This is a genomic window from Microlunatus speluncae (assembly GCF_009299835.1).
GTDB classification, from domain to species: domain Bacteria; phylum Actinomycetota; class Actinomycetes; order Propionibacteriales; family Propionibacteriaceae; genus Microlunatus; species Microlunatus speluncae.
The window spans coordinates 170,741-227,349 of record NZ_VKCZ01000007.1 but is presented as its reverse complement, the minus strand read 5'-3'; the positions used below and the strand labels follow the sequence as shown (position 1 = coordinate 227,349).

57 protein-coding genes (2 of these 57 running past the window's edge) are annotated in these 56,609 nt (G+C 68.9%); 41 read left to right on the top strand and 16 right to left on the bottom strand.

From position 1 onward, the window contains the following. The 3 genes in view from FNH24_RS10725 to FNH24_RS10715 are tightly spaced (at most 60 nt apart) and all read right to left on the bottom strand, a layout consistent with a single transcriptional unit that may run on beyond the window. Positions 1 to 1,373: the 5' portion of a TM0106 family RecB-like putative nuclease gene (locus tag FNH24_RS10725; protein WP_152362167.1), read on the bottom strand. It extends 421 nt beyond the left edge of the window; 1,373 of the gene's 1,794 nt are visible here — the first part of the coding sequence; its start codon is at positions 1,371 to 1,373; its stop codon lies beyond the left edge, outside the window. A gap of 10 nt (positions 1,374 to 1,383) precedes the next feature. Then, positions 1,384 to 2,085, bottom strand: coding sequence for a demethylmenaquinone methyltransferase (locus FNH24_RS10720; protein ID WP_152362166.1), 702 nt, complete (start codon positions 2,083 to 2,085; stop codon positions 1,384 to 1,386). Between the two features lie 60 nt (positions 2,086 to 2,145). Further along, entirely contained in the window at positions 2,146 to 2,475 is a 330-nt protein-coding gene (locus FNH24_RS10715; protein ID WP_152362165.1) for a hypothetical protein, read from the bottom strand. 66 nt (positions 2,476 to 2,541) lie between these two features. On the opposite strand from FNH24_RS10715, the gene FNH24_RS10710 reads away from it, so the two are divergent. The 5 genes from FNH24_RS10710 (at position 2,542) to FNH24_RS10690 (ending at position 6,778) form a co-directional block, all read left to right on the top strand. After that, positions 2,542 to 3,186 carry an ABC transporter ATP-binding protein gene (locus tag FNH24_RS10710; protein ID WP_152362164.1) on the top strand — a complete coding sequence of 215 codons (645 nt, stop codon included), beginning with the start codon at positions 2,542 to 2,544 and terminating at the stop codon, positions 3,184 to 3,186. Positions 3,187 to 3,191: 5 nt separating this feature from the next. Next, a complete protein-coding gene (locus FNH24_RS10705; RefSeq protein ID WP_152362163.1) occupies positions 3,192 to 4,838 on the top strand; it encodes a DUF6297 family protein in 1,647 nt (548 codons plus the stop codon). 81 nt (positions 4,839 to 4,919) lie between these two features. Further along, entirely contained in the window at positions 4,920 to 5,450 is a 531-nt protein-coding gene (locus FNH24_RS10700; protein ID WP_152362162.1) for a DUF6886 family protein, read from the top strand. Between the two features lie 143 nt (positions 5,451 to 5,593). Next, positions 5,594 to 5,815 carry a hypothetical protein gene (locus FNH24_RS10695; protein ID WP_152362161.1) on the top strand — a complete coding sequence of 74 codons (222 nt, stop codon included), beginning with the start codon at positions 5,594 to 5,596 and terminating at the stop codon, positions 5,813 to 5,815. 75 nt (positions 5,816 to 5,890) lie between these two features. After that, positions 5,891 to 6,778, top strand: coding sequence for an arginase family protein (locus FNH24_RS10690; protein ID WP_152362160.1), 888 nt, complete (start codon positions 5,891 to 5,893; stop codon positions 6,776 to 6,778). Between the two features lie 54 nt (positions 6,779 to 6,832). On the opposite strand, the gene FNH24_RS10685 is transcribed toward FNH24_RS10690, so the two are convergent. Then, positions 6,833 to 7,543 carry a glycoside hydrolase family 16 protein gene (locus tag FNH24_RS10685; RefSeq protein WP_152362159.1) on the bottom strand — a complete coding sequence of 237 codons (711 nt, stop codon included), beginning with the start codon at positions 7,541 to 7,543 and terminating at the stop codon, positions 6,833 to 6,835. A gap of 81 nt (positions 7,544 to 7,624) precedes the next feature. Here FNH24_RS10685 and FNH24_RS10680 point away from each other — a divergent pair, with 81 nt between their 5' ends. Beyond that, complete coding sequence (locus FNH24_RS10680) at positions 7,625 to 8,056, top strand: helix-turn-helix domain-containing protein (protein WP_152362158.1); 432 nt, start codon at positions 7,625 to 7,627, stop codon at positions 8,054 to 8,056. Positions 8,057 to 8,085: 29 nt separating this feature from the next. Here FNH24_RS10680 and FNH24_RS10675 read toward each other — a convergent pair whose 3' ends face one another. The 3 genes from FNH24_RS10675 to FNH24_RS10665 form a co-directional block, all read right to left on the bottom strand. Further along, on the bottom strand, positions 8,086 to 8,697 hold the full coding sequence (locus FNH24_RS10675) for a ClpP family protease (RefSeq protein WP_152362157.1): 612 nt from the start codon (positions 8,695 to 8,697) through the stop codon (positions 8,086 to 8,088). A gap of 2 nt (positions 8,698 to 8,699) precedes the next feature. After that, the gene (locus FNH24_RS10670) at positions 8,700 to 9,308 is read right to left on the bottom strand and encodes a ClpP family protease (RefSeq protein ID WP_152362156.1); all 609 of its coding nucleotides are present in this window, start codon (positions 9,306 to 9,308) and stop codon (positions 8,700 to 8,702) included. A 90-nt stretch (positions 9,309 to 9,398) separates the two neighbouring features. Beyond that, positions 9,399 to 10,382 carry a phosphotransferase gene (locus tag FNH24_RS10665; protein WP_152362155.1) on the bottom strand — a complete coding sequence of 328 codons (984 nt, stop codon included), beginning with the start codon at positions 10,380 to 10,382 and terminating at the stop codon, positions 9,399 to 9,401. Between the two features lie 149 nt (positions 10,383 to 10,531). Between FNH24_RS10665 and FNH24_RS10660 the strand changes: the two genes are divergently transcribed. From FNH24_RS10660 to FNH24_RS10650, 3 genes are all read left to right on the top strand, one after another. Continuing rightward, entirely contained in the window at positions 10,532 to 11,299 is a 768-nt protein-coding gene (locus tag FNH24_RS10660) for a DUF4097 family beta strand repeat-containing protein (RefSeq protein WP_152362154.1), read from the top strand. A 137-nt stretch (positions 11,300 to 11,436) separates the two neighbouring features. Continuing rightward, positions 11,437 to 12,288 (top strand): nucleotidyltransferase domain-containing protein, encoded by an 852-nt coding sequence (locus tag FNH24_RS10655; RefSeq protein WP_152362153.1) that lies wholly within the window; start codon positions 11,437 to 11,439, stop codon positions 12,286 to 12,288. A 152-nt stretch (positions 12,289 to 12,440) separates the two neighbouring features. After that, complete coding sequence (locus tag FNH24_RS10650; RefSeq protein ID WP_161606083.1) at positions 12,441 to 13,331, top strand: phosphotransferase family protein; 891 nt, start codon at positions 12,441 to 12,443, stop codon at positions 13,329 to 13,331. 14 nt (positions 13,332 to 13,345) lie between these two features. On the opposite strand, the gene FNH24_RS10645 is transcribed toward FNH24_RS10650, so the two are convergent. Beyond that, complete coding sequence (locus FNH24_RS10645; RefSeq protein ID WP_152362151.1) at positions 13,346 to 13,948, bottom strand: TetR/AcrR family transcriptional regulator; 603 nt, start codon at positions 13,946 to 13,948, stop codon at positions 13,346 to 13,348. 140 nt (positions 13,949 to 14,088) lie between these two features. Here FNH24_RS10645 and FNH24_RS10640 point away from each other — a divergent pair, with 140 nt between their 5' ends. After that, on the top strand, positions 14,089 to 14,517 hold the full coding sequence (locus FNH24_RS10640; protein ID WP_152362150.1) for a DUF6463 family protein: 429 nt from the start codon (positions 14,089 to 14,091) through the stop codon (positions 14,515 to 14,517). Here the strand turns inward: FNH24_RS10640 and FNH24_RS10635 are convergent. Continuing rightward, entirely contained in the window at positions 14,510 to 15,934 is a 1,425-nt protein-coding gene (locus FNH24_RS10635; RefSeq protein WP_152362149.1) for an arylsulfatase, read from the bottom strand. The genes FNH24_RS10640 and FNH24_RS10635 overlap by 8 nt on opposite strands. 16 nt (positions 15,935 to 15,950) lie before the next feature. Beyond that, positions 15,951 to 16,796: a hypothetical protein gene (locus FNH24_RS10630; protein WP_217428164.1), complete on the bottom strand. Its 846-nt coding sequence runs from the start codon at positions 16,794 to 16,796 to the stop codon at positions 15,951 to 15,953. 124 nt (positions 16,797 to 16,920) lie between these two features. Between FNH24_RS10630 and FNH24_RS10625 the strand changes: the two genes are divergently transcribed. From FNH24_RS10625 to FNH24_RS10535, 19 genes are all read left to right on the top strand, one after another. After that, a complete protein-coding gene (locus FNH24_RS10625; protein WP_246186834.1) occupies positions 16,921 to 18,183 on the top strand; it encodes an isochorismate synthase in 1,263 nt (420 codons plus the stop codon). 32 nt (positions 18,184 to 18,215) lie between these two features. Then, positions 18,216 to 19,073 (top strand): molybdenum cofactor guanylyltransferase, encoded by an 858-nt coding sequence (gene mobA / locus FNH24_RS10620; RefSeq protein WP_161606082.1) that lies wholly within the window; start codon positions 18,216 to 18,218, stop codon positions 19,071 to 19,073. Positions 19,074 to 19,777: 704 nt separating this feature from the next. Next, positions 19,778 to 20,137, top strand: coding sequence for an NADH-quinone oxidoreductase subunit A (locus FNH24_RS10615; RefSeq protein ID WP_152362146.1), 360 nt, complete (start codon positions 19,778 to 19,780; stop codon positions 20,135 to 20,137). A 31-nt stretch (positions 20,138 to 20,168) separates the two neighbouring features. Beyond that, positions 20,169 to 20,723, top strand: a complete 555-nt coding sequence (locus FNH24_RS10610) for a NuoB/complex I 20 kDa subunit family protein (protein ID WP_152362145.1) — start codon at positions 20,169 to 20,171, stop codon at positions 20,721 to 20,723. Next, a complete protein-coding gene (locus FNH24_RS10605) occupies positions 20,720 to 21,517 on the top strand; it encodes an NADH-quinone oxidoreductase subunit C (protein ID WP_152362144.1) in 798 nt (265 codons plus the stop codon). Before FNH24_RS10610 ends, FNH24_RS10605 begins: the two co-directional genes overlap by 4 nt. Further along, complete coding sequence (locus FNH24_RS10600; protein WP_152362143.1) at positions 21,517 to 22,857, top strand: NADH-quinone oxidoreductase subunit D; 1,341 nt, start codon at positions 21,517 to 21,519, stop codon at positions 22,855 to 22,857. Before FNH24_RS10605 ends, FNH24_RS10600 begins: the two co-directional genes overlap by 1 nt. Beyond that, positions 22,854 to 23,609, top strand: a complete 756-nt coding sequence (nuoE, locus tag FNH24_RS10595; protein ID WP_152362142.1) for an NADH-quinone oxidoreductase subunit NuoE — start codon at positions 22,854 to 22,856, stop codon at positions 23,607 to 23,609. The genes FNH24_RS10600 and nuoE overlap by 4 nt, the downstream gene beginning before the upstream one ends. After that, positions 23,609 to 24,934 (top strand): NADH-quinone oxidoreductase subunit NuoF, encoded by a 1,326-nt coding sequence (gene nuoF / locus FNH24_RS10590; protein ID WP_152362141.1) that lies wholly within the window; start codon positions 23,609 to 23,611, stop codon positions 24,932 to 24,934. Before nuoE ends, nuoF begins: the two co-directional genes overlap by 1 nt. Continuing rightward, positions 24,931 to 27,420: an NADH-quinone oxidoreductase subunit G gene (locus tag FNH24_RS10585; RefSeq protein ID WP_152362140.1), complete on the top strand. Its 2,490-nt coding sequence runs from the start codon at positions 24,931 to 24,933 to the stop codon at positions 27,418 to 27,420. Before nuoF ends, FNH24_RS10585 begins: the two co-directional genes overlap by 4 nt. Positions 27,421 to 27,422: 2 nt before the next feature. Continuing rightward, positions 27,423 to 28,796 carry an NADH-quinone oxidoreductase subunit NuoH gene (nuoH, locus tag FNH24_RS10580; RefSeq protein ID WP_152362139.1) on the top strand — a complete coding sequence of 458 codons (1,374 nt, stop codon included), beginning with the start codon at positions 27,423 to 27,425 and terminating at the stop codon, positions 28,794 to 28,796. After that, entirely contained in the window at positions 28,796 to 29,455 is a 660-nt protein-coding gene (nuoI, locus tag FNH24_RS10575) for an NADH-quinone oxidoreductase subunit NuoI (protein WP_152362138.1), read from the top strand. The genes nuoH and nuoI overlap by 1 nt, the downstream gene beginning before the upstream one ends. Next, complete coding sequence (locus FNH24_RS10570) at positions 29,452 to 30,390, top strand: NADH-quinone oxidoreductase subunit J (protein ID WP_152362137.1); 939 nt, start codon at positions 29,452 to 29,454, stop codon at positions 30,388 to 30,390. Before nuoI ends, FNH24_RS10570 begins: the two co-directional genes overlap by 4 nt. A 2-nt stretch (positions 30,391 to 30,392) precedes the next feature. Then, on the top strand, positions 30,393 to 30,692 hold the full coding sequence (nuoK, locus tag FNH24_RS10565) for an NADH-quinone oxidoreductase subunit NuoK (RefSeq protein WP_152362136.1): 300 nt from the start codon (positions 30,393 to 30,395) through the stop codon (positions 30,690 to 30,692). A 19-nt stretch (positions 30,693 to 30,711) separates the two neighbouring features. Further along, complete coding sequence (gene nuoL / locus FNH24_RS10560) at positions 30,712 to 32,631, top strand: NADH-quinone oxidoreductase subunit L (RefSeq protein ID WP_152362135.1); 1,920 nt, start codon at positions 30,712 to 30,714, stop codon at positions 32,629 to 32,631. A gap of 9 nt (positions 32,632 to 32,640) precedes the next feature. Beyond that, positions 32,641 to 34,203 carry an NADH-quinone oxidoreductase subunit M gene (locus tag FNH24_RS10555; RefSeq protein WP_152362281.1) on the top strand — a complete coding sequence of 521 codons (1,563 nt, stop codon included), beginning with the start codon at positions 32,641 to 32,643 and terminating at the stop codon, positions 34,201 to 34,203. Beyond that, positions 34,200 to 35,786: an NADH-quinone oxidoreductase subunit NuoN gene (gene nuoN / locus FNH24_RS10550; protein ID WP_170304490.1), complete on the top strand. Its 1,587-nt coding sequence runs from the start codon at positions 34,200 to 34,202 to the stop codon at positions 35,784 to 35,786. The genes FNH24_RS10555 and nuoN overlap by 4 nt, the downstream gene beginning before the upstream one ends. A gap of 34 nt (positions 35,787 to 35,820) precedes the next feature. Continuing rightward, positions 35,821 to 36,804, top strand: coding sequence for a polyprenyl synthetase family protein (locus tag FNH24_RS10545; RefSeq protein ID WP_152362134.1), 984 nt, complete (start codon positions 35,821 to 35,823; stop codon positions 36,802 to 36,804). Between the two features lie 325 nt (positions 36,805 to 37,129). Beyond that, positions 37,130 to 38,029, top strand: coding sequence for an endonuclease domain-containing protein (locus tag FNH24_RS10540; protein ID WP_152362133.1), 900 nt, complete (start codon positions 37,130 to 37,132; stop codon positions 38,027 to 38,029). 131 nt (positions 38,030 to 38,160) lie between these two features. Then, the gene (locus FNH24_RS10535; protein ID WP_152362132.1) at positions 38,161 to 38,703 is read left to right on the top strand and encodes a DEAD/DEAH box helicase family protein; all 543 of its coding nucleotides are present in this window, start codon (positions 38,161 to 38,163) and stop codon (positions 38,701 to 38,703) included. On the opposite strand, the gene FNH24_RS10530 is transcribed toward FNH24_RS10535, so the two are convergent. The 5 genes from FNH24_RS10530 to FNH24_RS10510 all read right to left on the bottom strand — a co-directional run bounded on the left by FNH24_RS10530 (position 38,704) and on the right by FNH24_RS10510 (position 42,892). Next, a complete protein-coding gene (locus FNH24_RS10530; RefSeq protein ID WP_152362131.1) occupies positions 38,704 to 39,306 on the bottom strand; it encodes a GNAT family N-acetyltransferase in 603 nt (200 codons plus the stop codon). It abuts the gene before it with no gap. A 60-nt stretch (positions 39,307 to 39,366) separates the two neighbouring features. Continuing rightward, positions 39,367 to 40,083, bottom strand: coding sequence for an SRPBCC family protein (locus FNH24_RS31935; RefSeq protein ID WP_217428145.1), 717 nt, complete (start codon positions 40,081 to 40,083; stop codon positions 39,367 to 39,369). Then, positions 39,969 to 40,769 (bottom strand): anti-sigma factor, encoded by an 801-nt coding sequence (locus tag FNH24_RS10520; protein ID WP_161606081.1) that lies wholly within the window; start codon positions 40,767 to 40,769, stop codon positions 39,969 to 39,971. The genes FNH24_RS31935 and FNH24_RS10520 overlap by 115 nt, the downstream gene beginning before the upstream one ends. Next, on the bottom strand, positions 40,766 to 41,377 hold the full coding sequence (gene sigK, locus FNH24_RS10515) for an ECF RNA polymerase sigma factor SigK (protein ID WP_152362129.1): 612 nt from the start codon (positions 41,375 to 41,377) through the stop codon (positions 40,766 to 40,768). The genes FNH24_RS10520 and sigK overlap by 4 nt, the downstream gene beginning before the upstream one ends. A 174-nt stretch (positions 41,378 to 41,551) precedes the next feature. Continuing rightward, positions 41,552 to 42,892, bottom strand: coding sequence for a hypothetical protein (locus FNH24_RS10510; protein WP_152362128.1), 1,341 nt, complete (start codon positions 42,890 to 42,892; stop codon positions 41,552 to 41,554). Between the two features lie 219 nt (positions 42,893 to 43,111). On the opposite strand from FNH24_RS10510, the gene FNH24_RS10505 reads away from it, so the two are divergent. The 6 genes from FNH24_RS10505 (at position 43,112) to FNH24_RS10480 (ending at position 49,376) form a co-directional block, all read left to right on the top strand. Beyond that, positions 43,112 to 44,431: an ABC transporter substrate-binding protein gene (locus tag FNH24_RS10505; RefSeq protein ID WP_152362127.1), complete on the top strand. Its 1,320-nt coding sequence runs from the start codon at positions 43,112 to 43,114 to the stop codon at positions 44,429 to 44,431. Further along, complete coding sequence (locus tag FNH24_RS10500; protein WP_152362126.1) at positions 44,428 to 45,348, top strand: carbohydrate ABC transporter permease; 921 nt, start codon at positions 44,428 to 44,430, stop codon at positions 45,346 to 45,348. Before FNH24_RS10505 ends, FNH24_RS10500 begins: the two co-directional genes overlap by 4 nt. Beyond that, on the top strand, positions 45,345 to 46,268 hold the full coding sequence (locus FNH24_RS10495; RefSeq protein ID WP_152362125.1) for a carbohydrate ABC transporter permease: 924 nt from the start codon (positions 45,345 to 45,347) through the stop codon (positions 46,266 to 46,268). Before FNH24_RS10500 ends, FNH24_RS10495 begins: the two co-directional genes overlap by 4 nt. Before the next feature lie 13 nt (positions 46,269 to 46,281). Next, positions 46,282 to 47,367: an ABC transporter ATP-binding protein gene (locus FNH24_RS10490; protein ID WP_152362124.1), complete on the top strand. Its 1,086-nt coding sequence runs from the start codon at positions 46,282 to 46,284 to the stop codon at positions 47,365 to 47,367. 362 nt (positions 47,368 to 47,729) lie between these two features. Further along, complete coding sequence (locus FNH24_RS10485) at positions 47,730 to 48,635, top strand: DUF559 domain-containing protein (RefSeq protein ID WP_152362123.1); 906 nt, start codon at positions 47,730 to 47,732, stop codon at positions 48,633 to 48,635. A 426-nt stretch (positions 48,636 to 49,061) separates the two neighbouring features. After that, positions 49,062 to 49,376, top strand: coding sequence for a hypothetical protein (locus tag FNH24_RS10480; protein ID WP_152362122.1), 315 nt, complete (start codon positions 49,062 to 49,064; stop codon positions 49,374 to 49,376). Positions 49,377 to 49,382: 6 nt separating this feature from the next. On the opposite strand, the gene FNH24_RS10475 is transcribed toward FNH24_RS10480, so the two are convergent. Next, positions 49,383 to 50,459 (bottom strand): inositol-3-phosphate synthase, encoded by a 1,077-nt coding sequence (locus FNH24_RS10475; protein ID WP_152362121.1) that lies wholly within the window; start codon positions 50,457 to 50,459, stop codon positions 49,383 to 49,385. Between the two features lie 190 nt (positions 50,460 to 50,649). Between FNH24_RS10475 and FNH24_RS10470 the strand changes: the two genes are divergently transcribed. From FNH24_RS10470 to FNH24_RS10445, 6 genes are all read left to right on the top strand, one after another. After that, entirely contained in the window at positions 50,650 to 52,440 is a 1,791-nt protein-coding gene (locus FNH24_RS10470; RefSeq protein WP_152362120.1) for a peptide ABC transporter substrate-binding protein, read from the top strand. A 43-nt stretch (positions 52,441 to 52,483) separates the two neighbouring features. After that, positions 52,484 to 53,512 (top strand): ABC transporter permease, encoded by a 1,029-nt coding sequence (locus FNH24_RS10465; protein ID WP_152362119.1) that lies wholly within the window; start codon positions 52,484 to 52,486, stop codon positions 53,510 to 53,512. Positions 53,513 to 53,517: 5 nt separating this feature from the next. Further along, complete coding sequence (locus FNH24_RS10460) at positions 53,518 to 54,390, top strand: ABC transporter permease (RefSeq protein ID WP_170304489.1); 873 nt, start codon at positions 53,518 to 53,520, stop codon at positions 54,388 to 54,390. Continuing rightward, the gene (locus FNH24_RS10455) at positions 54,387 to 55,382 is read left to right on the top strand and encodes an ABC transporter ATP-binding protein (protein ID WP_152362117.1); all 996 of its coding nucleotides are present in this window, start codon (positions 54,387 to 54,389) and stop codon (positions 55,380 to 55,382) included. Before FNH24_RS10460 ends, FNH24_RS10455 begins: the two co-directional genes overlap by 4 nt. Continuing rightward, positions 55,375 to 56,190, top strand: a complete 816-nt coding sequence (locus FNH24_RS10450; RefSeq protein ID WP_152362116.1) for an ATP-binding cassette domain-containing protein — start codon at positions 55,375 to 55,377, stop codon at positions 56,188 to 56,190. Before FNH24_RS10455 ends, FNH24_RS10450 begins: the two co-directional genes overlap by 8 nt. A 117-nt stretch (positions 56,191 to 56,307) precedes the next feature. After that, positions 56,308 to 56,609 carry the start of a sugar phosphate isomerase/epimerase family protein gene (locus FNH24_RS10445; RefSeq protein ID WP_152362115.1) on the top strand. 556 nt of this gene lie beyond the right edge of the window, so only the first 302 of its 858 coding nucleotides appear in the window; its start codon is at positions 56,308 to 56,310; its stop codon lies beyond the right edge, outside the window.

The following is a 56,609-nucleotide window of genomic DNA, read 5'->3' as shown; positions in this document are numbered from 1 at the left end:
ACCTGTCGCAGCCAGCCGAGGGCCTCGACGGCGAGTTCGGACTCCGCTTCGTGATCAAGGTCGGCGAAGGTGGAGAAGGCGCGATAACGCGGCCGGCCGCCGTCGATGATCAGGAACCCCCAGAGATAGACCAGACCGCCGGCGGTGGTCTCGATGTCGAAGTCGATCTCCAGCTCGGCCGGCGGCAGGTCGATCGCGCCCTCGGTGACCCGCTCCAGGACGATGTCATGGACGATCATCCGGGCCCGCCGGGCCGCCGTCCGCAGCCGGCTCTCGGCGCCGGCGCGATGCTGCACCTCGGGCAGGTAGACCTCGAGCAGCGCCTCCAGGTCGGCGTCGACCAGATCGGTGATGGTGAAGATCTTGTTCCGGCGCAGGGTCGAGATCTCCCGCACGTCGAGCCGGCCCTTGTCCACCCGCAGGCTGACGTCGTCCGTGTGCAGCTGAGGCAGGCAGGTCTGCCACCACTGGCAGCGGGCGCACTCGTCGACCACGATCGGCTGCACCAGCGGCGCTGGGTCGCCGGCCGCCCCGGTCCGCCGGGCGGCGGTCTCGGCGACGGCGACGCGGAAGTCGAACTCGTGGTCGTACCGCTCAAGCAGGGTGCGCAGCCGCCAGCGCTCGGGCCGGCTCCGGGAGAAGGTCCGGACCACCGGCCGGTCCAGCCGGAGCCAGGCCAGCACCGGGCCGTCCCGCTCGGGCAGCGGATGACCATCGGTCCCGATCACCGCGACGACCGGCTCGTCGGCGGCCCAACCGAGCCGCTCCAGCATCCGCCAGTAGTGCGCCAGCTGGAGGAAGTCGGCCTCCCGGTTGCCGACCCGCAACCCCAACCCGGTGATCAGCTCGCGGTGCTGCGGGCCGGGATTGATCAATTCCGTCAGTGGCAGCTCGGGAGGCGGCTCCGTCGGTCGCTGCTCCGGCTGCTGATCTTGGGGCCGGGCCCGGCGGGGGCGATGCCGCTCGATGATCTTGTGCCACTTGACCTCGACCGGATGGTAGCCCGGCCGGCCATCGGCTCGGTCGGCACCACGGACCAGCAGATCCGGGCTGCCCAGCCGATGACCCTCGGCGTCCGGCGGCAGCGTCGGCCCCATGATCACCGGGAAGCCGGCGGCGACCGCCTCGGCACAGGCGCCGGTCCGGATCCGGCCGGGATGATCATCGAGCGCCCGCAGGTCGAGCACCGTCTCGGAGCAGGCGGCGAGCAGCCGGTCCAGCACCTGATGCTGATAGGTCAGCCCGCCGTCGAACAGCTCGGCCAGCGAGTCGTCCGGCTCGGACTCGACCTGGGAAACCGTTGCGTCGAAGGCATTGTGAGTCTTCACGGCACAGCTTCGCGCCGCGTACGACCCGAGCAGGATCTCGCTCATGGGCGTCACCTCAGGCACGGGCCCGATGCAGCGCGACGATGCCGCTGCTGAGGTTGCGCCACTCGACGTCGGACCAGCCGGCCTCGGCGATCAGATCGGCCAGACCGGGCTGATCGGGCCAGTCCAGGATCGATTCGGCCAGATAGCGGTAGGCGACCGGGTTGCTGGCGAAGAGATCGGCCATCGTCGGCAGGGCGGCAAGCAGATAGTTGCGGTAGACGATCCGGAACCAGGCCACCGTCGGGGTGGAGAACTCGCAGATCACCAGCTGCCCGCCGGGCCGGGTCACCCGCCGCAACTCGGCCAGGGCGGCGACGGTGTGCTCGACGTTGCGCAGCCCGAACGAGATGGTGACCGCGTCGAAGACGTCGTCCGCGTACGGCAACTGCAGGGCGTCACCGGCGACGAAGTCGAGGCCGGGCAGCCGCTCCTTGCCGACGGCCAGCATGCCCAGCGACAGATCGGTCGGGAACACCCGGGCCCCGGCGTCGGCGAACGGCTGGCTCGAGGTGCCGGTGCCGGCCGCCAGGTCGAGGATCCGCATCCCCGGCCGGGGATCGACCGCCGCCACCACCTCGCGGCGCCAGGCCCGGTCCTGGCCGAGGGAGATCACGTCGTTGACGAAGTCGTACCGGGCCGCGACCCGGTCAAACATCGAGGCCACGTCGGCACGTCGCTTCGCCAGGGTCGCCCGCGCAGGGTGTTCGGACATGCGCCCAGCCTGCCACCCGGCACCGACACCGACGACCGCACCCGCCGGTCGGGGCATCGGTCAGGATTTCGCGAGCCGCATCAGCACGTTGGCGGTGTCGCCGGGGCCGACCACGGCGGGCACGAACTCGAGCTTGCCGAACTGGATCCGTCCGCCGACGGAGACCGTGGCGGTGAACCGGCCACCGCCGGGCGAGGACTGCTGCAGCGTGATCCCGTCCCTGCTGATGTCGACGACCCGGATGGCCGAACAGCCCTTGACCTTGATCCGGTCGCCGGACTCGACCCGGACGTGGCAGTTGCCGTCGCGGCAGGCGCCGAGATCGCTCCCGTCGGCCGGCTTCCCGGTCGGTGGTGGGGTGGTGGGAGTCGGTTCGCGGACGTACGACAAGGGCCGCGACGCGCGCCAAGACGAGGGCGGCGTCGTCGCCCCGGCGGGGTGCGCCAGAATCGGGCCATGGCAAAGCGACCCACCGTGCTCAAGGTCTCCGGGCTGAAGCGCGCCTACGGCCCGATCACGATCTTGGAGAAGTTCAGCATCGAGGTGCACAGTGGTGAGGCGATCGCTCTGACCGGCCGGAACGGCTCCGGCAAGTCGACCCTGCTGCGCTGCCTGGTCGGCGCGGACAAGCCGGACGAGGGCACCATCGAGGTGGACGGCAACCCGATGTCGGAGACCTCGCCGCAGATCCGGCGCGACGTCGCGACCGTGATCGACGACCTCGACTTCTTCCCCGACCTCAGCGTGGTCGAGCACCTCGACCTGCTGGCCCGGGCGCACGGCATCGAGGACACCGAGACGGTGGTGGACGAGGTGCTGGAGGAGGTGCAACTGGTGCCGCAGTCCGGGCAGCTGCCCGGCACCCTGTCCTCGGGCCAGCGGCGCCGACTGGCACTGGCCACCGCGTTCATCCGGCCGCGGAAGTTGTTGATCATGGACGAGCCGGAACAGCGGTTGGACACGGAAGGCGTCAAATGGCTCGCGGAGCGGCTGAAGTCCGAGCGGAAGAAGGGACTGGCGATCGTGTTCGCGAGCCACGAGCCGTCGCTGGTCGAGACGGTCGCGACCCGGGTGGTCGAGCTGGGGATCAATCGCGGATGAGCTCGATGGACAAGGCCATGGACTCCGACGACGACTTCACGCCTTACGTGATGCCGGACCTCCAGCCCGCCTCGCCGCGCGAGCTGAAGCTGATGATCAAGGACTGGCGGACCGGCCGGGCCACCAAGAAGCTGGGTGAGGCGCTGCACGACGCCTATATCGCGATCCTCGGCCTGGTCATGGTCGGCGCCATGATCGTCAACGTGATCATCAGCGCCCAGCAGGTGGTCGCGCAGTGCTCCAGCGCCTCCTGTCTGTCGGCCCGGGCCGTGCTGCCCTGGGGATCGCTGGCGTTGACGGTCGCGGTGGCGCTGACCGCGAGCCGGCTGTTCGGCCCGGTGCTGGCCTCGGCGGCCGAGGGTTTCTGGCTGTTGGACGGCCCGGTCGACCGGCGCCGGCTGCTCAGCTCACGGCTGGTGTCGGCGCTGGTGATCGCGCTGATCGGCGGCATCGCGACCGGTGCCCTCGTGTCGGCGCTGACCGGTTCCGGCTTGACGGCGGTGCTCGCCTGGGCCGGCGCGACCGGGATCGCCTCGGCCGCCGGGGTCGCCTTCGCAGCGGCCGAACAGGGCGTGGAGCGGCGGGTCCCGGTGCGGATCTTCGCCTACCTGTTCGCCTGGATCGGGGTGGCGGCCCTGGGCGGCGTGATCGCGGTCGCCGCCAACTGGCTGTCGATCGATCTCGGCCCGGACCGATCCTTCGAGATCGCGCTGGCCGTGCTGGCCGCCGGGGTGGTGATCTTCGTGATCAGCCTCATCCTGGCCGCCGCTCGGCTGCGCGGGATCCGGCGGGCCCGGCTGGTCAGCGGCGGCGCCCTGGCCGGCGGCATCTCCGGTGCCTTCTTCGCCCTCGACGTCGGCCTGGTCCGCGACATCGTGGTGGAGCAGCGCGCCGTCGAGATCGGCCACGTCAAACCCAAGCGGGGCAAGGGAATCGGGCTGCAGGCACTGACCTGGCGGGAGTGGCAGCGGCTGAGGCGGTTCCCCCAGCCCCTGCTGGTGGTGCTGGCCACGATCGCGATCCCGTACGCGGCCGACGCGCTCGGGCTGAGCCGGATCGCGCCGGTGATCGGCAGCATCGCCCTGTTCGCCGCGCTGATCCCGCTGCTCGGCGGCCTGCGGGTGCTGACCCGGACCGGCGGCCTGGCCCGCTGCCTGCCGTTCCCGACCCGGTCGATCAAGCTGGCCATGATCACCATCCCGGCCGCGATCGCGCTGATCTGGGCGATCGCGATCACCGCTTCTTTCGTCGGCTTCGGCGAGGGAGCTACGCAGCGGCCGGTGTCGGACGCGTTCCTGATGGGCGTGGCCACCGGTGCCGCCGGGCTGCTCGGCGCGGTCCGCTGGACCCAGTCCAAGCCGGTCAACTTCGCCGCGCCGATGGTCGCCACCCAGGCCGGTGCGTTCCCGCCGGGGCTGACGACCAAGATCATCGCGGGTTTCGACATCTGCGTCCTGGTGACGTTCCCGATGCTGCTCGGCGGTTCACCGCTGTGGTCCATCGCCATCGCCGCGATCGTCTCGCTGTTCCTGTTGATCTCGGTCGATGCCGACACCCTGCGGGCGCAGCAGCAGGAGCAGCAGCGGATGCTGGACGAGCAGAAGAAGAGGCGCGAGGCGGCGACGCAGCAGCAGAAGCAGCGCAAGCGCTGACGGCTGGAGACACGCCGCCGCCGATCGCCGAGTGGCATCGGGACGGGCGTGTCGCCGGCGTCGGGTCCGTACGCTGCCCGCGTGGAGTTCACCGCGGACGTCGTCTATCACTTCTCCGAGGACCCGACGATCACCCGGTTCTCGCCGCACCTGGCGAAGACCGCCCAGGTGAAGGGGGCCTACGTCTGGGCCGTGCCGGCGCACCGGGCCTGCGACTACTGGTTTCCCCGGCAGTGCCCGCGAGCGATGACCTGGGCACGGCCGGACAGCGATCCGGCGGAGGTGCAGCGGATCCTCGGCCCCGACAGCAGCCGGGTGCACGCCATCGAGTACGGCTGGCTGGAGGCGATCCGGACCGTCGAGCTGTACGTCTACCGCTTCGATCCGGCCGGCTTCCGGCCGATCGACGACACCGACGAGCCACCCGCCGTCGTGCACGAGGACGAGGTGATCCCGCTCGGCCCGGCCGAGCCGGTCGGTGACCTGTTCGCCCTGCACGAGCGGGCCGGGATCCAGCTCCGGGTGCTGCCCCGGCTGCACGAATTCTGGGCCGCCGTGATCACCAGCACGCTGGGCTTCAGCGGCATCCGGCTGCGCAACGCCCTGCCCTGACACCGATCCGTTCGGAAGTCCGCCGCGCCCGCGTGGGTGAAACCTTGAGGTGATGCTGCGGTGATCTTTCTCCCGCGCGACCTGATCACCGGTTGGAATGTGACAACGGCATTCTCACGTAGTCCGACCACGGAGGTCGAGCCATGAGCGTCACTTCACAGGACAACATCACCGACGAGCATCGCGTCCAACTGTGGTTCGGCGCGGTGGTGCTCAGGACCTATCGAGCCGAACCCACGGCAGCCAGGGAATACGCGCGGTCGATCGGCCGGCGATTCCAAGGGCTTCGGGTCACGGTCGACGAGGGGGCGACCCCCGGCCTCGATCCGCTGCCGTGCGAGCAGCTCTGGACCCTGACGCCCTGATCGATTCGTCCGGCTGATCGATCGTTGCGCGATTCGGCGTTGCCATCGACGGCCGCGCGCCGCACGATCAGGACCATGACGCTGCTGCCGTACGGGATCGTCGCCGCACCGACCAATCTCGGACTCCGGCCGCCGGAGCCGACCGCCGTGCCGGGGGCGGCCAAGGCGCCCGAGGCGCTCCGTGAGGCAGGACTGCACGACCGGCTCGCGCTGGCCGACTTCGGCGCGGTGCTGCCGGGCCGTTATCGCGACGACGTCGTCGCCGGGGTGGACCGACTGCGCAACCAGGAGCCGATCGTCGCGCATGCCCGAGCGTTGGCCGACCGCTTCGATCGCGTCCACGCCGCCGGCCGGCGGCCGCTGGTGATCGGCGGCGACTGCAGCCTGCTGCTGGCGGCCGGCCTCTGGCTGCGGCGCCGAGGCCGGTTCGGGTTGGTGCACGTGGACGGCCACCTCGACTTCCGCCGTCCCGGCGGACCGGAGCAGTGCGCCAGCCTGGCCGGTGAGGATCTGGCCGCGGCGGTCGGACTGCACTGGCCCGCGATCAGCGACGTCGACGGGCTCGGCCCGTACTTCCGGCCGACGGACAGCGTGCATGTCGGGCACCGGGCGGACGACGAACACGCGGCCGACGCCCGCACCGTGATCGCCGACGTCGTATCGGCCGCCGACGTGATCAGGTCGGCCGACGCGGTGCTGGACCGGGTGCGCCCGATCGTCACCGCCGCGCCGCTGACCGGCTACTGGGTGCACCTCGACGTCGACGTCCTCGACCCGGCGCTGATGCCCGCGGTCGACTCGCCCTCGCCCGGCGGCCTCGACCCCGACCGGTTGGCCGCCGTGCTGCGGCCGCTGGTCCGCGACGCCGCCGGCCTGCAGGTCTGCGTCTTCGATCCCGAGCTCGACCCCGATGGTTCGGCCGCCCGGCTGCTCGTCGACCTGCTCGTCGACGTCCTGCCCTGATCCGTCGTCAAGGCGGTCAATCGTGCCGCGACTACCCGGCCAAACTGACCGGCATCATGCGCGGACGGTGATCCAGTCGACCAGCATCGTCGCCGGCAGGTCCGGTGATCCGTCGGCGTTGCCGGGCCAGTCGCCGCCGACGGCGACGTTGAGCAGCAGGAAGAACGGCTGGTCGAACGGCCACGGGCCCGGCACGTCGCCAGGGCTCAGTCGGAGGTACGGATGGTCGTTGAACCACCAGCTGATCTCGTTCGCGGTCCAGCGCACGGCGTAGCGGTGGAAGTCGTGGCTGAGGTCGATCCCGGTGTCGTACGACTCGCCGATCCCGTCCTCCAGGCCGCTGTAGCCCGGTCCGTGCAGCGTGCCGTGGACCGTGTGCGGATCGCCGCCGACGTGCTCCATCACGTCGATCTCGCCACAGTCGGGCCAGCCGACGTCCGGCAGGTTCTCGCCGAGCATCCAGAAGGCCGGCCAGGTGCCGCGGCCGCCCGGGACCTTGATCCGGGCCTCGACGTGTCCGTACCGCATCAGGAACTTGCGCTGAGTGATCAACTTGGCCGACGTGATCGTGCCGTCGGGCTCACGGCGCGCGGTGATCGCCAGTTGGCCGTCCCCGGTATGGGCGGCATTGCCGATCGCGTCGGTGTAGCGCTGATCTTGGTGCATGCCGCCGCGGCCGAGCTCGCGGGTCCAGATGGAGGAGTTCGGCGGCCGGCCTTCCTGCCCTTCGAAGGTTTCGGTCCACACCCGTTCTTCGTTGAGCATGTCTCGATCGTGCCACCGAAGTCGTTCAGCCGGCAGCGAACCGGGCCGGTCGCGGGACCGGAATCCGGTTAGCGTGGGCCCATGCGCGCGGACGAGGCGGACCAGGTCAGGACCAAGGACCCGCTGTTGCGGTCACTGATCGGCGCCGCGCTGCGTCGGACCCGGCAGGAGCAGAAGCGCACGTTGGCCGATGTCGCCGACGCCGCCGGGGTGTCCGTGCCCTACCTCTCCGAGATCGAGCGGGGCCGCAAGGAGCCGTCGTCGGAGGTGCTCGGTGCGGTCTGCGACGCGCTGCGGATCGAGTTGGTCGACCTGGTCGCCATGGTCGGCCGGCAGTTGGTCGCATTGCGAGCGGACCGGGTCGTGGTGCCGATCGGCAGCCGGCGCGCCCGGCGCCGGCTGCGTGGCCGGTACGCCGAGCTGCCGGCCCGGGACGAGCGCCCGCTGGAGATCGCCCGGCCGCACACCTCGCGCCGCTCCGGCGGCGACGTCACCTGCCTGCTCGCCGCCTGACCTTACGCTCCGGCGTCGGCGGCCGATCCTCAGCGGGCCAGGGCATCGACCGTCTTACGCGTCGTCACCACCTGATCGACGAGTCCGTACGCCACCGCCTCGTCGGCATTGAACGCCCGATCGCGATCGCTGTCGATCCTGATCTTGCTCTCCGAGTGCCCAGTGTGCAGCGCCATCACCTCTTCGATCTCCTCCCGGAGTCGTGACATCTCCTTGGCCTGCACGGCCAGATCGGGCAGCGTGCCGCGGGACTGACCGACCGGCTGCTGCAACATGATCTTGCTGTGCCGCAGCGCCGCCCGCTTGCCGTGCGTCCCGGCCGCCAACAGCACCGCGGACGCGGCGCCCGCCTGCCCCATGCAGAAGGTCGCCACATCGGACCGGACGAACTGCATGGTGTCGTAGATCGCCATCATCGCGGTGTACGAGCCGCCGGGTGAATTGATGTGCAGGTTGATATCGAGATCGGCGCTGGCCGAGTCGAGGTGCAACAGTTGCGCGATGATCACGTTCGCGACGCCGTCGTCGATCTCGGTGCCGAGGAAGATGATCCGCTCGGCCAGCAGCCGGGAATAGATGTCGAACGCCCGCTCGCCGGTCGGCGTCCGCTCCACCACTGTCGGAATCGTGTACTGACCCATGCCTACAGCCCCACCTTTCCCTGTGTTGCCGGCCGGACGTCTTCCATCCGGTGGATGATCTTGTCGACCATGCCGTAGTCGAGTGCTTCCTGGGCGGAGAACCAACGGTCCCGTTGACTGTCGGCGATGATCTTCTCCACCGGCTGGCCGGTGTGATCGGAGATCAGCTTGTTGACGATCTGCGAGGTCCGGTCGAGCTGCTTGGCGTAGATCTCGATGTCGGCCGCGGTGCCGCCGAAACCGGCCGATCCCTGGTGCATCAGCACCTGCGCATGCGGCAGCGCGTACCGCTTGCCCTTGGTGCCGGTGCACAACAGGATCTGGGCCATGCTGCCGGCCAGCCCCATCGCCAACGTGCTGACATCGTTGGGAATCATCTGGATCGTGTCGTACATCGCCAAGCCGGCCGACACCGAGCCACCCGGCGAGTTGATGTAGATGCTGATGTCGCGGCGCGCGTCCTGGGCCGACAGCAGCAACAGCTGGGCGCAGATCTGGTTGGCGATGGCGTCATCGACCTCGACCCCGAGCACGATGATCCGCTGCTCCAGCAGCCGGGCGTTGAGATGGTCGCCGAACGGCTGTGGCCGCTCGGTCTGGGTGGTGGTCATGATCACTCCTGCCTGTGGTGTTGTGATCAACCCTGGCCGACCGGACCGCCACACCCAAGATCGTTTAGCTCACGGCAGAGATTTCGACGGTCACATCCGGTCGAGGCGTCGGAGCAGCCAGTCGGCGGCGGCGTCGGCGTACCAGCGTTGGAGGGTGCGCAGGTAGGGGGAGTTGTCGACCTCGGGGCGGTGGCCGGCGATGGCGAAGTAGCCGAGCAGGGTGGCCAGGAAGCCGTTGATCAAGGATCGTTCGGACTCGGGGGCGAGGCCGGTGGCGGCGAGGAGTTGGTCGGCATCGAGGCCGTCGCCGTGCATGGAGATCAGCAGCGACATCGCGTCGGTCCAGGTCGGGCCGAGGACCGGGTAGTTCCAGTCGCAGACCCAGACCTCGGACCCGATGATCACGTTGTCGTCGCGGAGATCGCAGTGCACCAGGGTCGTCTTCGCGCAGTGAGCCAGGAACTCTCGGGCCAGCGCCGGTCCGGTCCCGACCAGCGAATCCGGCACGAGGCGTCGCTCGACCGCGGCGGACCAGTCGGCGGCGTTGGCGGCGAACTCGTCGTCGAAGCCGATCCAGTCGGCACCGCTCGGTGGCGGGGTGAGGACCCGGCTCATCGCTGCGACCCGGTCGAGCACGGCCTTGGCTTCGTCTTCGCGCCACGGCCGGATCGGTGGCCGGCCGGCGACGTCGGCGAAGCCGGTGATCAGCCACTCCGCGACTGGCGGAGTTTGCCCAGCGGCGGGCTCGGGGATCGATGAGGTGAACCGGTGATCGAAGATCGCCCGTGGCGCCGGCACGGCCGCGGGCAGCAGGCGCAGCTTGTCCACCTCGGCCTGATAGGCCTCGATCATCCACGGATACTCCGAGCTGGCCCCCTTGACGAAGACCCGGCTCCCGTCGGCCAGCAGCAGCCGGGAGGCGAAGCCGGGGGTGTAGCCGCCGCCCTGAGACTCGGCCCGCACCACGGTCCCGCCGGCCAGTCGCTCGATCTCGCGCCGGACCGGAGCAGGGAGCTCGGACCAGACCGGACGTCGCGCGGTGGCAGCGGTGGGGATCGGGGAGGGCCGGACCATGGCGATCAGGGTGCCCGATCGACGACGAGGTGTCGATCGGAATTCAACCTTCCGCCCACGGTCGTAGTCGATCGGCCGACGGGCGTACGGGTCGGAACCGGGGACGTACCGCATGTGCTCGGCCAGTGATCTTCCTAGCCTTCGATGCCATGAACTCTTCCAAGCTCCGACGCGCCGCCGCCCTGCTGGTGATCATGGTCGCCCTGGCCGTCTCGTCCTGTGCCGTGACCAGGATCGGCGGCGCGCCGGAGACCACCAGTTTCCGGCTGACCGGTGCGGCCGTGATCATTCGCTCCGACTTCGGCTCGGTCGAGGTGGTCCCGGTGCCGCCGACCGGCGGGCCCGACCACGAGGTCCGGATCACCCGCTGGTTCGAGGTGGAGAAGACGGCCGGTGATGCCCACGCGGAGTGGGCCAAGGAAGGCGACGACACGATCCGGCTCGGCGGGGTCTGCTCCGGGGTGATCATCGACTGCCGACTGCGGCACCGGATCGAGGTGCCGGCCGATCTGCCGGTCAAGATCAAGGCCGAGTCCGGCAGCGTCGTGGCCAGCCAGTTCACCGCCCCGCTTGAGATCGACGTGTCGGAGGGAAACATCAATCTCGATCGGGTGTCGGGTCCGGTCGAGCTGGCCACGAGCAACGGCAGCATGCGGGCCGAACGACTCACCTCCGAGCGCGTCGCCGCCAAGGCCGTCGACGGTTACGTGATCTTGGAGTTCGACCGGCCGCCGGCCGACGTCGCGACCCGGTCGACCCGGGGCAACACCACGATCCGGCTGCCCGCCGCCGACTACCGCGTCAAGACCGATCTCTCGTCGGCCAAGTCCACGATCACCGTAGGCCAGGACGCCGACTCCGAGCACCGGATCGCCGCGAAGGTGAGCGACGGCAAGCTGCGGGTCGAACCCGTCTGATTGGCACCGCTCTCGGCCGGCGAGCGCGACCAGCTCGTCCGACTGCTCACCCGCGTCGTCGACCATCCCGCCGGGGATTGACGCCACGGCCCTTATCCCACTTGCCCGGCCCGGCCTCGATCGATCAGGGTGTCCGGATGCATCAGTTGCCGTCGCCCTATCCGGGCCACCCGCATGCCGGGGCAGTGGCCCGGGAGATCGCCCAACAGGGCCTGCGGCTGCTGGTGCAGGTCGGCTCCGGCGTCCACGGCACCTCGATCGCCGGGCAGGACGACCGGGACGAGATGGGGTTCTGCCTCGAGCCGCCGGAGTACGTGATCGGGCTGGCCCGGGTCCCGGCCGGCGAGCGCGGCTCGATCCGGTTCGAGCAGTTCGAACGGCACACCGCCTGGGATCGCGACGGCGGCCTGCGGAATCGTTCCGGCGCGGGGGATCTGGACGTGATCGTCTACTCGCTGCGGAAGTGGGCCGGGCTGGCCGCCGACGGGAACCCGACGGTGCTGCTGCCGCTGTTTGTCCCCGAGGATGAGATCGTGGTCGGCTCGGCGACGGCGGACGAGGTCAGGGCCAACGCTCACCGGTTCGCCAGCAAGCGGTCGATCGAGCGGTTCCTCGGCTATCTGGAGAGCCAGGTCAAGGCGATGACCGGCGAGCGGTCGGCGCGGACCAACCGGCCCGAGCTGGTCGCCGAGCACGGCTACGACACCAAGTTCGCCATGCACGCCGCCCGGCTCGGCGTCCAGGGCGTCGAGTTCGCCACGACTCGGTCCATCACGCTGCCGATCCCGGAGCCGCACCGCGCCCTGCTACGGCAGATCCGGGCCGGCCAGTTGTCGCTGGCCGAGACGCTGACCGTGATCACCGGCTTCCGCGAGCAGCTGGAACGCGAGCTCGAGCGGGGCGGGCTGCCGGACGAGCCGGATCGGCCCTGGATCGACGCCTGGCTGATCCGCACCTACCGGGAGCACTGGGCCGGTTTCGTTCCCTGAGCTCGTCGAAGGGCCGGCCCGTTCGCGGCTCTGTTCCTCTGCGTCGTCGGATCATCGGTCTCGCCCTTCGACAGGCTCAGGGAGCGAACGCCGAACAGGGGTGTCGGGTAAAGGGGTGGCGGGAAGTGGTGGTTGCGATCGAGGATGCCGGGGTGAGCAACGCTCTGGTGGAGCCGGCGCTCGCCGCGTTGCGGCGGGACCGGCCGGATCTCGCCCGGCCTCCGCTCCGGACGATCTACACCGGGTTCTCCAGCGTGGTGGTCAGCACCGGCTCCGGATTCACGGTACGGATCGGGCGGAATCAGCAGGCGGGGGACACGCACGAGCGCAAGTGGCGGGTGGTGTCGCTGCTGGATGATCTTCCGGTCGCGGTGCCCCGGCCGGAGTGGCAGGTGCCGCCCGGGCCGGAGGTGCGGTTCGGGGCGGCGGCCTACCCGACGATCGAGGGGATCACGCTGCCCTGGGATCGGCCGGTCTCGGCCGAGGTGGTCGGCCAGTTGGCCCGGTTCCTGGCCCGGCTGCACGGGATCACCGATCCGGCGGTCCGGGACTCGGTCGACTCCTTGGAGGTCTGGCGGACCTGGGTGCTCGAGATGGTCGAGTCGTCGATCGCGCTGCTCGCGGGCGAACTGTCGTCGGCCGATCACGGCCGGCTGACCCGTTGGCATCGCGCCGAATTCGTGCCCCGGATCTGCGGGCTCGGCGACCGCGACGTGGTCGTGGTGCACGGCGACTTCTGGCACGACAATCTGGTGATCGGACCGGACGGCCTGGCCGGGGTGATCGACTGGGAAGCGGCCGAGCTGGCCGATCCGGCGGTGGACCTGGCGCCGGTGTGGGACATCGATCCGGCCCTGGGTGCGGCATTGCTGCGCGGCTATCAAGATCAGCTCGGCCCGGATGGCTCGCTGGCCGAGCGGGTGCGGTTGTTCCGGATCGCCCGCAATCTGGGCGGTGTCGCCTGGTCGGTCGACAACGACGACGCCGAGGAGTACGCCGACTCCCTGCTCAAGGTGCGATCGGTGCTGCCGCTGCTGGCTTGATCAACTGGTCGCTCTCAGCTCAGCCCGAGGACGCCGCGGACCGCGCGTTCGGTGAGCTCGACGTCGTGTGGCCGGTGGCCGGCCACGGCGATGGCGACCGCCTCGATCACGGCGAGGTAGGCCTGGGCGGTGTGCGTGGCCGGCGGACCGGGCGGGATCGAGCCGTCGCGCCGCCCGGCCATGATCAGCCGCCGACACCGCGCGGCGAGCCGGTCGATCAACTCGCCCACTGCGGCGCCGACCGGATGATCACGCTGGTTGAACTCGATCTGCAGCATCTGCATCACCGCGGCGATGTCGCGCCGGCAGTAGACGGTGTGCTGCCGGGCGACCGCGATCAGCGTGCTGGCCGGGTCGGCGTCGATGTCGAAGAGGTGGCCGACCTCGGCCTGCCAGGTCTCGGTGACCCATTCGACGATGGCGAGCGCCAACTCCTCCTTGCCGGGGAACTGATGGTAAAGCGCGCCACGGGTGTAGCCGGCCTCCCGGGCCACGTCGGCCAGCGACAGCCGGGTGTAGCCGTGGCGCGCGATGCCGCGGGCGGCCGCCTCGACCAGTGCCGTACGGCTCGCGGCCCGGCGTTCTGCCTGGGTCCGTCGCGGCTGGATCGTGTTCACCCGGCTCCTCTCCTCTGCTGGATTCCGCTGTCGAAGCCTAGGCGACGCTCCACCCGGCTCCGAACGAGTCCTAGATCACTAACAAACATACACACATGTTTGTTACTTTGGTGGCAACGAAATCGAGGAAAGGGGATCCGATGATCATCTGGGCTGGTGTTCTGATCACGTTGTGCGGCATCGGTCACACGGCCGGGTCGCTGGTGATGACGGTGCCGCGGTACGGGGCGGCGTGGCTGGGTCTGGAGCTGTGGCAGCCGGCGAACGCCGATCTGGTGCTGATGACACCGCTGACCGCGTCGTTCTGGTTCAGCAGTTACAGTTTCGGCCCGCTGCTGCTGTTGGTCGGCCTGATCGTGCTGTGGCTCGGCCTCCGTGGCATCACGCCGCCCGCCTTCATCGCCTGGGCGTTGGTCGGCTGGACCGTCGTCACCACGGTGCTGGCCGGGCTCTCACCGCTGCTGCTGCTGCCGGTCGCCGCCGTACTGCTGCTCGTCGGCGCCCATCGGGCCCGACGTCGTGGCGCGGCCCCCGCCATCCCGGTCGGGGCCCGGGTCGGGCTCAGTTGATCAGCGCCATCGGCGGCCGGCCCGGGATGAGGTGCCCCGCACCGACGTAGCCCTCGGGTCGGCCGTCCAGCTCCTTGATCAACAACTTCCGCCATCGGGCCACCCGGTCGGCCTGCTCCGGCTGCCGGCCGAGATCGGTCGTCTCCCGCGGATCGGCGACCAGGTCGAACAGCTGCTCCTGGCCGGTGCCGGACAGCCAGACGTACTTCTCCCGGCCGTCGGTCAACCACTGCAGGGACTGCCCGAGCAGCACGTGCTCGCCGTGCAGGTACGAGCGCCAGCCGGTCGACTCGCCCCGGATCAGGGGCAGCACACTGCGTCCCTCGACCGAGTCCGGCACCGGCAGGCCGGCACAGTCGAGCAGGGTCGGCATCACGTCGCGCAGCTCGACCACCTCGTCCCGGCGGACGCCCTTCTCGATCCCCGGGCCGGCCAGTAGGAACGGGATCCGCGCCGATCCCTCGTACGGATAGCCCTTCCGGAACAGCTCGTGCTCGCCGAGCATCTCGCCATGATCGGAAATGAAGGCGACGGTGGTGTCCTTGGCCAGCTCGAACTCGGCCAGCACCTCGCGCAGCCGGTTGAGCTGCAGATCGATGTGCGCCATGTGGCCGTAATAGCCGGCCCGGGCCCGGTGCAACACGTCCGCGCGCATCCGGGCTACGAAGGCGGTGTGCCGTTGATCTTGGCGATGATCGGCGAAGGTGTCGGTCCAGTCGCCGACGACCGGTTGATAGGGCGGCAACCGCAGGTACTGCTCGAAGGCCCAGGCCGGCGGGTCGAACGGCGGGTGCGGGCGGTGGAAGGACAGATAGAGGAAGAACGGATCGGCCGGGTCGCGCCGGTAGAGCCAGTTGATCGCCTGACTGACCACCCAGTTCGTCGGGTGGGTCGACTCCGGCTTGCTCCACGGCCGGGCGACGACGGAATTGCACTCCACCCCGTCCGCGAAGTAGTCGGCATCGGCCTCCTGGCCCTCGCGATTGCGCAGCCACGGCACGTAGTCGTCGTAGAACTCGACCGGCCTCGACCGCCGCCGCCCGTAATGCATGTAGCCGTCGTGCAGCAGGACGTCGTCGAACCCGATCCGGGACCGCGGCGGCTCGACGTGCAGCTTCCCGATCGCCTGGGTCTGGAAGCCGTGCCGCCGGAACTCGCCGGCCAGGGTGACCGGATAGTCGAACGGCACCCCGTCCTGATAGCCGGTCCGGCCGTGGGTCCGCTGGGACAGCCCGGTCATCAGCGCCACCCGGGCCGGCACGCAGGTCGGCGTCGCGGAGTAGGCGCGGCTGAAGCGGGCGCCGTCCAGGGCGAGCGCGTCCAGGTGCGGGGTGTGCAGCTCGGGATGGCCGTCGACCGACAGACAGTCCCCGCGCCACTGATCGACACAGATCAAGATCACGTTGCGCTGGCTCACGTCTCACCCCTGTTTCTCAACCGACCAAGGAGATGATCACCGCCCCGACGAGCAGCACCGAGTATCCCATGATCGACCACCGGACCACCCGCAGTCGGCGGCCGGCATCCCAACCGGTGAAACCGATCAGCCAGGCGAGGCCGGGCAGCACCAAGATCGCGTGCAGGGCGACCGCGTGCAGCGGCTTGAGGAAACCGGCGGTCGCGTACGCCGCGGCCGGATCGCCCGAGCGGGCGAGGGTGACACCGGTGGCGATCATGATCGCCCCGGTGCCGAACGCGGCCAGCAGCGTGCCGAAGCCGTAGCGCAGCGCCAGCCGCAGCTCCGGGGTCAGGTCGGCGGTGCGCCGCAGCGCGGCCCCGGCCAGGATCAGCCCGACGGCGATGATCACGAAGCCGCCACCGGCCAGCGTCATCGACACCGACGTGTCGAACGGCGTCTCGAAGTTGAAGTGCGACGGCACGCCGCGCCAGGCCTGCAGCGTGATCAACACCGTCTCGAGCACGCAGACCACGGTGAAGATCGACAACACCGCCGCCCGGAACCAGGAGCCCAGCCGGATGAACGAGCTGGCCCAGACGACGGTCGCCAGGGTCAGCCCGAACGACAGACCGAACGTCGCCGCCTTGCGCAGTGAGGTCGGACCCTCCCACGACGCCCCGGTCAGCAGCAGCACGGCGACGTGGCCGAGGCCGCCGGCGAACAGCACCCCGGCGACGACGTACCAGAGCCGCTCCAGCGGACGGGCTCCGATCCAGATCCGGGGCAGCGCCCCGACGGCCGCCCGGGACGCGGTCAGCACGGTGTTCATGGTGGCTCCCTTCGGCCCCTTCATCGTCGCGGCGAACCGGCCCGGGCGCATCGGCCGATCGACGGCCCCGGCGTACGCAATCCTGCGTAGGGCGTGCGGCCGTTCCGTGCTTGATTGGTCACACTCGACGCTCGCGGGGCGCGGCGAGGTTCCCGGCACGACATACCCTGATCCCGTGGATGCTGTGCAGCGGCCGGCCCTCCGGGTGAAAACCACGGAGGTCGCCGATCTCGGGGACCTGGTCGTGCGGCTGGCGCGGCGGGAGGCGTGCGGCTGGGTGCGGGACGGCGCCGGGCTGATCGGCCGCGGCGAGGTGGCCCGCTACAAGGCCGGCTCGTTCGTCGATGCCGAGCGGTGGTGGACCGAGCTGGTCGACGCCGCCGAGATCGAGTCCGACCTCGACGATCCGCCGTCCGGCGCGGGCCTGGTGGCGTTCGGCAGCTTCGTCTTCGATCCGAACAACACCGACGCCCAGTCGCTGCTGATCGTGCCGGAGATCGTCTACGGACATCGCAACGGCCGCAGCTGGATCACCGAGATCTCCGATCCGACCCGCTTGACCCCGCCGCTCTCGGCGGTGCCGGAGCCCGAGGCGCCGCCGCGGCCGCCGAGCACGATCCGGTACGCCGACGGAGCGCTGAGCGGGCCGCAGTGGGAGGGCGCCGTCGCGGAGGCGGTGCGGCGGATCAACGCGGGCGGTCTGGACAAGGTCGTGCTCACCCGCAATCTGCTCGCCGTGGCCGACGAGGATCTGGACCCGCGCTGGCTGTTCCGGTCCCTGGAGACCACCTACCGGCGCTGCTGGACCTACCTGATCGACGGACTGGTCGGTGCCACGCCGGAGATGCTGGTCCGGTCCGAGGCCGGCCTGGTCACCTCCCGGGTGCTGGCCGGCACGATCCGCCGGACCGGCCGCGATGATCATGATCTTGCCCTGGCCGCCGCGCTGTCCACGTCCAGCAAGGATCTGGAGGAGCACGAATACGCCGTGCGCTCGGTGGCCGCGGCACTGGCTCCGTACTGCTCCGGGATGAACGTGCCGGACGCCCCGTACGTGCTCGAACTGCCCAACGTGCTGCACCTGGCCACCGACGTCACCGCCGCCCTCGATCCCGGCACCAGCTCGCTCGGCCTGGCCGCCGCCCTGCATCCGAGCGCCGCCGTCTGTGGCACCCCGACCGATCTGGCCCGGGACACGATCGCCGAGCTGGAGAAGATGGACCGCGGTCGCTACACCGGCCCGGTCGGCTGGATCGACTCCCGCGGCGACGGCGAGTGGGGGATCGCGCTGCGCTGCGGCCAGATCGACGACACCGACCCGCGACAGATCCGCGTCTATGCCGGTTGCGGCATCGTCGCCGGCTCCGACCCCGAGCTCGAGTTCGCCGAGTCCAACGCCAAGCTGGTCCCGATGCGGGACGCGTTGGGGGAGAACTGACCCGGTCGGTCTTTCACGTTAACGAGTCCGCCGTGGCCGTGGTGCTGGCCGGCGGGGCTTCGCGGCGGTACGGGGCGGACAAGCTGGCCGCCGACGTCGTGGGGGCACCGCTGCTCGACCGGGCCGTCGCCGGGTTGGCCGGGGACCGGCGGGTGATCATCGTCGGCCCGGCCCGCACGATCGGCCGGCCGGTGGAGTTCGTCGCCGATGATCATCCGGGCGGCGGGCCGGCGGCGGCGATGATCACCGGGCTGCGGGCCGCTCTGGCCACCCCGGCGGAGTTGATCACGGTCCACCCCGGGGACGCACCTGGCGGCGGCACCGCGGCGGAGACCCTGTTGGCCAGGCTCGCCGAGCTGCCGGACGAGGCGGGCGTGATCGCCGTCGACCAGTCGGGCCAGGAGCAGCCGCTGCAGTTCGCGATCCGGCGGCCGGCGGCGGAACGGTTGATCGAGGCCGCCGGCGCCGAGGGCGGTGCGAATGCCTCCGCCCGGCGACTGGTGCTGCCGCTCGGCCTGACCCAAGTCGAGCTGGCCGCGGCGGAGACCTGGGACATCGACACGCCCGACCAGCACCGGGCCTGGGCCTGGCGCGACTCCCCGGCGGTGCGGCAGATCCTGGCCGCGATCGACGCCGAGGCCCCGGCGAAGTTGATCTTGCTCGGCGCCGAGCCGGCCGCGGTCACCGCGCTGGTCCGCGCGGTAGTCCTGGCTCGGCGCGGGTTCGTTGCCGGCCCGAGCAAGTCGGCGGCGTCGGCCGGCTGGACGACGGCGGTCCTGCTCACGGACGACCCGGCCAGCGCCCGGACCTCCGCCCTCCGGATCGCGCTCCGCTCGGTCGGCGATCCGCTGGGCCCGGACGGTGTGGATCTCTGGGTGAACGTTCCCTGAGCCGATTGAAGGGCGCGCGCCCGACTGGGCGGATCGTTGGTTGGGTTCCGCGAGTGTCGGTTCGGTCTGGCGACGGTGAAAGACGCGCCAAGGACGGGCCGGGTTCGTCGTTGTGCGGGCTGGGCCGGCCGGCTGTCGGCCGGCCCACGGCCCGCCCGACCGATTCGCCTGCGCGCACGTCGAGTGGACGCTTTGGCCACGATTTCTGCACTTTTGGTGGCCAAAGCGTCCACTCGGCGAGAAACCGGCAGCCGGCCGCGATCACGACCCCAGCACCGAACCCGGCCGCCCTTTGGTGCGTCTTTCCACCGTCGCCGGACCGCACCCTGCCGCGAAATCGAACCCCGCCGCACCGGCCAGTCGTCGTCCCTTCGACAGGCTGAAGGAACGTAGCCGGGGCCCTAATTACGCAAGATCAGCCATGCGTAATTAGCGCGGATCTTCCTTACAGGCTTGGGAAATCCCGTGCGGCGCGCCGCGGGTGGGTCAAGTGGCGGCCCAGAAGCAGGAGTCGTAGACTGACGCCGAGCTAGTGATTGTTTTCACTAACTCGTGACCCCGTAGTGCTGTGGTGCCGAGCGCGCCAGGCAACAACACCTAGCAGGAGCGGCAATGGGTCCCACCCTGTCCGGCGTCATCCGCCTGCGCGACGACGCCGAGACCGAGCGAGCCGGCCGTTTCTCGACAAGGAGGGCCGGCCAGCGGTGAGCCCCTACATCGGCATCGTGATGATGCTGGCGATCGCCGCCGCGTTCGTCGGCCTGACCATCCTGACCACCATGATCGTCGGCCCGGGGCGTTACAACCGGGCCAAATACGACTCGTACGAGTGTGGCATCGAGCCGACTCCGCAGCCGATCGGCGGCGGGCGCTTCCCGGTGAAGTACTACATCACCGCGATGCTGTTCATCGTCTTCGACATCGAGATCGTCTTCCTCTATCCCTGGGCCGTGTCCTTCGAGCAGATGGGCACGTTCGCGCTGGTCGAGATGGTGCTGTTCATCGTCACCGTCTTCGTGGCGTACGTCTACGTGCTCCGACGTGGGGGACTGGAATGGGACTGAACAACCACCGCAAGGCTTCGGAGGTGCGCTGATGGGCGTAGAAGAGAAGCTCCCCACCGGGGTGCTGCTGACCACCGTCGAGAACATCTTCGGTTACATGCGCAGTGCCTCGTTCTGGCCGGCCACGTTCGGCCTGGCCTGCTGCGCGATCGAGATGATGACGTACGGCGCGCCGCGCTACGACTCCGGTCGCTGGGGCCAGGAGGTCTTCCGGGCCTCGCCGCGCCAGGCCGACCTGATGATCGTCGCCGGCCGGGTGAGCCAGAAGATGGCCCCGGTGCTGCGCCAGATCTACGACCAGATGCACAACCCCAAGTGGGTGCTCGCGATGGGCGTCTGCGCCAGCACCGGCGGCATGTTCAACAACTACGCGATCGTGCAGGGTGTTGATCATGTGGTGCCGGTCGACATCTATCTGCCCGGCTGCCCGCCGCGGCCGGAGATGTTGATCGACGCGATGTTCAAGCTCCGCGACAAGGTCCGCGAGCGTCCGGTCGGGTTGAACGAGATCGAGGCCAACGAGCGCGCCGAGCAGCGGGCCTTGAGCATGGTCCCGACGCACGAGATGAAGGGTCTGTTGCGATGAGCGACAAGCCGCGCCGGGCCAAGGGCCCCGACGAGGAGCCGACCGAGAGCCAGTCGGCCAAGGCCCAGCACACCGGCGGCACCGCCGCCCCGAGTGATGCCCTGGCGACCGAAGCTGATCAAGCTGATCAAGACGGCACCACCCGGGCCGAGGTGATCGGTGTGCGTCGCGGCATGTTCGGCGCCACGGGTTCGTCGGACACCTCCGGCTACGGCGGCTTGATCAAGACCGTCGAGTTCCCGGCCGGATCGCTGCCTCCGTACGGCGGCTGGTTCGACGAGGTGTACGACCGGATCTGCGAGCTGATGCCGAATCACGCCGAGGCGATCACCCGGGTGGTGGTGCACCGGGGCGAGATCACCTTCTACGTCGAGCGGGAGCACTTCGCCGAGTTGGTGCCGCAGTTGCGGGACGACGCGGTGCTGCGGTTCGAGTTCTGCAGCAGCATTTCCGGCGTCCACTACCCGGCCGACAACGGGCGCGAACTGCACGCGGTCTACCACCTGCAGTCGATGACCCACAACCGGCGGATCCGGGTCGAGGTCACCGCACCGGACGCCGATCCGCACATCCCCTCGGTGGTGCCGACTTACCCGACGGCCGACTGGCACGAGCGGGAGACGTACGACATGTTCGGGATCATCTTCGACGGTCACCCGTCGTTGACCCGGATCCTGATGCCCGACGACTGGCCGGGCTTCCCTCAGCGCAAGGACTATCCGCTCGGCGGAATCGACGTCGAATACAAGGGCGCCTCGATTCCGCCTCCCGATCAGCGGAGGAGCTACAACTGATGTCGAGCACCACGGATCCCTACGGCACCTTTACCGACGACGACGCCGATCAGACCTACACCGTCACCGGGCAGGACTGGGACACGGTCGTCGCCGATCAGGCCGAACGCGGCGACGAGCGGATCGTCGTCAACATGGGCCCGCAGCACCCGTCCACCCACGGCGTGCTCCGGTTGATCTTGGAGATGGAAGGCGAGTCGGTCACGGAGGCCAGGACCGGCATCGGCTATCTGCACACCGGGATCGAGAAGAACATGGAGTTCCGCACCTGGACCCAGGGCGTGACCTTCTGCACCCGGATGGACTACCTGTCGCCGCTGTCGCAGGAGATGTCCTACTGCCTCGGCGTGGAGCGGTTGCTCGACATCGAAGATCAGATCCCGGAGAAGGCCGAGGTCATCCGGGTGATGATGCTCGAACTGAACCGGATCTCCTCGCACCTGGTCTGCATCGCCACCGGCGGGATGGAGATCGGCGCGCTGACCGTGATGACGATCGGCTTCCGCGAAAGGGAGAAGGTCCTCGACGCGTTCGAGTTGATCACGGGCCTTCGGATGAATCACGCCTACATCCGGCCCGGCGGCGTCGCCAACGACCTGCCCGACAACGGCCTTGATCATCTTCGCGATCTGGTCAAGTGGCTGAAGCGGCACCTGCCGGAATACGCCGACTTCTGCAACGAGAACCCGATCTTCAAGGGCCGGCTCAGCGACGTCGGCTACCTCGATCTGGCCGGCTGCATGGCGCTCGGCATCAGCGGCCCGACGCTGCGTTCCACCGGCTACGACTGGGACCTGCGCAAGAAGCAGCCCTACAGCGGCTACGAGACGTACGACTTCGAGGTCCAGACCTGGGACACCTGCGACTCCTACGGCCGGTTCCGGATCCGGCTGAACGAGATGTGGGAGAGCGTCAAGATCGTCGAGCAGTGCATCGAGCGGCTGGAGAAGATGCAGGGCGACCCGGTGATGGTCGCCGACCGCAAGATCGCCTGGCCGGCCCAACTGGCCATCGGCAGCGACGGCATGGGCAACTCCAACGAATACCTGAAGCACATCATGGGTGAGTCGATGGAAGCGCTGATCCACCACTTCAAGTTGGTCACCGAAGGCTTCCGGGTGCCGCCCGGCCAGGCCTACGTGCCGGTCGAGAGCCCGCGCGGCGAGCTCGGTGCGCACGTCGTCTCCGACGGCGGCACCCGGCCGTTCCGGGCCCACTTCCGCGACCCGAGCTTCGTCAACCTGCAGGCGATGCCGGTGATGTGCGAGGGCGGCATGGTGTCGGACGTGATCGTTGCGGTCGCTTCCTTGGACCCGGTTATGGGAGGTGTTGATCGGTGAGCGGCGAGAACGGCCACCTGAAGACCCACTTCGACGAGCCGAGCCTGGACTACTCGGTCACCGAGACGAGCATCGGCGAGGACACGATCAACGAGCTGCGGCAGATCGCGGCCCGTTATCCGCAGGCCCGGTCGGCTCTGCTGCCGATGCTGCATCTGGTGCAGAGCGTCGAGGGCCGGGTCACCCCGGCCGGGATCGAGATCTGCGCGGACCTCCTCGGCCTGACCGCGGCCGATGTCTCCGGCGTCGCGACGTTCTACACCATGTACAAGCGCAAGCCGGTCGGTGACTACCACGTCGGCGTCTGCACCACCGCGCTCTGCGCGATCATGGGCGGCGACGAGGTGCTGTCCCGGCTGCAAGATCATCTCGAGGTCGGCAACGACGAGACGACCGAGGACGGCAAGATCACGCTCGAGCACATCGAGTGCAACGCCGCCTGCGACTTCGCCCCGGTGATGATGGTCAACTGGGAGTTCATGGACAACCAGACCCCGGAGTCGGCGGTCGAGGTCGTGGACAAGCTGCGGGCCGGTGCGGAAGTCCAGTCCACCCGCGGCGCCCGGATCTGCACCTGGAAGCAGGCCGAGCGGGTGCTGGCCGGCTTCCCCGACGGCCGGGCCGACGAGGGTCCGGCGGCCGGCCCGGAATCCGTGCTGGGCTTGGAGATCGCGCGACGCAACGGCTGGAAGGCACCGGAGCCCGGGGCGGTTCCGGAGGCTTCGGCCGAGTCCGAGGAAGGAAAGGCCTGATGGTCGACACGGTCACGCCGGTCCTCACCGCCAACTGGGGCGACGACCGCGCCTGGAAGCTCAACAACTATGAGCAGGGCGGCGGTTACCAGGCCCTGCGCAAGGCGTTGCAGCAGGCGCCGGAGGAGATCGTCAGCCAGGTCAAGGACTCCGGGCTGCGCGGCCGCGGCGGTGCGGGCTTCCCGACCGGGATGAAGTGGAGCTTCATCCCCAAGGACAACCCGAACCCGACCTATCTCGTGGTCAACGCGGACGAGTCCGAGCCGGGCACCTGCAAGGACATCCCGCTGATGCTGGCCAGCCCGCACACGCTGGTCGAGGGCGTGATCATCGCCTCCTACGCGATCAAGGCCAAGTACGCGTTCATCTACGTCCGCGGCGAGGTGCTGCACGTGATCCGCCGGCTGCAGCAGGCGGTCCGCGAGGCCTACTCCGCCGGTTACATCGGCAAGCACGTGCTCGGCACCGAGTTCGATCTCGAGGTGATCGTGCACGCCGGCGCCGGCGCGTACATCTGCGGCGAGGAGACGGCGCTGCTGGACTCGCTGGAGGGCCGTCGTGGCCAGCCGCGGCTGCGGCCGCCGTTCCCCGCGGTCGCCGGCCTGTACGCCAGCCCGACCGTGATCAACAACGTCGAGTCGATCGCCTCGGTGCCGTGCATCGTGGCCAACGGGCCGGACTGGTTCTCCTCGATGGGCTCGGAGAAGTCCAAGGGGATGACGATCTACTCGTTGTCCGGGCACGTGGCCAACCCGGGGCAGATCGAGTCCCCGATGGGGATCACGCTGCGCCAGCTGCTGGAGATCTCCGGCGGGATGCGGGAGGGGCACGAGCTCAAGTTCTGGACCCCGGGCGGCTCGTCGACGCCGTTGCTGACCAAGGAACACCTCGACGTCCCGCTGGACTACGAGGGCGTCGCCGGGGTGAAGTCGATCTTGGGCACCAAGGCCCTGCAGTGCTTCGACGACACCACCTCGATCGTCCGCACCGTGCTGCGCTGGACCGAGTTCTACAAGCACGAGTCCTGTGGCAAGTGCACCCCGTGCCGGGAGGGCACCTGGTGGCTGGTCCAGATCCTCAAGCGGCTGGAAGAGGGCCGCGGCGAGGAAGGGGACATCGAGAAGCTGCTCGACCTCTCCGAGAACATCCTCGGCCGCTCCTTCTGCGCCCTGGGCGACGGCGCTACCGCGCCGATCACCTCGGGCATCCAGTACTTCCGGGACGAGTTCGAGGCCGGCATGCACACCCCGGCCTGGGAGCTGTTCCCGTACGAGCGCAGCACGATCTTCGTCCGTCAGCCGGCTGAAGCGGGAGTGAGTTCATGACGGTCACCGCCGATAAGAGCCCTTCGACGGGCTCAGGGGACGTGGTTCCGAAGGAAGACCTGGTCACGGTCACCATCGACGACGTCGAGGTGTCGGTGCCCAAGGGCACCCTGGTGATCCGCGCCGCCGAGCTGATCGGTGTCGAGGTGCCGCGGTTCTGTGATCATCCGCTGCTCGAGCCGGTCGGCGCCTGCCGCCAGTGCCTGGTCGAGATCCCGGATGCCGGCAACGGCCGCGGGATGCCGAAGCCGCAGGCCTCGTGCACGCTCGAGGTGATGCCGGGGATGCAGGTCCGGACCCAGGTCTCCTCGCCGGTCGCCGAGAAGGCGCAGCACGGCAACATGGAATTCCTGCTGATCAACCACCCGCTGGACTGCCCGATCTGCGACAAGGGCGGTGAGTGCCCGCTGCAGAACCAGGCGATGAGCCACGGGTATGCGGAGAGCCGGTTCACCGATCTCAAGCGGACCTTCCCGAAGCCGATCAACATCTCGGCCCAGGTGCTGCTGGACCGCGAGCGCTGCGTGCTCTGCGCCCGCTGCACCCGGTTCTCCGAGCAGATCGCCGGCGATCCGTTCATCGCGCTGGTCGAGCGCGGCGCGCTGCAGCAGGTCGGCATCTACGAGCGCGAGCCGTTCGAGTCCTACTTCTCCGGCAACACGATCCAGATCTGTCCGGTCGGCGCGCTGACCAGCGCCGCCTACCGGTTCCGGTCCCGGCCTTTTGATCTTGTCTCGACGCCGTCGGTGGCCGAGCACGACGCCTGTGGTTCGGCGATCCGGGTTGATCATCGCCGCGGCACCGTGATGCGCCGGATGGCCGGCAACGATCCCGAGGTGAACGAGGAGTGGATCACCGACAAGGACCGGTTTGCCTTCCGTTACGGCCGCGGTGACGATCGGCTGACGTACCCGCTGGTCCGTGACACCGACGCGGCGACCGGCGAGAGCGTGCTCCGGCCGGCCTCCTGGCCCGAGGCGCTGCAGGCCGCGGCCGACGGGCTGAAGCAGGCCGGCGACTCGGTCGGCGTGCTGACCGGCGGCCGGCTCACCGTGCAGGACGCCTACGGCTACTCGAAGTTCGCCCGGGTGGTCCTGGGCACCAACAACATCGACTTCCGGTCCCGGCCCAACACCGCCGAGGAGGCCGAGTTCCTGGCCCACGCGGTCGCCGGCTCGGCGTCCCGGCCGGGCGCCGCCCCGGTCAGCTTCGACGACCTGGAGTCCGCCTCCGGCGTGCTGCTGGTGTCGTTCGAGGCCGAGGAGGAGGCCGGAACGATCTTCCTCCGGCTGCGCAAGGCGCACCGGAAGAGCAAGCTCAAGTCCTGGACCCTGGCCCCGTACCTGAGCAACGGCGCCCGCAAGCACGGCGCGACCTTGATCAAGACCGTGCCCGGGGCCGAGGCGGCGACGTTGAACCAGCTGCCGGCCGGCGTCCAGCTCGACGCCGACTCGGTGATCTTGGTCGGCGAGCGGGCGGCGCTGTCGTCCGGCACTCTGACCGCGGTGCTGGCGCTGAGCCGGTCGACCGGCGCCCGGATCGCCTGGATCCCGCGCCGGGCCGGTGATCGCGGCGCGGTCGAGGCCGGCTGTCTGCCCAACCTGCTGCCCGGTGGTCGCCCGATCTCCGACGCGAGCGCGCGGGTCGACCTGGCCAGCGCCTGGGGCGTCACCGAGGTGCCGGCCCTGGAAGGCCGGGACGGCGACGAGATGCTGATGTCGGCCGCCGACGCCGAGCTCGGCGCGCTGGTCGTGGCCGGCGTCGACCCGGGCGACCTGATGGACCCGCAGTCCGCGCTGGAGGGGCTGGAGCAGGTCGGCTTCGTGATCAGTGTCGAGCAGCGCGCGTCGTCGGTGACCGAGCGGGCCGACGTGGTGCTGCCGGTGTCGCTGATCGAGGAGCGGGCCGGCAGCTTCCTCACCTGGGAGGGCCGGGAGCGGCCGTTCCCGGTGGTGATCAAGCGGGACAACGTGATGACCGACCTGCGGGTGCTGGCCGCGCTGGCCGACCTGCTGGGCAAGGATCTCGGCGTCCGCTCGGCCGCCGAGGCGAGCGCCGAACTGGCCGAGCTCGGCCCCTGGGACGGCCACGTGGCGCCGGCCCCGAACATCGAGCCCGGCCGGGCCAGCGTCCCCGGCACCACGACCGTGGTGCTGGCCACCTGGCGGCTGGCGATCGACGCCAGCCGGTCGGTGGACAACGAGCCGGAACTGCTGGCGACGGCCCGCCGCACCGTGGCCCGGCTCAGCACGGCGACCGCCGAGGCCGCCGGGATCGGTGATCAGATCCGGATCGAGAATGATCATGGATCGTTGCAGTTGCCGGTCGAACTGGTGCCGGAGATGGCCGACGGAGTGGTCTGGGTGCCGACCCTGGCCCCGGGCATCGGGGTGGCCGACCGACTGGCCGCCGCGGCCGGTGACGTGGTCCGGATCGCGGCACCGGAAGCGTCGGCCGACCCGGTCGAGGATGAGCAGGGAGCCTGATCATGAATCCGCTCGATCTCACGATCTTCGGCACCGCCCCCTGGTGGGTGGTGCTGCTCAAGGCCGTCTTCGCGTTCGTGGTGCTGCTGGTGATGACGCTGTTCACGATCGTCTACGAGCGCAAGGTCGTCGGCCGGATGCAGCACCGGCACGGTCCGACCATGAACGGCCCGTTCGGCAGCCTGCAGTCCCTGGCCGACGGCATGAAGCTGATGTTCAAGGAAGACCTGACGCCCAAGGCGGCGGACAAGCTGGTCTTCATGCTGGCGCCGTTCGTGATCGCCATCCCGGCGATCACCGCCTTCGCGGTGATCCCGATGGCCGGTCCGGTGCAGGTGCCGTTCACCGACATCGTCACGCCGCTGCAGGTGGCCGACTTCCCGGTCTCGGTGCTGTTCATCGTCGCCGTGGCCGCGGTCGGCGTGTACGGCATCGTGCTGGCCGGTTGGTCCTCCGGCTCGACGTACCCGCTGCTGGGCGGACTGCGCTCCAGCGCCCAGGTGATCAGCTACGAGGTCGCGATGGGCCTGGCCCTGGTCGCGGTGTTCCTCTACTCCGGCTCGATGTCCACCTCGGAGATCGTCGAGGCACAGGCGGTGCCGCGGACCGCGATCCTGTTCAACACCGAGATCCCGATGCCGACCTGGTATGCGGTGGTGCTGATCCCGTCGTTCGTGATCTACCTGATCTCGATGGTCGGCGAGACCAACCGGGCCCCGTTCGACCTGCCCGAGGCCGAGGGTGAGCTGGTCGCCGGTTTCGCCACCGAATACTCCTCGATGCGCTACGCCATGTTCTTCATGGCCGAGTACATGAACATGATCACGGTCTCCGCGCTGGCCACCACGCTGTTCCTCGGCGGCTATCACGCGCCGCTCCCGTTCAACCTGATCCCGGGGCTGGACGTGGGCTGGTGGGGCCTGCTCTGGTTCCTGCTCAAGGTCGTCGCCTGCCTGTTCCTGTTCGTCTGGCTGCGGGGCACCCTGCCGCGACTGCGCTACGACCAGTTCATGCACTTCGGCTGGAAGTTCCTGATCCCGATCTCGCTGGCCTGGATCGTGCTGGTCTCGGCGTTCCGGCTCGGCACCAACGAGGGCTGGTTCCCGCCGCAGTTGTTCTGGATCGCCGCCGCGGTGATCTTGATCGCGCTGCTCGTGGTCCTGTTCGTCGGCGACCGGAAGCCGGAGGAGGACGAGGACGTGGCGGTCGAACCGTTCGACGCGTTCGCCGGTGGCTATCCGGTGCCGCCGATGGGCGGGCAACAACTGCCCGAGCTGTCCGGCGTGGTCACCCCCGACGAGGACCACCAACCGAGACGGTCGGCCACGGTGTCCAACAGCGCCGCGGGCGAGTCCGCAGAGAGGGCTGATTCCTGATGGGTGTGCTGGATCCGATCGCGGGCTTCGGCGTCACGTTCAAGACGATGTTCCGCAAGACGTTCACCGAGGAGTATCCGCTGGCGCCGCGGATCACCGCCCCGCGCTTCCACGGCCGGCACCAGCTGAACCGCTGGCCGGACGGGCTGGAGAAGTGTGTCGGCTGCGAGCTGTGCGCCTGGGCCTGCCCGGCGGACGCGATCTACGTCGAGGGTGCGTCGAACACCGAGGAGGAGCGCTTCTCCCCGGGTGAGCGGTACGGCCGGGTCTACCAGATCAACTACCTGCGTTGCATCCTCTGTGGGCTCTGCATCGAGGCCTGCCCGACCCGGGCGCTGACGATGACCAACGAGTTCGAACTGGCCGACGACAACCGCAAGGCGTTGATCTACGAGAAGCAGGAGCTGCTGGCGCCGCTGCTGCCCGGGATGGAGCAGCCGCCGCATCCGCGCCGCCTCGGCGACGACGAGCAGCAGTACTTCCTCGGCCTGCCGGCGACCGGCCGACCCGACGATCGGGCCGGCGACATCAGCGGGGTCGAGCCGAAGCCGATCAACCAGGGCATCAAGGGCTGGAAGCAGAAGAAGAAGGAAGCCAAGCAGGCCGCCAAGCTCGAGGAAGAACGCGCTGCCGCGCAGCAGCAGGAGGCGAACCGATGATCAGCCTCATTCCGATGGTGACTGGGGCCGAGGTGGCCTTCTGGCTGCTGGCGCCGATCATGATCTTGGGCGCTCTGGGCCTGGTGCTGGCCAAGCGCCCGGTGCACTCCGCGCTCTGCCTGGCCGTGGTGATGATCTCGCTGGCGATCCAGTACGCGGCGTTGGAGGCCCCGTTCCTGTTCGCGGTGCAGATCATCGTCTACACCGGCGCCATCCTGATGCTGTTCCTGTTCGTGCTGATGCTGGTCGGCGTCGACGCGGCGGACTCGCTGGTCGAAACGATCAAGGGCCAGCGGGTGCTGGCCGGGATCGCCGGCCTCGGCTTCGCCGTCCTGCTGATCGGCGCCGTCGGCAACGCCATCGTCGGCAACCCGCTCGGCCTGACGCAGGCCAACGCGGGGCTCGGCGAGGGCGGCTTCGGCGGCAACGCCCAGGGGCTGGCCGCGTTGATCTTCAACGACTACGTCTTCGCCTTCGAGGCGACCGCGGCGCTGTTGATCACCGCCGCGGTCGGCGCGATGGTGCTGGCGCACCGGGAGCGGCTGAAGGAGAAGAAGTCGCAGCGCGACCTGTCCGGCGAGCGGATGCGCCGCTATGCCGAGACCGGCGAGCACCCCGGCGCCCTGCCCACCCCGGGCGTTTTCGCCCGGCACAACGGGGTGCACGTGCCGGCCCTGTTGCCGGACGGCACCGTGTCGGAGAAGTCGGTGTCGCAGACGCTCAAGGCACGCGGTACGGTGCTCGATGCCCGCGACCTGACCCGGCCGATCGAGGAGTCGCTGAAGTCGGTTGCCGGCGACAAGCTGTCGATCTACCGGCCGCCGCCGACCCCGGAGACCACAGCGCGCCCGGAGCTTGTCGAGGGGCAGACCACGGAGGGCGGCCCTTCGACGGGCTCAGCGAACGATAACTCGACCGGTGAGGAGGAGAAGTAGTCATGGATCCGAACTACTACATCATCCTGTCGGCGCTGCTGTTCACGATCGGCGCGGTCGGCTTCATGGTGCGCCGGAACGCGATCGTCGCCTTCATGTGTGTCGAGCTGATGTTGAACGCGACCAACCTGGCATTGGTCACCTTCTCCCGGCTGTACGGCAACCTGGACGGCCAGCTCGCCGCGTTCTTCGTGATGGTGGTGGCCGCGGCCGAGGTGGTGGTCGGGCTGGCGATCATCGTCACCATCTTCCGTACCCGACGCTCGGCCTCGGTCGACGACGCGAACCTGTTGAAGTTCTGACGAGATAGTGGACCCCAACATGATCTTGCTCGAAGTGCCTACGCCGGTGCCGGCGGACGGGCTGTTCGGCTATGCCTGGCTGCTGATCGCCATGCCGCTGGTCAGCGCCGCGATCCTGCTGCTGGTCGGCCGGCTCGGTGATCGCTGGGGCCACTTCCTCGGCACCCTGGCGCCGATCGCCTCCTTCGCTCTCGGCCTGACCCTGTTCGTCCAGTTGCTCGGCCGGGAAGAGGCCCAGCGGTCCGTCGGCCTGCCCCTGTGGGACTGGATCGGCACCGGCAACTGGGACATCGGCGTCGGCCTGCAGATCGACCAGCTGTCGATCCTGTTCACGTTGTTGATCACCGGGGTCGGCAGCCTGATCCACATCTACTCCATCGGCTACATGGCCCACGACGAGCGGCGGCGGCGGTTCTTCGCCTTCCTCAACCTGTTCGTGGCCGCGATGCTGCTGCTGGTGCTGGCCGACAACTACCTGGTGCTGTTCGTCGGCTGGGAGGGCGTGGGCCTCGCCTCGTACCTCTTGATCGGCTTCTGGCAGCACAAGACGAGCGCGGCGGTCGCGGCCAAGAAGGCCTTCATCGTCAACCGCGTCGGTGATCTCGGCATGGCGATCGGGATCATGCTGATGCTCTTCGCCTTCGGCTCCTCGGCCTTCGTCGATGTCAACGCCGGGATCGCCGGCGTCACCCCGTGGGTCGCCACCGCGCTGGGCTGCCTGCTGCTGCTCGGCGCCTGCGGCAAGTCGGCCCAGGTGCCGCTGCAGTCCTGGTTGCTGGACGCGATGGAGGGCCCGACCCCGGTGTCGGCGCTGATCCACGCCGCGACCATGGTCACCGCCGGCGTCTATCTGGTGGTCCGGTCGCACGCGATCTTCGAGCTGTCCGAGGCGGCCAGCACCGCGGTCGTGATCGTCGGCACGGTCACCCTGCTGGCCGGCGCCTGGATCGGCTGCGCCAAGGACGACATCAAGAAGGCGCTGGCCGGCTCGACCATGTCGCAGATCGGCTACATGATGCTGGCGGCGGGCATCGGCCCGGCCGGCTACGCGTTCGCGATCTTCCACCTGATCACCCACGGCTTCTTCAAGGCCAACATGTTCCTCGGCGCCGGCTCGGTGATGCACGGGATGAACGACGACGTGAACATGCGCCGCTATGGGGCCCTGGGCCGGGCGATGCCGATCACCTTCGTCACCTTCGCCGCCGGCTACCTGGCGATCATCGGCTTCCCGTTCCTGTCCGGCTTCTATTCCAAGGACCACATCATCGAGGCGGCCTTCGAGCACAACACCGTGGTCGGGGTGCTCGCCATGGTCGGCGCCGGGGTGACGGCCTTCTACATGACCCGGCTGATGCTGATGACGTTCCTGGGCAAGAAGCGCTGGGAGAAGGGCGTGCATCCGCACGAGTCACCGCTGGTGATGACCATCCCGCTGATCCTGCTCGGCGCCGGCTCGGTCGTCGGCGGCCTGGTGCTGAACAACTGGATCAACGGCTGGCTGGATCCGGCGGTCGGCGTCTCGCACGGTGATCATCATCCGAGCCTGCTGCACTTCTCGCCGATCGGCCTGATCACCATCGGTGTGGTCGCGGTCGGCGTGGTGATCGCCTTCCTGGTCTTCGGCCCGCGAAAGGACATCCCGAAGGTGGCGCCGGCCTCGCGGTCGCCGCTCACCCTGGCCGGCCGGAACGATCTCTACGGCGACGCCTTCAACGAGGCGGTCTTCATGCGGCCGGGCCAGACCCTGACCGACGGGGTCGCGGCCACCGATCGTGGCGGCGTCGACGGAGTGGTGCACGGAGTGGCCGGGATGATCGGCGGCTTCGGAGCCCGGCTCCGGCTGCTGCAGAACGGATTCGTCCGGACGTACGCGCTGACCATGACCGCCGGCGCGGCCATCGTCGGCATCGTGCTCGTGCTGGGTCGGCTGGGCTGAGAGGCGATGATGGAATTTCCCTGGTTGACCACACTGGCGGTGCTGCCGCTGCTCGGCGCCGCGGCGCTGATCTTCATCAAGGGCACCGCGGCCAAGCAGGTCGCGGTCGCGGTCTCGGTGCTGACCTTGATCATCGGGATCGTGGTCGCGGTCCGCTTCAACCCGGCCGGCGGGATGCAGTTCATCGAGCAGGTGCCGTGGATCGAGGCCCTGGGCGTCAACTACGCCCTCGGCCTGGACGGCATCGGGCTGACCCTGGTGCTGCTGGTCGCCGTCGTCACGCCGGTGGTGATCATCGCCGCCTGGAACGACGCCGACCCGGTCGACTCCTCAACCTCTGAGCCGATCGCCGGCACGACCCGGGTCGCGCCGAAGTACGACGCCCGGGTGTTCTTCGCCCTGGTGCTCGTGGTCGAGGGCGTCGCGCTGCTGCTGTTCACCGCGACCGACGTCTTCCTCTTCTACATCTTCTTCGAGATCATCCTGATCCCGATGTACTTCCTGATCGGCGGTTTCGGCGGCGCCCGCCGGGCGCAGGCGGCGACCAAGTTCCTGATCTACGGCCTGCTCGGCGGCTTCGTCATGCTGGCCGCGGTGATCGGACTCTGGGTGGTGTCCTCCCAGCAGGGCGATCCGAGCTACCTGTTGTCCGACCTGCGCAACCTGCCGATCGACGAGAACACCCAGCGGCTGCTGTTCTGCGGCTTCATGTTCGCCTTCGCGATCAAGGCCCCGCTGGTGCCGTTCCACACCTGGCTGCCGGACGCCGCGGAGGAGTCGACGCCCGGCGGCGCAACCATGATGGTCGGCGTGATGGACAAGCTCGGCACCTTCGGCATGATCAGGTTCTGCCTCGAGCTGTTCCCCGACGCCAGCCGCTGGGCGACCCCGGTGATCCTGGTGCTGGCGGTGATCTCGATCATCTACGGCGCGATCATGGCGGTGGCGTCGAAGAACCTGATGCGCTTCATCTCCTACACCTCGATCAGCCACTTCGGCTTCATCGTGCTCGGCATCTTCGCCTTCACCACCCAGAGCATGGTGGGCTCGACGCTCTACATGCTGAACCACGGGCTGAGCACGGCGGCACTGTTCCTGGTCGCCGGCTATCTGATCAAGCGCCGCGGGTCGGCCCTGATCGCCGACTTCGGCGGGGTGCAGAAGGTGGCGCCGGTGATGGGCGGGCTGTTCCTGTTCGGCGCACTGGCCACCGTGTCGCTGCCCGGCCTGTCCAGCTTCGTGTCCGAGTTCATGGTGCTGGCCGGGACCTTCGGCCGGCACCCGGTGTTCGCGATCATCGCGACGTCCGGCATCGTGCTGGCGGCGGTCTACATGCTGCTCACGTACCAGCGGACGATGACCGGGCCGATCTCGGCCGACGTCGAGGCCACCATGTCCGACGTCGGGCTGCGCGAGCGGCTGGCGTTGGCACCGGTGGTGCTGCTGATCCTGGCGATCGGGTTTTTCCCGAAGCCGCTGCTGGACGTGATCGAGCCGGCCGTCACGGCCACCATGAGCCAGACCGGAGTGACTGATCCGCAACCCATGATCAGCGCGGAGGGAGAACGATGATCGTTCCGGTGTTGGAGATCACCCCGCCGGTGATCGACTACGGGTTGGTCATGCCGCTGCTGCTGATCTTCGTCGGCGGCTGTCTCGGCGTGCTGGTCGAAGCGCTGGTGCCGCGCGCACTGCGGCTGCCGGCCCAGCTGATCGTCAGCTTCGCCGTGATCATCGCGGCGCTGGTGGTGACCGTACTCAATGTCTCCGGGATCGGGGCCGGCATCACCGCCGGCACCTCGGTCGTGGTCGACGGCCCGGTCTACTTCATCTGGGCCATCCTGTTGATCTTCGGCGCGGTCTCGTTCCTGACCTTCGCCGAGCGCAAGATCGAGAACGGCGCCAGCGTGTTCGCCGCCCAGGCGGCGACGGTGCCCGGCACGGTGGCCGAGCGGGAGGCGATCGAGGCCAAGGTGGAGCACACCGAGGTCTTCCCGCTGGCCCTGTTCGCGCTGACCGGGATGATGCTGTTCCCGGCCTCGAACGACCTGATCACCATGTTCATCGCGCTGGAGATCCTGTCGCTGCCGCTCTACCTGCTCTGTGGCCTGGCCCGGCGGCGCCGGCTGCTCAGCCAGGAGTCGGCGCTGAAGTACTTCCTGCTCGGCGCGCTGTCCTCGGCGTTCTTCATCTACGGCGTGGCGCTGCTGTACGGCTACTCCGGCTCGTTCGAGCTGTCCGCGATCGACGCGGCGCTGCGGACCAGCCAGCAGGGCACCGGCCTGTTGCTGGCCGGGATGGGGCTGCTCGGCGTCGGTCTGCTGTTCAAGTTCGGCGCGGTGCCGTTCCACTCCTGGACTCCCGACGTCTACGTCGGCGCTCCGACCCCGGTCACCGGCTTCATGGCCGTCTGCACCAAGATCGCCGCGATCGGCGCCCTGCTCCGGGTGTTCTACGTGGCGCTCGGCGCCGACCGGTGGGACTGGCAGCCGCTGATGACGATCATCGCCGTCCTCACGATGGCGGTCGGCGCGGTGCTGGCCATCGCCCAGACCGACATCAAGCGGATGCTGGCGTACTCCTCGATCGCCCACGCCGGGTTCCTGATGACGGCGTTCGTCGGGGCCTTCCAGGGCACCACCGGCGCCGGCGGCGGGCTGTCCAGCGTCTCGTCGATCATGTTCTACCTGGTGGCCTATGGCGCGGCGACGATCGGCGCGTTCGCGATCGTCACGATGGTCCGCAACGCCGGTGGCGAGTCGACCGGGCTGGCCAGCTGGGCCGGCCTGGGCAAGCGATCCCCGTTGACCGCGATCGTGTTCTCGATCTTCCTGCTCAGCTTCGCCGGCATCCCGCTGACCGGCGGCTTCATCGGCAAGTGGACCGTGTTCGCCGCGGCGTGGTCCGGCGGCGCGCACTGGCTGGTCGTCGCCGCCGTCGTGCTCAGCGTGGTCGCCGCGTTCTTCTACGTCCGGGTGATCGTGCTGATGTTCTTCGCCGAGTCGGGCGAGGGCGCGCCGAACGTGATCCGGCCGGGCTGGACCACACTGGTCGCGGTCGGTGTCGGCGTGGTCGCTACTGTTGCGTTGGGAATTTTCCCCGGACCGGTGCTGGACATCGCCCAGTCCGCCGGAGAGTTCCTGCGCGCCGGATAGCCCGCGCCGCCGCTGATCCGTCTGAGGGAGGACCGTGACTGCAGAGCCGAACGCCGGCAGTACGGTCTTTGACGCCACGGTCGAGGAGCGGCTGGCCGAGATCGAGACCGCGCTGCTGCGCGCCGCCGAGGCGGACACGGCGCTGGTCACCGAGGCGGCCCAGCATGTGATCGCCGCCGGCGGCAAGCGGTTCCGGCCGCTGCTGGTCGTGCTCGCCGCCTCGCTGGGACCGCGGCAGGATCCGGAGGCGGTGGTCAGGGCCGCGACGGTGGTCGAACTGACCCACGTCGCCAGCCTCTACCACGACGACGTGATGGACGAGGCGGTGCTGCGCCGCGGCTCGCCCAGCGCCAACGACCGGTGGGGCAACACCGTCGCCATCCTGGTCGGTGACTATCTCTTCGCCCGCGCCTCCGACCTGGTCGCCCAGCTCGGGCCCGACTACGTCCGGGTCCAGGCCCAGACCTTCGCCCGGCTGGTGCAGGGGCAGATCGCCGAGACCGTCGGCCCGACCGACGGCGAGGACCCGCTGCAGCACTACCTGGATGTGCTGGCCGGCAAGACCGGCGCCCTGATCGCCACCTCGGCCCTGTTCGGCGCGATGGTCGCCGACGCCGATCCGGACATCCAGCAGCGGCTGGCCCGGTTCGGCGAGGAGATCGGGATGGTCTTCCAGCTCAGCGACGACATCATCGACATCACCAGCGACGACACCGGCAAGACCCCAGGCACCGACCTCCGTGCCGGCATCCCCACCCTGCCCACCCTGCTGCTCCGCGATCATGACGCCCCCGCGGACCGCGCCCTGCGGGAGCGGCTCGACGGCGATCTCCGCGACGACGCCGTCCTCGCCGAGGTGCTGGCCGAGCTGCGCCGGCACCCGGTGATCGACGAGGCCCGCGCACAGGTCGGCAAACGCGCCGAAGCCGCCCGCGCCCTCCTCGAACCCCTCCCGCCCGGCCCCGCCAGATCCGCCCTCACCGAACTCTGCGACACCGTAGTCACCCGCACCGCCTGACCCCCGCCCCAAACCTCCGCCGACCCGTCACATCCGCGGCCGTTTTGGCGGCGTGTCGACGCGGATGTGACGGGTCGATGAGGCTTCAGGGTGGGTAGTCGGCTCTGCTTCGTCGACGCTCCCCGGCCCTGTCTACGCTCCCTTGCCCTGTCGATGGGCCGAGTTCCCTTTTCGCGGAGGTGCGGATCGCCGAGTGTGACGATAGCGACATAGGTTCGCCGATTTCGCGTCGCTAGGGTCCCACTCGGTGAATCGGAGCCCGGGTTGTCCACAGAAATGGGGGTCCCGGGTGGCGTTCGGGGGAGTGGCGGCTGAGGATGCGGACGTGGAACTTCCGAGACTGCTCACGGTGCGCAGTGCCCGCCGGTACGGATTGACGATCCGACAGTTGCGCGGACCGCGGTTCCGGCGGCTGACCCGTGGGGTGTACGCCGCGGGACCGGCCGAACCGAGCCTCACCGAGCGCGCCGCCGCCGCGTTACTCGTGCTGCCCGCGGACGCGGTGATCACCGGCGTCACGGCGCTCTGGCTCTACGGAGTCGAGCTCGGTTCGCCGGAGCCGATCCGGGCCGCGACCGCGACGACCGGGCAGTCCCGGCGCCGCGGGATCCGGCTCAGTCGGGTCGGCCGGGTGCCGCAGACCCGGAGCCGGATGGTGAGCCCAGTGCAGGCCTGGGTCGGGTCCTGCTCCGAGCTCGACCTGGTCCAGGCGGTGGCGGCCGCGGACTGGCTGATGCGGTTGGGTCGATGTGAGCTGGCCGAACTCGGAGCCGCGGCCCAGGCGACCGGCGGCCGGGGCCGTCGGCTGGCCCAGCGTGCCGCGGCCCTGGCCCGGACCGGTGTCGACTCACCGAAGGAGTCCACGCTGCGGCTGATGCTGGTCCTGGCCGGGCTGCCGGAACCGGCCTGCAACCCGATGATCGGCAACCGGACGGAGCCGATCGGGCACTTCGATCTCGTACTCGGCGAGTTCATGATCATCATCGAGTACGACGGCGATCACCATCGCACCGACCGGTGGCAGTGGGCCCGCGACATCGCCCGGCACGAGGCGGCCGTCAACGCCGGCTACGCGATCATCCGGATCACCAACGGCCGGATGATGCATCCGCGCGAGATCGTCCAGACCGTCGACGCTCGCCTCCGCGAACGTGGCTATCAAGGCCCATCGCCCCGCTTCACCCCGGAGTGGCACCGCCTCTTCGATCCCGACCATAGATCGTGAGAGCTCGGGCGCATCGAGTGTGACGATAACGACGCGAATCCCGACCGCCGACGTCGCTATCGTCACTCTCGATGATCGGATGGCCGGAAAGTCGGTGGCGGGAACGGCGATGGCCGCTGGATAGTGGACGGATGGCTGCCATCCTGCTGGCCGGGGGTCCGGGTGCCGGGAAGTCGACCGTGTCCCAGTGGCTGCGCGATCGTGATCTCCGGTCGATCGACCTGGACTACGGCTACGCCCGATTCGAGGACGAGGCCGGAGTGACAGTCGACCTGCCGCCGGCACCCGGGCTCGGCTGGTTGACGACGCACCACTGGAACTGGATCGATAGCCGCCTGGCCGCCGCGGTGGCCGACAGCGCCGATCACACAACCGTGCTGGCCGGCACGGCCTTCAACATGACAGCGCACCTCGATCGCTTCGCGTTGCTGTTGGTCCTGTGCATCGGGGACGCGACCCTCAAAGCCCGGGTCACGGCGCCCGAGCGCAACAACGTCTTCGGCAAGAAGGGCGACACGGCCGAGTGGTCGCTCGGCTGGCGGGACACGGTCGAAGCCGCACTCGAGCAGCGCGGAGCGATCATGATCGACGCGGAACGACCGATTGATCAGGTCGCGGAGGACGTGATCAGCAGCTGCGCTGCGGAAGGCTACCCGATCGCCGGGGTTTCATGATCAGAAGTCGATGCGCATCACCAGGCGGCGGACACCGGGGCGGGTGACGACGGTGAAGCCGGCGTCGGCGTACATGCGTTCGGTGCCGACGTGCAGTTCGTCGGACATCACGTTGCCGATGATCGGGTAACCCTCGAGGGCCCGGGCGCCGCGGTCGCGGGCGAAGTCGACCGCGGCGGCCGCCAACGCCCGGCCGACGCCGCGCTTGCGGAAGCCGGCCCGGACCAGGAAGCAGGTCACGGCCCAGACGGTTTCGTCGGTCTTGTCCTCGGTCCGTCCCTCCCAGGGCACCCGGAAGACGCGGACCAGTCCGACGTAGAGCGGCCGCGGCTCGACCGCGCACCAACCGGCCGGCTCGCCACCCAGATAGGCGACGAGCCCACTGGTCGCCTCGGCGTCAGGATGGCCGCAGTCGGTCTGCTCCCGCAGCCGGCGCGCCCGGTCCTCCGCCGGGATCGATCCGAACGACTCCCGGTGGGCCAGCTTGAAACGCTGGCAGTAGCAACGGGAGCCGGGGCCGCGGGTGCCGAAGATCGCCTGCAGATCGTCCCAGCTCGCCTCGTTGGCCGGGACGATCGTCAGCGCCTGCTCGGACCTGGTCATGACTGCCAGTGTGGTGGTTGGCGCCGACAGCCGGGCGCATTCCGGCAGACCCGCCGCGACTCAGGGAACGATGGCGTCGAGGCCGCGCTTGGGCCCGGTCTGGCTCCGGCCGGTCACGATCAGCTGCTCCAGACTGCGCATGCAGCGGCTCCAGCCGTCCGAGCAGGCGTCGTAACACTCGACGGCCGGCAGCAGACCCTCGTGGGTGAAGTGCAGGGTGGTCGCGTCGCCGTCGGCGGTGATGTCGAAGATCACCCGGGTGCCGGTCCATTCGTCGCGATCTTCGACGAAGACGAGTTCGGAGTCCTCCACGGTCCAGACGACGCGCTGCTGCGGAATGACCTCGGTGAGCCGGAACCGGGCGAACCGGATGCCCTCATCCCGGAAGACGAAGGTGTCGCCCTCCCGGCCGGAATCGCCCTCGATGGTCTCGGTCCACCAGTCCGGACGTCGGTCACGCCGGCGAAGACGCGGTCCGGGGTCTCGGTCACGGTGAAGCCGTCGGTGTAGCTCGGGTTGCTCATCGATCTGCCCTTCTCTCGATCTCGGTCGGTTTGCCCCACCGACGAAGAGTCGACCCGGGGATCGACATCGATCGGGTACGTTTCCGGGATCAGTAGCGACGAGGCCGAGCCGACGGCCTCGGAGCCGGACGCCGTTGATCAGATCGTGGTGGACCTCGGGGTCGGAGTCGACGACGGCGCCCCGGTCCGTGAACCACCGTCGGCCTCGACCGAGACGGCGAACCCGCTCGCGCCGTCGACGCCGTTGAGCCACTCCCTGACGTGGCCGCTGTCGAAGACCGGGCCGGGGACCACGCCGGCGTCGCGCATGATCCAGAGCTGGTAGTCCCGACCGGCCGGCGGCGGTGGCACCTCGGCCATGAACAGGGCCCGGTCCTGCGCCCGGGAGACCAGGAAGGTGCCGGGTGTGCCGTACAGATCGATCGGGTACGACCTCAGATCGGGTGCGTGCAACAGGTCGCTCTCGGCCTGCTGCGCCCGTTCCAGGTCGGAGATCCGGCGTTGCTGCAACACCGCCCAGCCGCCGAGCACGACAGCGATCAGCAGGCTGGCCGCGACGGCCAGGGTGAGCCAGCGGGAGGTACGCGACAGCCGGTGTCGGTCGGTTGTCGACGGCTCCCGTACGACCTCGGTCGGCCGGTCGTCGGCGATCGCGGCGAGCACCCCGGACCGGACCGAGTCCGACGGCGCGTCCGGCCGCTCGGGATCCTCCGGCGGCTCGATCCGGGTCCGCGAGATCCCGGCCATCACCCCGGACCGGACCGAGTCCGGTGGCTGCGCCGCCTCGAGCAGGCTGAGCTCGGCCAGCGCCTCCCGGAACTCGCGCACCTCCTGCCGGCACGACTCGCAGTCCTCCAGGTGCTCGGCGAACACGAGCCGGAGCTCGTCGTCGAGCGCGTGCGCCACGTAGGCGCCGACATAGCCGTGAATGTCGTTCACGATTCCACCCCCAACGCGTCTCGAAGCCCGATCAATCCGTCCCGGATCCTGGTCTTTGCGGTGCCCAGCGGGAGGCTCAACATCCGCGCCACCTGGCGGTGCGTGTAGCCGCCGAAATAGGCCAGCGACAGGGCTTCCCGCTGAACCTCGGTCAATGATCGCATCGCCCGCCGCACCCGTTCCACGTCCACCTGCCGGGACACGTCGTCCCACACCACGTCGCTCGCCTCCGGCTGCTGCTCCCGGCCGTACCGTTCGTCCCGACCAGTCTGACTCGTCACCGACCGGACCCGGTCGACGGCGCGGCGATGGGCGATGGTCAGCAACCAGGCGAGCACCGAACCCAGCTCGGGGCGATACCGGGCGGACTGCTTCCACGCCTCCAGGTACGCCTCCTGGGCGACCTCCGCCGCCTGGTCCGGGGACCGCAGCACCCGCAGCACGACCCCGTAGACCCGCGTCGACGTCAGGTCGTAGAGCGTCTCGAACGCGTCCTCGTGCCCGCGGGCGGTGCGCCCGAGCAGCTCGACCAGGCGATCCGGCTCGGACCGTGGCGGATCCGGCACCGGCGTCAGCCGGGCCCGTCGCTCACCATGATCAGAGTTCATCGCCGATCCTCTTCACCGGCGGGCACGGCGCCGGTTTCCGGACCATACACCGGCTCGGTCGGGGAGCGGCGGGTATGCACCTGGTCACGGTGACGGGACATGGCTGCACTCCTCACGACGGGCTCTTACCCCTTCTTCGGAGCCGCGACGCGATCGGATGCCTCGGACTCGTTGCTACTCCAGGTGCGAGCGGAGGAAATGGAGCTCGGCCGGGGTCCAAACGGCCAGCAGGTCGGTGGCCCGCTCGGCGAGCGAGGCCGCGGCGGGTGCGGGGCTGCCGGCGAGGCGGCTCTGCAGCCCCGGCAGCGCAGCGAGTTGCTCGGAGATCCAGGCGACGTCATCCGGTCCGATCTCGCCGTGGCTGAGCCGGTGCCGCAACATCCGCGGATCGGCCGCCGGGCCGGCGCTGAAGTACGACTTCGACCGGAAGTGCAGCCGGTGCAGCGCGAGCAGGTCCTCGACATCGCGCGATCGCGCGGCCGGGCCGAGCAGGTCCGGACCGAGCGAGGCCTGGAAGGACTCCAGCGGCAGGTCCGGATCGGCCAGGAACGCCCGGACCGCGAGCCGGTTCACCGCGACCAGTGGATCCTGGTAGGGATTGTCATGCCGGGACAGGTGCTCGAAGCCGAACGGGCGCAGCGGCCGGCCGATCAGGTGCGGCTCGCGCATGTCGGCCTGCGGCGGCCGGTAGGTGAAGAACTCGAACGGTGGGAAGTAGCTGGCGATGCCGCGGTCGCGGACCAGCCGGCACGATTCCCGGACGTCCTCGGGCCCGCCGACCATCAGCGAGTAGTCGGCGTAGTAGCTGTAGCTCGCCTGCTTGATCATGGTCGGCTCCAGCTCGGCGCTGTGCGAGGTGAAGACGAACTGCCACCGCGGATCGTACGGATGCGACTGGCCCCGGTCGGCTCGGAAGTAGTGCGGATAGATGATCAACTCGCCGTCCGGGTGAGACTTCCAGTAGTCCTCGGAGAGCTCCCGGACCAGGTCGTACTCGAGACTGAAGTAGTCGCCGATCCCGCTGCCCAGCTTGAGATCCGAGGATTCGATCAAGATCCCGTCGGCCTGCGGATAGAAGTCGTCGTAGAGCTCACGCACGTAGTCGAGCACCAGCCGCCGCGACTCGTCCAGAGCCGGGTTCAGCACGTAGCCCCAACAGTGGATGCCCTGCGACTCCAGGTAGTTGCCGTCCGCGCCGATCGCCCGCAGCCGCGGCTGGGCGATCGGGAACTGGTTGATCCCGTCGTAGTCGTACGGCACGAAGCCGAGCAACGTCTTGATCCCCAGCGTGTGCCCGTAGTCGATCAGGTCGCCGAGAAAGTCCCGCTCGATGTTGCGATGCTCCCGGTTGTACTGCCAGGTGATCGGGTGCCGCCGGGAGCGGAAGCCGCCGCCGGTCCAGAGCACCACTCGGCTCACTCCGTCGTCCCGGTAGCTGCGATAGATCGACTGCCAGGCCTCGAGTCCGAGCGTCGGCATCCGGCCGAAGGTCAGGTAGTAGGCGAGATCGGTCATGGCCACCTCCGAAGCGCAACGCTACGAGCCGCCCACAGAACTGAACCCACCAAACCCAACTCCCACTAGACCAATCTCCCACCGAGTTGTCAGAACTGTGTTGTGCCATAGCGCAACTCAGTTCTGACAACTCGGTGTGTGGTCTAGCGGTGTTGGCGGGGGTGTCTGGACGCGGGTCGGTCGCGGGAGGACCGTCGGAGTGACGCTTGGGAGGTGCTCATGATCAACGACGAATTCAGCCGGCGGCGGTTGCTGCAACTCAGTGGACTGACCCTCGGCTCGGCGGCCCTGTCTGCCTGCGGCGCCCCGGCCGGCAATCCTGGTGGTGCACTTGCCTTCCAGGGTTGGGATTACGAGCCGCAAGCGGTGGAGGGCAATCTGGCCCGGTTCACCGAGCAGTCCGGGGTCAAGGTCGGCTTCACCTCGATCACCGGCTCGCAGTATGTGCAGAAGTCGGTGGCCCAGTTCACCGCCGGCGCCCAGCCGGACGCGCTCTACGTCTACGACGACTCGATGGCCGGCTGGGCCGACGCCGGCTACCTGCAGCCGATCGACGGACTGCCCGGCGTCGACGAGGTGTACGACGCGATCTTCCCCGGCAACGCCGACGCGATGACGCACAACGGCAAGCGCTACTGCCTGCCGTACTACACCGATTGTGCCGCCCTGCTCTACAACGCTGAGCTGCTCGAGAAGGCCGGGTTCTCCGGTCCGCCGAAGACGCTGGAGGAGCTGACCGACCAGGCGATCAAGCTGCGCGAGCAGGGCATCCTCAAGTATTCGATCGGCTTCGCCGCCCAGTTGAGCGACTCGTACTGGGGCTGGTTCTGGGCCCTGCTGTACGCCAGCGGCGGCGTCATGTTCGATGATCAACTCGCGCCCGTGATGGACACCACCGACCCGGTGCCGAAGGGCCTGCTGAGCTGGCTGGACGACGCGGTCCGGGTATCCAAGATCATCGACCCGGCCTCGGTGCAGATGGGCCCGACCCCGGTCGACGAGGCACTCACCTCCGGCCAGTACGCCTTCACCTTCGCCTCCCGCTACGGCGCCCGGGTCTACAACGATCCGAAGAAGTCCAAGATCGCCGGCAAGATGAAGATGGCCATGATCCCGGGGCTCGGCGGGCCGGGCCAGGGCAGTGTGCTGACCACCCGGATGTACGGGCTCAGTGCCGAGACCGAGCGCAAGGACGACGCGATCAAGCTGCTCACCTACCTCGGCGGCTTCGACTCCTCGGGCGCGGCGTACACGGCGAAGTTCTGGTTCCTCAACTACGGCCTCGGCTTCGCCTTCACGGCGCTGGCCCAGGATCCGGAAGTGGTCGCCGAGCTGAAGCGGTGGGGTGATCCGGAGGTCTACGCCCAGCTGTCGGCGACCGCGAAGTCACGCACCGCGGTCGCCAAACCCTGGTATTCGGAGTTCGAAACCGAGCTGCAGAAGGGGATCCAGCGCATCCTCACCTCGCAGGGGGACCCGGAGTCGGTCGTCAAGGGCCTGGCCGACAAGACGCGCGAGCTGGAGAAGAAGTACGCGTGACGTCGACCCCCACCCGCACCGACCGGCCCAAGGCCGAGGTCGGCGACACCGCCCGGGCCTGGCTGCTGAACGCGCCGGCCCTGCTGGTGATCGCGTTGATCATCGGCTTCCCGATCGGCTACTCGTTCTGGCTCAGCCTGCAGCGGAACAACCTGAAGCAGCCCGGCAAGCGGGGGTTCATCGGGATCGACAACTACGTCTCGTTGATCACCGACCAGACCTTCCTCACCTCGATCAGCATCACCACCCTGTTCACCGTCGTCGTGGTGGTGATCACCACCGTGCTGTCGCTGATCCTGGCCATGGTGCTGAACGAGACCTTCGTCGGCCGGGGCGTGCTGCGCAGCCTGATCCTGCTGCCGTGGGCGATCCCGGGCGTGGTCGGCGGGCTCATGTGGCGGTGGATCTTCGATGCCAAGGTCGGGGCGCTGAACGGTCTGCTGGTCGGGCTCGGCGTGATCGACGAATACCAGGCGTTCCTGGCCACGCCGACCTCGGCATTCTTCGTGATCGTCGCGGCCGAGGTGTGGGGCATGCTGCCGTTCGCGGCGATGATCTTGCTGGCCGGGCTGACCGCGATCCCGTCCGAGATGTACGACGCGGCCCGGGTCGACCGGGCCGGCGCGCTGCAGCGGTTCGGCCAGGTCACGCTGCCCTGGCTGCTGCACCCACTGCTGATGGTGTTGATCCTGCAGACGATGGGAGCGTTCCGGGCCTTCGACATCGTCTTCCTGCTCACCGGCGGTGGGCCGGGGGAGTCGACCAACGTGATCGCGCTGCAGGCGGTCCGGACCGCGCTCACCTACACCGACGTCGGGCTGGGCAGCGCCTACGCCTACGTGATCATGGCGATCACGCTGGTGATCTCCGTCGGCTATGTCGTCGTCCTGCACAAACGGGGGAGCTTCGAGGTATGACCGCCACGATCACCCGCCCGGCCCGGGTCGAGGCATCGGCCCCGCCACGGATTCCGCTGCGCTACCGGATCCCGTGGAAGAAGATCATGCTCTATCTGCTGGCGCTCGGCTTCGCGGCGTTCTTCATCGCGCCGTTCTACTGGATCGTCGCGACCAGCTTCATGCACGAGGCCGACGCGGTATCCGTACCGCCGCAATGGATCCCGCAGCATCCGACGCTGGACAACTACCTCAGCTTCCTGGACCCGAGCCGGGCCGAGTTCGCGTCCCGGGCGGTGGAGAACCTGCCCCGGGCGATGGCCAACAGTGCGATCGTGGCGACCCTGACCGCCCTGTGCAACCTGTTGCTCGGCGTGCTGGCCGCCTACACCTTCGCCCGGATCCCGTTCCGCGGCAGCAAAGTGCTGCTGATGGTCTATCTGGCCACCCGGATGGTGCCCGGCGTGACGATCATCGTCCCGTTCTATCTGCTGATGCGGGCGCTGCACCTGCTGGACACCTACCTTGCGTTGATCTTGTCCTACACCACGTTCGCGCTGCCGTTCACGATCTGGATCCTGAAGGACTACTTCCGCACGATCCCGCGCGAGCTGGAGGACGCGGCCAGGGTCGACCGCTGCACCTGGCCGCAGATGATGCGGCAGGTGTTTCTGCCGATCGCCACCCCGGGTCTGGTCACCGTGACGATCTTCTCGTTCCTGTCCGCCTGGAACGAGTTCATGTTCGCGCTGTTCCTGACCAGCACGATCGAGACCCAGACGATGCCGATCATCGTCGCGAACTTCGCCACCGACATCAACGTGCAATACACGGTGATGGCGGCCGCCGGAGTGCTCGCGGTGATCCCGCCGCTGGTGATCGTGATGGCCTTCCAGCGCCTCATCGTCCGCGGGCTGGCCGCGGGCTCGGTCAAGGGATAGAGGGGGTACGCCGATGGCCGAGGTCAGGCTTGATCAACTACGCAAGGAGTTCGTCGGCAACGTCGCGGTCGAGGGGCTGGACCTGATCATCCGGGACCGCGAGTTCCTGACCCTGGTCGGGCCGTCGGGCTGCGGCAAGACCACCACGCTGCGGATGGTCTGCGGGCTGGAGAAGTCGACCAGTGGCAGCATCAGCTTCGACGACGTGCCGGTCGGCCACCTGCCGGCCAATCGGCGCGACGTCGCGATGGTGTTCCAGAGCTACGCCCTCTATCCGCACAAGACGGTCGCCCAGAACATCGGCTTCGCGCTGAAGATGATGCGGGTGCCGAAGGCCGAGATCGATCGCCGGGTGGCTGAGGTGGCCGAATCGCTCGGCATCGCCAACCTGCTGGAGCGACGCCCGAAGGCCCTGTCCGGCGGCCAACGGCAACGAGTCGCGCTCGGCCGGGCGATCATCCGCGATGCCGGCGCGTATCTGCTCGACGAGCCGCTCTCCAACCTGGACGCCCAGCTCCGGGCCGGGATGCGGGCCGAGTTGAAGCGACTACACGCCGACCTCAGCCGGACCTTCATCTACGTCACTCATGATCAGGTCGAGGCGATGACCATGTCCGACCGGATCGCCGTGATGAAGGACGGCGTGCTGCAACAGTGCGCGTCGCCGACCGAGGTCTACGAGCACCCGGCCAACATGTTCGTTGCCTCCTTCATGGGCTCGCCGGCGATGAACTTCCTCACCGGCGAGCTGCGATCGGTCGGCAACGAGCGTCGCTTCATCAACTCCGCCGTTGATCAAGCGGTCCCGGACGGGACCCTCGATCCGGTCGGCCGCGAAGCCGTCCTCGGCGTCCGACCCGAACACGTCCGGGTCTCCGACGTGCCCTCTGATCATTCGGCCCCGGCCCGCCTCTTCATCGCCGAGCCGCTCGGCTCGGAGGTGCTGCTCACCCTGGAGCTCGGCGGCGAGTTGATCAAGGCCAAGGTCGAAGCCCCCTTCCGCGCCGAGCCCGACACCCCGCTCCACCTCACCCTCACCCCCAACCGCCTGCACCTCTTCGACCCGGCCGCCGACGGCCAGACCCTCACCGCTCCCTGAGCCCGAATCCACCGATGATCTTGGAACCGTGGTGGTGCATCCCTGTTCGGACGGGGGAGCCGGTCGCTCGGTTCGTTCCCTGAGCTTGTCGAAGGGCAAGCCAGGCGGGCCTCTCCCTGGGGTTTCGGCCTGTCGGCCGGAAAGATGCGCCAAGAACGGGCGGGTTGGAGTGGTCGGCGGGAACCACGGCCGACCAGGGTTTCGGCGACGGGTTCGATGCACTCGCCGAGAGTGACCCTATCCACCTTGAATCTCGGCCGAAGCGGTGGGAAAGGCGCCCCTCGGTGACCTGCCATGGGAGTTGTCCACAGGTTGAGGGCGGTCGGGTGGCGGATATCCGGGTTTGGGCGCAGGGTGCGGGGATGGGGGAACTTCCTAGACTGCTCACGGTACGGAGCGCTCGCCGCCTCGGCGTGACGGCGCGTCAGCTCGAGGGCCGGCGGTTCCGGCGGCTGATTCGTGGTGTGTACGCCTTCGGTCCGGAGGACCCGACGCTGACCGAGCGAGCGGCGGCTGCCCTGCTGGTCCTGCCGAAGGGCGCCGTGATCACCGGTGTCACGGCGCTCTGGCTGCATGGGGCCGAGATCGGATCGGCCTTGCCGATCCGAGTTGCGGCCGCGGGCACTCGGCAGACCAAGCTGGCGGGCGTCCGACTGTCCCGGCGGAGCCGGCCACCCGAGGCACGCGGCCGCGTCGCCGTTCCATCGGCCGCCTGGCTCGCCGCCTGCGATGATCTTGATCTAGTTGAAGCCGTGGCCGCCGCGGACCGGCTGATCCGGCTGGGCAAGATCACCGAGCGCGAGCTGCGCGGGGTCGCCGACGAGGCCACCGGGCGCGGGTGTCGGCCGGCCCGGCGGGCCGCCGCCCTGGCTCGTGCAGGAGTGGACTCGCCGCGAGAGACCCGGCTCCGACTCCTGCTGGTGCTGGCCGGGCTGCCGGAGCCGGCCTGCAATGTGATGATCGGCAGTCGCACCGAACCGATCGGTCACTTCGATCTGGTGCTGGGCGAGTTCATGATCGTCATCGAATACGACGGTGATCATCATCGAACCGATCCGTTGCAGTGGAGCCGCGACATCGCCCGCCACGAGGCCGCAGTCAAAGCGGGCTACACGGTCATCCGGGTCACCAATGGCCGGATGGTCCAGCCGCGCGAGATCGCCGGGACCGTGCATGCTCTCCTCATCGAGCGCGGCTACCAGGGCCCGGCGCCGACCTTCACACCCGACTGGAGCGCCCTGTTCGAGCCATCCGACCATCGAGAGTGACCTTTTCCACCCCCGATCGGCTCGATCCGAGTGGATAAGTTCACTCTCGGCGGCCACATTCGCGGTCCGGGTGGTCGCGCCGCTGGGTCAGCCCTGGCGCACAGACCCGGCCCGACCAACCCTCACTCCGACCGGCACCCGGCGGCGATCCCCACCGACCGCGAGCCCCACCGACCGCGAGCCCCGCCCGTCCTTGATGCCTCTTTCCCGGCCGTCAGGCCGAAACCCGGAGAACCGGCGCAGTGTGGCATTGCCCCCTTCGACAGTCTCAGGACATGCTTCGACAGGCTCAGGGAACGGAACAAGCCCGGCTCAGCTCACCGGCCCGGTTGCGGCGCCCATCGGTGGATCCAGGCTGAAGGAACGGCACAGACGTACGATCGACTCATGGCAGCGCGGCCGCGCTCACGGAACCTGATCCGGGCCATGGTGGCCCTGGCCGGTGTGCTGGCTGCCGCCCTGATCATCTCGCTCATGATCGGGTTCGGGCCGGTGCCCGGCGTATGCCTCTCGTTCTCGGCCTCGATCGAAGCCGGCGCTCACGGTGATCCGACGCCCGAGGCCGCTTTTCAACGCTGGTTGGCGGAGGGCGCCCGGCCGTCGACGCCGCGGTCCGGCTGGACCGCCGTCGAGCGACCCGATTCGATCCTGATGGTCAATGGTCGTAGCACCGTCAACATCCTCGACCTCCGCGGCGGTGGCGGCTCTGGCTGGACGGTCAACGGGGCCCAATGCTACTGACGGTGCTCAGTCCGCGTCGCCGCGGATGAACTCTTCGACCAGGTCGCGGGCAGTGGAGTCGTCGTACTGCTTCGGCGGGCTCTTCATGAAGTACGCACTCGGGGCGTCGACCGGGCCGCCCTGGCCGCGGTCCATCGCGATCTTGCAGGCGCGGACGGCGTCGATGATGATGCCGGCGGAGTTGGGGGAGTCCCAGACCTCGAGCTTGTATTCGAGCTGCACCGGGACGTCGCCGAAGCCGCGGCCCTCCAGTCGGACCAGGGCGTGCTTGCGGTCGGCCAGGAACGGGACGTAGTCGCTCGGGCCGATGTGCACGTCGGCGTCGGCCATTTCCCGCGGCACCTGGGAGGTGACGGCCCGGGTCTTGCTGATCTTCTTCGACTCCAGCCGGGAGCGTTCCAGCATGTTCTGGAAGTCCATGTTGCCGCCGAAGTTCAGCTGATAGGTCCGATCCAGGGTGACGCCGCGATCTTCGAACAGCTTGGCCAGGACGCGGTGGGTGATCGTCGCGCCGACCTGGCTCTTGATGTCGTCGCCGACGATCGGCACCCCGGCGGCGCGGAACCGCTCGGCCCACTCGGGGTCTGAGGCGATGAACACCGGCAGCGCGTTGACGAAGCCGACGCCGGCGTCGATCGCGCACTGGGCGTAGAACTTGTCGGCCTGCTCGGACCCGACCGGGAGATAGGACACCAGCACATCGGCGCGGGACTGCCGCAGCGCCGCGACCACGTCGGCGGCCGGCCGCGCGGACTCGGTGATCGTCTCCCGGTAGTACTCGCCGAGTCCGTCCAGGGTCGGACCGCGCAGCACCTCGACCCCGGTCGGCGGCACGTCGCTGATCAAGATCGTGTTGTTCTCGCCGGCGTGGATCGCGTCGGCAAGATCGGCGCCGACCTTCTTCGCATCGACATCGAAGGCGGCCACGAACTCAAGATCACCGACGTGGTACGGGCCGAACCTGACATGCATCAGCCCGGGGATCGCCTTGCCGAGTGGCGCGTTGCGGTAGTAGTGAACTCCCTGTACCAATGAGGACGCACAGTTGCCGACACCGACGATGGCCACCCGAATCGAAGTCACCCGGTGAGGCTAATCGAGCCGCCCGCCGCGGGTATGTCCGGTCAATCGCGCCCGGCTCAGCCTCGGCCAAGGTTTGTTACAAGTTGGTGCCGGGGATTTACGGCCGCCCGAAAATAGTTATTATGGTCCAACCAAAGCGGCAACGGTGCTCAGTGCCTCCGCCGCGAGTCCGGGTTGAGAGGTGGAATCAATGGAGACATCCGTATCGCCGGGTGGCCTTCCCAAGGTGGCCGGGAGCCGCCGGGACTTTCTGCGGATTTCTGGCGCGCTCGGCATCGCCGCGACGGGGACCTGGTCGCTGACCGGGTGCAACGTCTTCGGCAGCCAGCCGCAACAGCAGGAGGGCGCCAAGTCGCTGCGGATCTCCTACGTCACTGTCGAGACCGTCGATCCGCAGGTGATCACGAACGGCATGTGGATCCTGACCCGAGGCATCCTGGAAGGCCTGGTCACCCAGAAGGAGTCCGGAGACGACGTCGATCCCGCCGTGGCGGAGGAGTGGTCGATCTCCGAGGACAACCTGACCTACACCTTCAAGTTGCGCGACAGCGCGACCTGGTCCAACGGTGATCCGGTCACCGCGCACGACTTCGAGGCGACCTACAAGCGGCTGTTCACGCCGTCCGGCGCCAGCGCCGGCGGCACCACGCTGGGTGCCAACTCCTACCAGGCCTCGACCGGCATCAAGGGCGCGGTCGAGTTCCTCTCCGGTGCGCTGACCGACTGGTCGCAGGTGGGCGTCAAGGCCACCGGCGACAAGGAGTTGGTGATCACACTGGCCAATCCGAACCCGGATCTGCTGCCGGCGCTGAGCCACCCGTCGCTGCTGCCGCTGCACATGAAGACGGTCGAGGAGAAGCCGGACGACTGGCAGAAGCCGCCGAACTTCATCACCAACGGCCCGTACGCGGTGCAGGCCTGGGTGATCAACTCCAGCCTGGACCTGGTGCCCAACGAGAAGTACTGGGACCGGGGCAATGTCTTCTACGACACCATCCAGGTGCAGTTGATCGAGGCGACCGCGAGCGGCACCCAGACGGTCCCGTACGAGAACAACGAGACCGACATCGTGACCATCCCCGATGTCGATGTCGCCCGGTTCAAGAAGGATCCGGAGCTGTCGCAGCATCTCAAGTCGGTCGACAACTACAGCGTCGCCTACCTGGCCAAGCTGCGCAGCGAGCACCCGGCCCTGGAGGACGTCCGGGTCCGGCAGGCGCTGTCGATGGCGATGAGCCGGGACACCCTGGCCGGCGTGGTGACCGGCGCCAAGGCGGGCCAGACCCTGGTGCCCGGCCGGGTCAAGGGCTGGGACGACAGTTTCGCACTGGGCGAGGACATCGAGCAGGCCAAGCGGCTGCTGGCCGAGGCCGGCTATCCCGACGGCAAGGGGCTGCCGGAGATCCGGATCCTGTCCGGCCAGGACAGCCCGATCGTCGCCGCGCTGGCCGACGTCTGGCAGAAGAACCTCGGCATCAAGGTCCGGCCCGACATCGTCGAGGCGGGCGTGTACGTCGAGCGCCGGTGGCAGGTGCAGAAGGGCGACTACATCGGCTTCTACTTCGGTACGTTCGCCGGCCTGCCCACCTGGCCGACCTACACCGGGTCGCTCTGGTCGCCGATCGACGTGCAGAAGTTCAGCCTGCCGGCGGCTTCCTGGGCCGAGTACCAGAAGACGGAGCAGGACAAGGAGCTCGACGCCGGCACCAAGAACAAGCGGCTGGCCGCACTGCTGAAGGAGAAGAGCTCGCCCCGATCGCGCGAGATGGGCGAGCTGGTCGCGCAGGGCTATGCCGAGCCGGACGCCGCCAAGCGGTTGGCGATCTTCAAGCAGGCGGCCGGCCTCCGGGAGCAGGAATCGCTCTACATCCCGGTGCTCTGGCTCAGCGTCTACTTCGCGGTGCGGCCGACGATCGACGGCATCGTGATGCGCGCCTACCCCGACTACTTCTACCTCAAGGGTCTGAAGCCGAAGGCCTGACGGCCCGCGGCACTCAGACGATCATCGACGAGGAGGATGAGGCGTGGGATTCGCCAGATATCTCGCCAGCCGGGTGATCCGGCTGGTGCTGTCCCTGATCGCGGTGTCGATCATCGCGTTCACGCTGCTTCAGTTGGCCCCGGGGAGTTTCGCCGACATCGCCCGGGTGAGCAGCGGCGCCACCAACATCGGCAGCGCCGGCACCGAGCAGATGGTGACGGAGCTGGAGAACCGTTACGGCGAGGACAAGCCGGCCTGGCAGCAGTACCTGATCTTCATGAAGGGTGCGATCACCTGGGACTTCGGCCCGTCCTACAAGTACGCCGGGCAGGACGTGCAGGACATCATCGCGACCGCGTTCCCGGTCTCGGCCACGCTGGCGATCATTGCCGTGATCCTGGCGTTGTTGATCTCGGTGCCGATCGGGGTCTTCGCCGCGCTGCGCAAGGACTCGGTCGGTGATCACGGCACGATGTTCGTGGTCACGCTGGGGCATGCGCTGCCCAGCTATCTGACCGCGGCGTTCCTGATCTTGCTGTTCACCGCGACCCTGCACGTGCTTCCATCCAGCGGCTGGGACGGTCCGGTGAACATGATCATGCCGGTGCTGGCGCTGGCGCTCGGCCCGGTGGCGGTGCTGGCCCGTTATGTCCGCTCCAGCATGCTGGAGACGCTCCGCGAGGAGTACGTCACCGCGGCGCTGGCCAAGGGCGGCCCGTACAGCACGGTGGTGATCCGGCACGCGCTGCGCAACTCGCTGATCCCGCTGGTCACCGTGGTCGGCCCGCTGTTGGCCGGGCTGATGACCGGCACCGTGTTCGTCGAGACGTTGTTCCGGATCCCGGGGCTGGGGCTCTACTTCACCCAGGCCGCGGCCAGCCGGGACATGCCGCTGCTGATGGGCACCACGCTGTTCTTCGCGTTGATCTTGATGGTGGTGAACCTGATCGTCGATCTGATCTACGGTGCGCTGGATCCCCGGATCCGGACCGAGGCGGCCCGCGGCCGCGGATTCATGCGAGGGGGGAGGAAGCTGTGGCAACAGTCGAGAGTGCAGCCGACGTCGGTCTAGCACCGGTGGCGGCAACCCGCGAGGTGGTGACCAAGAGCCCGCTCCGGCACGCCTGGGACCGGTTCCGTCGCAACAAGCTCGCGCTGGGCAGCCTCATCTTCTGTGGCTTGTTGATCATCGTCGCGCTGATCGCGCCACTGATCGCGCCGTTCCACTACACCGACACCGATTTCGACAACATGATGGTCGGCCCGGGCGTGGGCGGCCACCTGCTGGGCACCGACGCGCTCGGCCGGGACGTCTTCAGCCGGGTCCTCTACGGCCTGCGGACCGCCCTGTCGGTCGCCTTCGGCGCCGAGGTGACGGCGCTGGTGCTGGCCTTGATCATCGGCCTGCTCGCCGGCTACGTCGGCGGTCGGCTGGAGTCGGGGCTGATGGCCGGCACCGACATCATGTACGCGTTCCCGAGCTACCTGTTCGCGGTGGTGCTGGTGACCGTCCTCGGCCGCAGCATCTTCGCGTTGATCTTGGCCATCGGCATCGCCTCCTGGGTCACCCAGGCCCGGCTGGTCCGGGCCCAGGTGCTCACGCTGAAGCAGCGGGAATACGTCGAGGCGGCACGCGCGATGGGTGCCTCGGGCTTCACCATCGCGGTGCGCTACATCCTGCCGAACGCGATCGGGCCGATCCTGGTCACCACCAGCTTCGGCATCCCGGCGGCGATCGGGGCGGAGGCCGGTCTGGCCCTGCTCGGGCTCGGCGTCGAACCGCCGACCCCGTCCTGGGGCGGGATGATCTCCGAGGGCGTCCGGTCGCTGCTCTCGGCGCCGCACCTGCTGCTGTTCCCGGCCGCACTGTTTGCCCTGACCCTGCTGGCGTTCACCTGGGTCGGCGACGGCCTCCGGGACGCCTTCGACGCGAGTGGTGATCAGCGATGAGTCTGCTCGAAGTGAGGGACCTGCGGACCGAGTTCCGTCGCTCCGACGGTGAGCGGCTGACCGTGGTCGACGGGCTCAGTTTCGACGTCGAGCCGGGGAAGGCGCTGGCGATCGTCGGCGAGAGCGGCAGCGGCAAGAGCGTCACGGTGCGCAGCCTGCTCGGCCTGCTACCGAAGACCGCGAAGGCGGCCGGCAGCGCGCAGTTCCAGGGCAAGGATCTGCTCAAACTGAAGCAGCGCGAGCTGCGCCGGATCCGCGGCCGGGACATCGGGATGGTGTTCCAGAACGCCATGGAGGCGATGAATCCGACCCTGACGGTGGAGCGGCAGCTGACCGAGCACCTGCTCTGGCACGGCATCTGCGGCAAGGCCGAGGCCCGGCAACGGGCCGTCCAGGCGCTGGGCGATGTCGGCATCCCCGAGCCCGAGCGCCGGGTCCGCATGTATCCGTTCCAGATGTCCGGCGGAATGCGGCAGCGGACGATGATCGCGATGGCGATGATCACCCGGCCGGCCTTGTTGATCGCCGACGAGCCGACCACCGCCGTGGACGTGACGATCCAGCGACAGCTGCTGGATCTGCTGGCCGGGCTGAAGGAGCAGGGCACCGGCATCATCATGATCACCCACGATCTCGGGGTGGCCCGCTACTTCTGCGACGACGTGATGGTGATGTATGCGGGGCAGGTGATGGAGCGGGCGACCACGCTGGAGCTGCTGGACCGGCCGCGGCACCCGTACTCGGTGGGTCTGATCGGCTCGAGCATCGAGGTCGGCGGCCGGGAGCTGCCGCTGATCCCGATCCCGGGCAGCCCGCCGGACCTGGCCCGTCGCCCCGCCGGCTGCCCGTTCCATCCGCGCTGTGCCCAGGCGGAGCAGCCGCGCTGTTCCGAGGAGCAGGAGTTGATCAAGCTCGACGCCGGGCCCGAGGCGAACGGGACCACGGCCCACGGCCACGGCGCGGCGTGTTGGAAGGCGGCGACCCTTGTCTGAGCCAGCGAAGCGCACGTTCTCCGACCCGCCGGCCGACGTGCTGGTCCGGGTCGAGGCGGTGACCAAGATCTTCTCCAGCCGGGCCGGTGACACGGTGGCGGTGGACAACGTCTCGATCGACGTACGGACCGGCGAGACCGTCGGCATCGTGGGCGAGAGCGGCAGCGGCAAGTCGACCCTGGCCCGGTTGATCATGGGCCTGCAGCCGGTCACCTCCGGCCGGGTGACGTTCGCCGGTCAGGAGCTGACCGCGCTGACCGGCAAGGAACAGCGGGCCCTGCGCGGCAAGATGCAGATGGTCTTCCAGAATCCGTACGGGTCGCTGCTGCCGCACTACACCGCGGTCGGCAACGTCGCGGAGCCGTTGCGGCTGCACAACCGCGGCACCCGGGAGTCCCGCCGCGCCAAGGCGCTGGAACTGCTGGAGTTGGTCGGGGTCAACCCGCGCTTCGCCGACCTGTCGCCGCGGCAGTTCTCCGGCGGCCAGCAGCAGCGGATCGCGATCGCCCGGGCGCTGGCCCTGGAGCCGGAGCTGCTGGTCTGTGACGAGCCGACCTCGTCGCTGGACGTTTCGATCCAGGCCCAGATCCTGACCCTGCTGGAGGACCTGCGCGGCCAGCTCGGCCTGTCCTGCGTCTTCATCTCGCACAACCTCGCCGTGGTGGAGCGCCTGGCCGACCGGGTCGCCGTGATGCGGACCGGCAAGATCGTCGAGGAGGGCCCGACCGAGCAGCTGTTCGGCGACCCCCAGGACGACTACACCAAGGACCTCCTGGCCGCCGTCCTCCCCGTCCGCGCCGGCACCTAACCCCCGCCGACCCGTCACTAGTGCACCGGTTTTTGCGGCGTGTCGGTGCACAAGTGACGTCTCGACGCCGACAGTTCGGGCCTCGAGACCCTGCCGGACCCTGCGTACGGTGGAGTCATGGATGTCGCCATCGGCCTGCAGCTCTACTCGGTCCGGGAGTCGCTCAAGCGTGATCCCTGGGGCACGCTCGAAGTCCTCGGCGAACTCGGCGTGCGCCGGATCGAGGCCGCCAACCACAACGCCGCGGTCGACGACGGGGTCGGCTTCGGGGTGCCGGCGGACGAGCTGACCGAGCGGCTGCGGACGTACGGCCTCGAGCTCGTCGGCTGCCACGTCAACCCGCTCGACCTTGATCGACTTCCCGTCGTGCTGGACTATCACCAGCGGGTCGGCAACCGGCAGATCGGCTGCGACATCGA

Coding starts and splice junctions, on each gene's coding strand:
- FNH24_RS10605 (WP_152362144.1), top strand. CDS start 20,720: ATGAGCGACAAGCCGCGCCGGGCCAAGGGCCCCGACGAGGAGCCGACC.
- FNH24_RS10455 (WP_152362117.1), top strand. CDS start 54,387: ATGAGTCTGCTCGAAGTGAGGGACCTGCGGACCGAGTTCCGTCGCTCC.
- FNH24_RS10510 (WP_152362128.1), bottom strand. CDS start 42,892: ATGACCGATCTCGCCTACTACCTGACCTTCGGCCGGATGCCGACGCTC.
- FNH24_RS10470 (WP_152362120.1), top strand. CDS start 50,650: ATGGAGACATCCGTATCGCCGGGTGGCCTTCCCAAGGTGGCCGGGAGC.
- FNH24_RS10665 (WP_152362155.1), bottom strand. CDS start 10,382: ATGGTCCGGCCCTCCCCGATCCCCACCGCTGCCACCGCGCGACGTCCG.
- FNH24_RS10530 (WP_152362131.1), bottom strand. CDS start 39,306: ATGACCAGGTCCGAGCAGGCGCTGACGATCGTCCCGGCCAACGAGGCG.
- FNH24_RS10680 (WP_152362158.1), top strand. CDS start 7,625: ATGCGCGCGGACGAGGCGGACCAGGTCAGGACCAAGGACCCGCTGTTG.
- FNH24_RS10630 (WP_217428164.1), bottom strand. CDS start 16,796: ATGCGCCCGGGCCGGTTCGCCGCGACGATGAAGGGGCCGAAGGGAGCC.
- nuoF (WP_152362141.1), top strand. CDS start 23,609: ATGGTCGACACGGTCACGCCGGTCCTCACCGCCAACTGGGGCGACGAC.
- nuoN (WP_170304490.1), top strand. CDS start 34,200: ATGATCGTTCCGGTGTTGGAGATCACCCCGCCGGTGATCGACTACGGG.
- nuoK (WP_152362136.1), top strand. CDS start 30,393: ATGGATCCGAACTACTACATCATCCTGTCGGCGCTGCTGTTCACGATC.
- FNH24_RS10480 (WP_152362122.1), top strand. CDS start 49,062: ATGGTGGCCCTGGCCGGTGTGCTGGCTGCCGCCCTGATCATCTCGCTC.
- nuoL (WP_152362135.1), top strand. CDS start 30,712: ATGATCTTGCTCGAAGTGCCTACGCCGGTGCCGGCGGACGGGCTGTTC.
- FNH24_RS10600 (WP_152362143.1), top strand. CDS start 21,517: ATGTCGAGCACCACGGATCCCTACGGCACCTTTACCGACGACGACGCC.
- FNH24_RS10570 (WP_152362137.1), top strand. CDS start 29,452: ATGATCAGCCTCATTCCGATGGTGACTGGGGCCGAGGTGGCCTTCTGG.
- FNH24_RS10485 (WP_152362123.1), top strand. CDS start 47,730: ATGGGGGAACTTCCTAGACTGCTCACGGTACGGAGCGCTCGCCGCCTC.
- FNH24_RS10555 (WP_152362281.1), top strand. CDS start 32,641: ATGGAATTTCCCTGGTTGACCACACTGGCGGTGCTGCCGCTGCTCGGC.
- FNH24_RS10675 (WP_152362157.1), bottom strand. CDS start 8,697: ATGGGTCAGTACACGATTCCGACAGTGGTGGAGCGGACGCCGACCGGC.
- FNH24_RS10655 (WP_152362153.1), top strand. CDS start 11,437: ATGCATCAGTTGCCGTCGCCCTATCCGGGCCACCCGCATGCCGGGGCA.
- FNH24_RS10505 (WP_152362127.1), top strand. CDS start 43,112: ATGATCAACGACGAATTCAGCCGGCGGCGGTTGCTGCAACTCAGTGGA.
- FNH24_RS10535 (WP_152362132.1), top strand. CDS start 38,161: ATGGCTGCCATCCTGCTGGCCGGGGGTCCGGGTGCCGGGAAGTCGACC.
- FNH24_RS10670 (WP_152362156.1), bottom strand. CDS start 9,308: ATGACCACCACCCAGACCGAGCGGCCACAGCCGTTCGGCGACCATCTC.
- FNH24_RS10690 (WP_152362160.1), top strand. CDS start 5,891: ATGACGCTGCTGCCGTACGGGATCGTCGCCGCACCGACCAATCTCGGA.
- sigK (WP_152362129.1), bottom strand. CDS start 41,377: ATGAACTCTGATCATGGTGAGCGACGGGCCCGGCTGACGCCGGTGCCG.
- nuoI (WP_152362138.1), top strand. CDS start 28,796: ATGGGTGTGCTGGATCCGATCGCGGGCTTCGGCGTCACGTTCAAGACG.
- FNH24_RS10720 (WP_152362166.1), bottom strand. CDS start 2,085: ATGTCCGAACACCCTGCGCGGGCGACCCTGGCGAAGCGACGTGCCGAC.
- FNH24_RS10495 (WP_152362125.1), top strand. CDS start 45,345: ATGACCGCCACGATCACCCGCCCGGCCCGGGTCGAGGCATCGGCCCCG.
- nuoH (WP_152362139.1), top strand. CDS start 27,423: ATGAATCCGCTCGATCTCACGATCTTCGGCACCGCCCCCTGGTGGGTG.
- FNH24_RS10685 (WP_152362159.1), bottom strand. CDS start 7,543: ATGCTCAACGAAGAACGGGTGTGGACCGAAACCTTCGAAGGGCAGGAA.
- FNH24_RS10710 (WP_152362164.1), top strand. CDS start 2,542: ATGGCAAAGCGACCCACCGTGCTCAAGGTCTCCGGGCTGAAGCGCGCC.
- FNH24_RS10640 (WP_152362150.1), top strand. CDS start 14,089: ATGATCATCTGGGCTGGTGTTCTGATCACGTTGTGCGGCATCGGTCAC.
- FNH24_RS10610 (WP_152362145.1), top strand. CDS start 20,169: ATGGGCGTAGAAGAGAAGCTCCCCACCGGGGTGCTGCTGACCACCGTC.
- FNH24_RS10585 (WP_152362140.1), top strand. CDS start 24,931: ATGACGGTCACCGCCGATAAGAGCCCTTCGACGGGCTCAGGGGACGTG.
- FNH24_RS10490 (WP_152362124.1), top strand. CDS start 46,282: ATGGCCGAGGTCAGGCTTGATCAACTACGCAAGGAGTTCGTCGGCAAC.
- FNH24_RS10695 (WP_152362161.1), top strand. CDS start 5,594: ATGAGCGTCACTTCACAGGACAACATCACCGACGAGCATCGCGTCCAA.
- FNH24_RS10705 (WP_152362163.1), top strand. CDS start 3,192: ATGGACAAGGCCATGGACTCCGACGACGACTTCACGCCTTACGTGATG.
- FNH24_RS10660 (WP_152362154.1), top strand. CDS start 10,532: ATGAACTCTTCCAAGCTCCGACGCGCCGCCGCCCTGCTGGTGATCATG.